The following is a 43,340-nucleotide window of genomic DNA, read 5'->3' as shown; positions in this document are numbered from 1 at the left end:
CTGGTTCTGTCCCATAGACTCCTCCTATGGGACAGTTTTACCGATCCCACTGCTGGTTTTGTCCCATAGAACCTTTCTATGAGACAGGTTTTGCTATTCCTTTGCTGGTTCTGTCCTATAGAACCTTTCTATGGGACAGTTTTTTCGATTTTTAACTGATCAAGTGCAGAATTGTGATGAGAAAAATATTTATTTTAAAGCGTTAAGTGCGACCTTGGCAGCTTCTGCGATAAGGGCATTGTCAAAGGTAGCATTCTGTGCATCACGGCTGGATAGAACTGCGATGACAATAGGAGCTCTATTCGGCGGCCAAACAACCGCAATGTCGTTCCGCGTTCCATAGCTTCCTGCCCCGCTCTTATCAACTACTTCCCAGCCTTTTGGTGCACCATCACGAATCAATGCATCTCCAGTGGCATTTCCCCTCATCCAATCTATCAAGAGCATACGTTTTTCAGCAGGGAGCAAGTCACTGACTGCAAATGCCTGGAGGCTGGCAGCAAGCGCTTTTGGTGTGCTTGTGTCACGTGTATCTCCAGGAACAGCTGAGTTCAACTCCGTCTCGTAGCGATCAACTTGGGTAACATTATCGCCCATCTGCCTCAGTGCTGTTTCAAATCCCTCAGGTCCTCCCAGTTTCTTTAATAAAAGATTCCCCGCGGTGTTATCGCTATATCGAACAGCTGCCTCAATAATTTCCCGGAGAGTCATCCCAGTATCTACGTGAAGCTCTGTGACAGGGGAATATGTAACTATGTCCTCTCTGCTGTATTTGACTAATTCGTCGAGTTGATCAATGGAGTAATGCTGCAGCAATGCACCTGCTGCTAGAGCTTTGAACGTAGATGCGTAAGCGAACCGCTCATTAGGCCGATAGGAAACGGTCTGATTTGTACCTGTATCGATCGCGTAGACTCCGAGCCTAGCGTCAAATTTATGCTCAAGTTCTGCAAACTTACGGTGTATATGGGGTGCCGGTGTCTTTTTGACTGCCTTTTCGGCCTTGTCAGAAAGGTTATTGGTGGTCATCGACCAGCCGGCGAGGGGTACAATTGCAACCACTAGCACAAAGAGGGCAATTATAAAATTATTCATACTGAAAAAATTATGTGTTTTCCTCATGATTTTTAACCTCTTTCTATTAATATTAGATGTCCTTAAAACGGGTTTAATCATTATGTTTTGATTAACACTGATCTGCTAATAACCAGCAGATTCAAAAATTGTGTATTACTATCGAACTCAATTTCATTATTTATGCAACGTAAAGCTTATTCCAATTTGCATTTTATTTAAACCTATTCAATCTCACTTTTTCATAACCTTAAGCTTCCTACAATGCTGAGGGAGAATTTCCTCCTTTCACCGATTTTGAATACATGTGTAATATTCGATTACACAACAATACTACACATGTAGTATTAAAACACAAAAATAATACTACACGTGTAGTAGATGGATGTCAACCTCATTTTGTAGCTGGTCGTCCTTTTTCATTAAGATCAAAATATGCCCGAAAAACCCGTTGGCTGATGATATTAGCAGCACTGTGCGGCTGAGCATAACCATCACGGTAGGCATTTGGCACAATAACGGCAATGGCAATCTCGGGATCATTGAATGGCGCATAACCAGCAAAAGAAAGATTCCAAGTCTTCACCCCATTTTTATAAGATTCCGAGGTCCCGGTTTTACCAGCGGCATTGTAAGGTTCATCTTTATAATATCCTTTCGCTGTTCCTTTGGAACCATGGGTAACCAGCCAAAAACCTTGTTGGACCCTCTTAAGCATCTCCTCGCTCATATCCACCCGATTCAACACCACTGGTTCAATTTCATCGATTACGTTGCCCGGTTCATTGCCATTCATATTGGGTTCACGAATCTCCTTCACTAATTGGGGCTTCATCCGGAATCCTCCATTGGCAATCGTTGTAATATACTGGGCAATTTGCATTGGTGTATAGGTATCTAATTGTCCAATGGCAATTTGAAAGTAGGTGCTTGGATTGATTCCTTTGATTCCCGCTGTTTCATTACCAAAGCCAATACCGGTCGGGATGCCCAAGCCAAATTGGTTGAAATAATAGCGGATGGTTTCAATTTTTTTCGGATTGATATTCAATATGCCATTGGGGACATACTTGCCGCCCATAATTTCAATGGCGGTTTTCCACATATAAACGTTTGATGAACGCTCTAATGCCTCTAATTCGTTAATTCGGTTCATGACTTGGTAAGAGGAAAAGGTTCCCGACCCCTTAAATCGCATGATTTCATCCAAATCGATTTCCCCAAAATCTCTTACACCCGTTTGGTATCCGGTTAATACGGTGGCTCCTTTTACAACGGATCCCTGTTCAAACGCATAGGTGAAGGTTCCCGGTGTAAAATCGGTAAACTCTCCGGACTTCCTGTTATACACCTTTCCTGACATCGCAAGAATTCGGCCTGTTTTCGGTTCCATTGCTACAACAAAGGCAGTGTCAAGCGTATCCGTATGCGGCTTTTGGATTGCACTGACTAACTCTTCCTGCATAATTTTTTCCACTTGGGCTTGAAACTCCATATCAATGGTCAGAACAATATCCTTGCCGTTCTTCCCTTCCGATACAGTCTCTGTACTCACCACATTTCCATTTGAATCTGTCACTGTTTTCACTATTTCCTTTTGCCCCTGCAGCACACCATCATAAAGCTCTTCAATATAGCTTTTCCCGACTCGGTCATTCAGTTCGTACCCTTTAGCCGTATAGTAATCTACCTTTTCTGCCGGGAGACCTTCATCTGCACTCGTTACTTCCCCGAGCATATTCCAAAACGTTTCCCCATAGGTGCGTCCCCTTTTCCAATCGGTCGTGACATCCACACCCGATAGGTTTTCCAGATTTTCATTGACCTTCGCATATTCTTCATCTGTTACATTTTCATTTTTGATAATCGTCGGAGTTAAGGCGATGGCGGAGGAAAGTTTCCGATAGATGGCCGCCAGGTTTTTGTCCATTGCCATGAGATCGCTGTCTTTAATGCGGTTCAATTTTAATTTATATATATCCTTGTCATTCAGCTTTTCCTGTTTGTATAATTTCTCCTCTTTTTTGTTGATTAAATCCGTGCCATTGTTATGTACTAATAGCCGGATATCTTTCAAATCCCGCTCAGTCACTTTATTGATCTCTTTAGCAGTCATGACCAGAAAGGTATTTAACTTTTTGGCCAGTTCAAGCAATTCACCCGGCTGCGGATTTTTCGGCGGGGTATAGATAATCGCCTTTTCTGAAATATTGTAGACTACTAACTTATTATTTGTATCAAATATTTTTCCACGTGGAACGGAATAGCTGACGGGTGTCACATCTGTATTCTTTGTTTGAGCTGCGTAGGCTTCCCCTTTAATAATTTGGATAACGCCAAGGCGGAGAATCAGGATAGAAAAAAGAACAAAGACCATGAAAAAGAGACCATTCAGTCTCCATCGGATTTGGTTTTTCACTATATTTTCTTTCTGCTTTTTCTTCTTCAAATCACATCGGACCTTTCATACTGTGTAATTTGTGTACAAGGCAGTTAAAAATACTACAATTGTAGTATTTAGACCGAGAAAGACCCAAAAAGGAAGAGTAATCCTTTCTGGAGTTAATTATTAATAGATCTTTTTATGATGCAGGATCTGCTTGGCAATCTCCGCTGCTTTACTTCCTTGGGCTTGACCATCCTTATTTTGAATATTAATGGCAAAATAAAAACGATCATCACCTTTAGCAACAAAGCCAATAAACCAGCCATTTACGTTCTTTCCATTAATCATACCGGTTCCCGTTTTACCATATAACCGTGCATTCTTTTGCTTATCTATTAAAATTGCCTTTTTTACCGCTTTGATATTTTCCGCTTTAAAACCCCATTGATTTTCTTCTAATTGGTATAATAATTGGACTTGTTCAATGGGTGATATTTTTAATGAAGATTCCATCCAGTAACTATTCAAATTTCCCGAAAGATCCTCATTCCCGTATTTTATCTTGTGAAAATAATCTTGCAGCGGCTTTCTCCCTACCTCTCGATCGGTATTCTGGAAATACCAATTCACGGAACGGCTTAAGGCAGTTGATAAATTTTGATTTTGATTCCATTCCTGAAAGGGATAAATTTCCCCATCCCACTCCTGTTTATTGGTATTCGGGGAAATCACATTGGATTCCAATGCAAATAATGCCGAATATATTTTATAGGTACTATCAGGAGAAATCCTCTGTTCACTCATCTCTTGATTATAAATTTGATATTGATTTTTAGAGGGATTATATAAAACAAAGCTTCCCCTGTAGCCCTTAAAATAGGAGCTTAGATCTTCATAGACCGCATTCTTCCCGCTAAACCTGTACACATCATCTATGCTGGCCATAACAGTGGTGATTGGCGCAAGGAATAGCACAATAATCCCTAAGACAGCACAGATGACCTTGCTTTTCCATTTCAATAATCGAGAATCTCTAGAGAAGTTTGCAATGTGCTGGATTCTTAGTTTGATTTGATTTTTTGTCCCACCTATACCTGGAGCAAATTGTTCAAGAGGACGATTATATTTTTTATCTGCAAAACGAATGATCGTATGCCCATATTCTATATATCCGCTCTCATCCAATAGATTTAAAACAGATGCATCACAGGCCAATTCCCGATCCATACGAATCCTTTTGAAAGCATACCAGACGAACGGGTTAAACCAATAAATAATATGAAATATCCACATGATGTAATTCACGAACAGATCTTTACTTTTATGATGGTGCAACTCGTGCAAAAACACGTATTTTAATTCATTTAACGAGAATTCTTCCCGCGTTTTGCTTGGTAAAAAAATAAAGGGCCGTAAAATTCCAAACGTGATTGGTGAGGAAATAAGAGAGGTCTCCCGCAGCATGATGTTTCTTTTCACTCCAACCATCTCTTTGCACGCTTCTAATAGTTTATTTAGCTTTTGGTCATCAATAGCCGCAGCCGACTTTTTGATTTGATAGATTTGATAGTTTGAATAAACAGCAGTCGCAACAAAAAGAACCACTCCAATAACCCAAACTGTAATCAATGTATGATAGACGAAATCAGGCGCTGCCTTGTTTACCGAAACCGCGAAATCATGTAATATATCGCTATTTGGCACCTGAGAGGCATTCACTCCGTTCATCCTTTCACTCTTCGATGGCGCTTCTCTATGAAAAGTAAGTAAGCTTTTTAAATAGTAAGTTCCTTCCCCAAGGCGAAAATGATTCCAAGGTAAAAGGGCAGCTAGGGTTGGAATGCAAAGTAAATACCAAATATGATAATGTGCCTTAACTGTCATATGATGGTTTAATAGCTTTTTGATTAACAGAATGATGAAAATAAGGAGAGATACCACAATTGTACTGACTAATATTCGCAGCAGCATGGTATCCATTATTTTTCCCCTTTCTGTTCTCTCATGGATAATATTTTCTGTAATTCCGAAATATCTTCCTTCGATAACTGATCATTTTCAATAAAATTTAATACCATTGAATTTATCGTGCCGCCGAAAAACTGCTTCAGAAAGGATTTACTTTTTTGCTCAACAAATTCGTGCTTTTCTACCAGTGAAGTATAAATATACACTCGGCCATCCTTTCTTGCGTGCAAGGCTTTTTTCTTAACTAGGCGCGCTAGCATAGTATGAATGGTGTTTGGCTTCCAATCAATCTTATTTGATAATTTCTCCACTACATCAGGTGTCGAAATCGGCTCATAGTCCCAGATTACCTTCATTACTTCATATTCTGCTTCTGATATTTGCGGCATCTCCTTCATGATACCCCTCCTAACTTTTACAACTGTAGTATTTATTATAGCAGTACGATCCAAATACATAAAGTTGTTTGTGACTCTAGCCTATGGTAAATAATCCCCCTGGTGTGCTGAGGATGGATTTGACTAAACTACATTAATAAGAAAGCGACTGTTCCACTGGAACAATCGCCACAATTTCAAAGAAGGGGCAGCTTTATTGCCCCCTCTTCTTATTTTTTCAAATGGTAAGGTACTGTTGCTACCACTACATTTCTTCTATAAAGTAAGAAGGTCCGAATGAGTAAACTTGATTGGTTGTGAAGGAAATTGTGCCAGCCTTTTTTCGGTATAAATTGCGGAATGACAACTGTTACCCGATAATTCCCTTCGCTGGCTTTATGCTCTACAGTATCGACAAATTTTCTCAGCGGGTTGACGATACTCCGGTAATAAGAGTATAGTGTCACCAGTCTTATGTCAGGCTGCCACTTCTTCCATTTCTCTTCGAACTGCTTCTCAGCTTCTCTATCAAATGCAACATATACGGCAATAATTTGATCAGGCGATAGAGATTTCACATAATTTAAGGTATTCTCGACGACATGAGTCATACCTGCAACAGGCACGATCATCACATTCCCCTCGATCGCGACAGGCCGTTCACACGTTTTAAGGCTAAGCTGGTCTCCAACAGCTTTATAATGCTTTCTAATTCGATGAAAGAGGTAGACAATGATCGGTAGAAAGATTAAGATTGGCCAAACCTGTGAAAACTTTGTTATCAAGAAAATCAATGTAACAGTAAAGCTAATTACGGCACCCGTTGTATTAGCAATAAATTTAGGCACCCACCCTTTAGGCTTCTCCCGCAGCCATTTTACCATCATGCCTGACTGAGACAACGTAAATGGCAGAAAGACGCCAATTGCGTACAGCGGGATCAGATGCTCTGTTGTTGCATGAAACGCAATGATTAGCAGGATAGAGGCAATTCCCAGGATGATGATGCCATTTGAATAGCCTAATCTGTCCCCTCTAATTAAAAACATTCTTGGAATAAACTTATCCTTCGCAAGATTAACTGCCAGCAGCGGGAAAGCGGAATATCCAGTGTTCGCAGCAAGGATTAAGATCAATGCTGTCGTTCCTTGAATAAAGAAATAAACAAAATTCCGCCCGAAGGTTTCTTCAGCAATTTGCGAAACCACCGTTACCTTTTCACTTGGAGAAATTCCATAGTAATAGGCTAAAAATACAATTCCTGAAAACAGGATGGCAAGCAGTCCGCCCATTGCCATTAATGTTTTCGCTGCATTTTTCGGAGCAGGGTCTTTAAAATTCGGGATGGCATTTGAGATGGCCTCAACCCCTGTTAAAGCGGAACTTCCTGAAGCAAATGCCCGTAAAAGGATAAACAAACTAATCCCTGTCACTGGTGTACCAATTGGGGTATGTAATTGCGGAGAAACCCCGCCCGTTGCAATCTTATATATCCCTACCGCAATTAAGATAAATAATGCCAAAACGAATAAGTAAACGGGGTAAGATAAAACGGAAGCAGACTCCGTCACTCCCCTTAAATTCAAAATGGTGATAAAAATGACAAATGTAATGGCAATTTCCACATTATAGCCATGTAAAGCGGGAAAAGCAGATGTAATCGCATCGGTCCCGGAAGACACACTCACGGCAACAGTTAGGATATAGTCTACTAATAGGGAGCCCCCAGCTACCAAACCTGCGTTTTCACCTAAATTACTTTTTGAAACGACATAAGCACCGCCCCCATGAGGGTAAGCATAGATGATTTGCCGATAAGACAATATAAGGGCTGTTAAAAGAATGAGTATACCAACCGCTATAGGTATGGAGTACCAAAATGCTGCTGAACTGACTGTAATTAATACAATCAAAATTTGTTCAGGACCATATGCCACAGATGATAGAGCATCAGACGAAAGGATGGCCAATGCTTTCGTTTTATTAAGTTTCTGTTCTCCCAATTCATGGGATTTTAAAGGCCGCCCAATTAAAAGCCTTTTTATAGATGAAAACATTTATTAGTCACCGCCAAGAAAGTGTATCAATATGTTAGTTGTTCCCTTATCCAAGATAAATTCTCATAAGGGAGAAAAATTTGTATAAATAAAAAAAGTGCCCACAAGTCATCTGAAATAGACCTGTAGACACATCACGTTACGAATGTCACAAGCTCCACCTTCCTTCTCAATATAACGCTTACGAGGTTAGCTGTCGGATTCGGGCCTTTGAGTAGCCCTACCATAAAAGGATTCACCCCTGGGTCAGTAACAACCCACAAAATGGTTCCCCCGTACCTATTGGTTTCAGCGATTTAGAAATTTGAAACTGTGATTATATTACTCCTATGCTTAGCAATTGTAAATAAATTTTTTAAATGATTAAAGTGTAGGAAAAAGGAAAAGTTAGTAATGTCTGTTACATAATCATTTAGTTTGAAGCCAAAGGAGGAAGAGACATGCACAAGGAAAGAAATCCCATCATATCTGATGAATTTTTAGATGAACTAGTTAAGGAAATCAACCAGCTATACGGGGAACCGACAGAAGAACAAATCACGGAGGATGAAAATGTTTAACTGAAGTTCCACTAACTGAAATAAAAACAAAATACCTTATAGGTGTAAGAACATTTCATGATGAGTGTGTAAATAATTTTTTGAAAAATCAATCTCTTTTTGTTGAAGGATAGATTATTTTCTGGGAAATCTTTTACGAGTATCGACAATATTTTCCCAAAAATATAAAAAGCTCATAGAGCGCGATCTCATGGAAAAAATCAAATCACGCGCACTATACAAAGACATCCTCACATTATTCCAGGTTAATTATCTCCTCAAAAATTCATTCAATCATCAAGATTAAAATCTTCCTCGAGGAGCCGTTTACTGGACCATTTTTGATTTAAATAAGACTCAAAATTGGTCCCAAACAACGTCTTCGGCCGCAAATATTGGGCAAACATCGGGTCCCTTAGCCACTCAGCGGTTTTTAAATCAATGACTCTCTTAAAATCTGCCAAACGAAAGCCTTCTTTCCACCTCGCTCGAATCAGGTTCTTCGTTTTTCTATTATCCGCTTTAAAGGCCGACTTCGCCCTCTCATTCAAATATTGAATAATCTCTAAATACGGGATGGATGGATTCTGATGCCCACTCTCAGGATATCTGTCTACAGCTTCTTCCAAATTTCCTTGTATCGCACAATCATCTTCGGCCATATTAGATTGGTCCGTTTGCTCCGAAGATGCTTCATCCATAGGCTGATCTTCTTCCACCATAGGCGCTTCAAGTTCTGGCAGCTTGTCGTAATTAATCGTATACCACTTTGTCTTATCCAGCTTAAGCCGATTCCAATTTCCCGATTGTAAATATCCAAGACTCTCCAAGGAGCGAATCGTCCGCTTTATCGTACTCTCTGACCAAAACGGGAGCTGCTTCTGCCAGTCATGGTATGTATTATATACCCATCTTTTCCCCTCAATCACATGCTTGCTCCGTACCAGCCAATAATGAATCTGCTGGAGCACAATCGCCTCATTTAATCCAAGCTTTACTGCCAACGACGGAATGACCATTACCGGACTCTCATTTACAACTAATGTACTCATTTACATCCTGCCTCCTATTTTTCACTAAAAAAAATAACCCGTTCTATCCTCCTGCCTAACCTAACCATCGGGTTAACCTGCTTTCAATGTTTATATAGGCAGTAATGGCATAAAAGGACAGGGTAGAAAAAAATTTTTTTAGGCTAATGGGAAGCAAGAAAAGGTTTTGAGTTTGTATGTAGTAAATCTCTGAAGAAATCTATGTGTAATCTCTGGTATTGCTCAGGGCAAACAAATCCGCTCCATGAGATCATTTTGATGAATTCGGCAGGATTATATGATTGGGTAGATTTGATTAGGATGCTTGCTCGAAGTGTATGTTCTGATATTATGGCGCCCTCTGAACCTGTTATCGTTACAATCTGATTGAAAAATAAATTAGAAAGACACCCACTTTTTTTGAGGGGCTATTTACACGTTTAACTAAATAAATGCAACAACAACACAAAAAACCCCCTAATCCAATTTCAATATATCCGCTGGATTTGTTTTCTGATTTTCTATGTATATCTATTCCTTTGACTATCCACCAAACACCTGCGCTTAAAAATAAAAGTGGGCTGACAGATAAGTCTCTTATGAAAGACTAGTAGAGCCAAGCTTCTACATATTGAACTCCCCATTTTTTAAAAGTTTTCTAGAGATATTAGCCAAGGAATCGAAAAAATGACCCTCTTATCCCATTAAAGGATTCTTTTAAGAATTTCCGAAATTTACATGACATTAAGCATAATTACCTAATTTCCTTTATAAAAATATGTTAATATCAAATCAATTAAACCGCTTACATATTTTTCTACATATTTTGATCGGTTCAAATACAAGGAGGATGTTAAATGGATAATTTCCAAGAACAGATTAAAACCTTATCAAACCGAGTAGAAAAGCTACAAAATTCAGTTGCAACAGAAGAGGCCACAAAAACAGCTATTATTATGCCATTCTTTCAAATTCTAGGTTATGACATTTTCAATCCTGAAGAATTTACACCTGAGTTTGTCGCAGATGTAGGTATTAAAAAAGGTGAAAAGGTTGATTACGCCATTATGAGTAATGGAATGCCTGTAATCCTTATTGAGGCAAAATCGATTAATGAGAAACTTCAAAACCACGACTCCCAACTTTTTAGGTATTTTGGGACAACACCAGCTAAATTTGCTATTTTAACCAATGGTATACTCTACAGATTTTACACTGATTTAGAAGAGCAAAATAAAATGGATACAGCCCCCTTTTTCGAATTTAATATTCTAGATTTAAAGGATACCGCTATCCAAGAGCTCGCAAAGTTCAAGAAAAATAGTTTCGATTTGGAAAAAATATTTAATACTGCTTCTGAACTTAAATATCTAAATAAATTAAAAAATTTTCTTAACGACCAATGGGAAACCCCTACAGAAGATTTTGTTCGCTACATGTTAAGCCAGATTTACGACGGTGTAAAAACAAAAAATACGATAGAAAAATTTGAACCAATTATTAAAAAAGCCTTCAAACAATTTATAAACGAATTGGTAAATGATAAGTTAAAAGCGGCATTGAAAACAACGAATGCCGAAGAAGAGGGGCGTTTAGAAGCTGCTGTAGCTACGGAAACAGCCATTATTGATAATAAGGGTGAACCCCAAATCGTAACAACTGAAGAAGAAATTGAAGGATACGCCATTGTAAAACTTCTTATCAAAGATACAATCCCAGAAGAACGGATATGTTACCGCGATAACTTAAGCTACTTCAATATTCTAATAGATAACAGTATTCGAAAATGGATCTGTCGTCTATGGTTTAATCAGGCCCAGAAATTTATTCAATTTAATGACGAGGGAAGAACTTCGGCTAATATCGATAAAGTTTCCGATATATCACTGCATCAGGAAAAACTAATCGAGGTAACCAAAAAGTTTATTTAAAAGCTGAATAGTTGTCCATCTAGAAAATGCATATTCACTTCTACTAGCTGCAGATTAAACTGCAGCTTTTTAAGTTTTAAAAATCACTTCTTATAAAGTATATTAAGAATCTTTTTTTAAAAAATGGTATCATTAAATATGAGAATCTTTGTGGGAGGCAAACATGAAAAAGCACGTAAAAGTAGTTGCAGCAATTATTGAAAATGGTCAACAAGAAATTCTTTGTGCACTTAGGTCGCCGGCGATGTCTATTCCGAATATGTGGGAGTTCCCAGGTGGAAAAGTAGAAGCCAACGAAGACATCTATTCTGCGCTTGAAAGAGAAATTTCAGAAGAGCTAGACTGTAAAATTGAAACCTTTAAAGAAGTATTTAATGATAATACACATGAATACGATACGTTTATTATTAATTTACTATCGATTAAATGTCGTGTCGTCGAGGGAACACCGACAGCAAATGAACATTCAAAACTAATCTGGCTAAAAAGAGAAAATTTAGAATCGCTTAAATGGGCTCCGGCAGATATTCCGGCAGTTGAGCAATTAATCCAAGAAAAATAGTCTTCTCGCAATGAGAAGACTATACTTTTTTTGTAAACTCGGTAAATAAAGTGGAAGGAATTTCGTTTTCTAGTTTTAATTGGACCGTGATTGGTTTCTCACCTTCAAAATGGACGGTATTTCCTTTTCCAATATAAATAAAAGGCTCATTCTTTCCGTCAATTTTGCTATACTTCCTAACAAATAAATGGAGATTAATCCCACGGTGTTCATTGTAAATAATGTTCTGCCCTCTATCAGTATTTTGCGAAGTACTATTTGGCGTTTGCCATTGAAAATAGCGTTCATCGATAAATTTATCTTTATAGTCGATGCTTTCTTTAATATCTTCTTCCTTATGAAGATCGATAAATAAGAAATAGTCATTGCCATTTGTCAGAAGGCCCGATCCCCTAAATGAGGTATGGATTTTACGATAATTCGATAATAACGCGGCCTCCACCATTTGATATTGCTCATATAATTTAAAATGCGGAACACCGAAGTATTCGGCTTTAAATTCCTTTTCATAGCGGAATATCCCGTAATTAATGATATCCTCAATAAATTGACGGGACTCTTCATTTACTAGCAACCCTTTAAACATGGCTGTCTTGTTCAATCTCCCATTACTATAATTAACCAATTTAGGCTTATTCTTAAGCTGAACACTGTCATAGTAATTTTGATTCAAGGTTTCAAAAGCATGAAGTATACTATCATCATCCACATCATGAATCATCTTTAAAATTTGCCGCTTGGCGATTTCTAAATTTATTTCCTCGTAGTCTAATAAATAACGGATGATCACAAATTCATAGATTCGCTTTAGTGGCAGCTTACTTGATAACTCCTTTAAGGTTCCCTCAAATGCATCATTTACTAAAAGGCTTTTTAGTTTATCATCCTTTTCAACTTTAGCTACAAATTGCAAATACGTTTTTTCCCGATCAATAAATTTAACAGGGTCCGGGGCACCATCATATTTCATGTAATCCATTAGTAATAAAGGTACTCTCCCCTGATTTAGCTTTTTAAACTCGAAATACTCTTCTTTTAAATACTTCATCGAGTTAAAGTTTTCACTATCAATCTGAGCCAAAATTCTCTCCTGTGAAATCTTATCCATTTGGATATGAGTGGCTCCGGGTATATTTGCAAAACCGGTAGCAATCGCAACCTTCAAGCTTTCCTTATCATAATAACGACTACCATTTAACGCTAATGCAATGAGGAACGTTTTATTATGATTGCCGATAAAATCAAGGACAGTTAAGAATTCTTTATTCTTATGCTTCCGCAAACCTCTTCCCAATTGCTGAATAAACACAATTGGAGAGTTGGTCGGTCTTAACATGAGAACGGTATTGACAGAAGGAATATCTACTCCTTCATTAAAAATATCAACGGTAAAAATAAATTCCAATTCGTCCTGATCATTTTCTAAGCAATGTATATATCGTTCCCGTGTTTCTGACGAGTCAGTTCCCGTTAAACACACACTTTTATAGCCTCTGTTATTAAACTCTCTAGCCATATATTGAGCATGCTCAATGCTTACACAGAAACCAAGACCTTTTCTTTTCTCCCCGTCATGACCATAAAAGTCCATTTTTTCTATAATGAAATCTACCCGCTCATTTACCTTTAATCTCTTGGTGATTTCGGTAATATCGTCAATATCCACATCGCTTAAGTCAATGCCATCAATATCGGTTATCCCAAAATAATGAAACGGAATTACTAGCTCATCCTCTAACGCCTCATGTAAACGAACTTCAAGTGCCACATTATTATCAAACAAGTCAAATACATTATAGCCATCGCTTCGTTCCGGCGTTGCCGTCATCCCCAGGGTGAACTTTGGTTCAAAATAATTAATAACTGTTTGATAAGTCGGGCTTGTCGCATGGTGCGCCTCGTCAATGATGAGATAATCAAACTCATCCTTTTCAAATTCATGAAAGCATTTAGATATGGTTTGAATCGTAGCAAACACGTAATCCACATGTTTCTGCTTATGATTACCCGTAAGAAGACCAAAGGTTAGCCGCTCATTCGGTAAGAGCAGTTCAAATGTCTCTTTAGCCTTCTTTAAAATCTCTTCCCGATGGACAATAAATAGTAGTTTCCTCGGCTTCACATTCTTAACATCAAATGCCGACATATACGTTTTACCAGTACCGGTTGCGGCAATAACAAGCGCCTTTTTCTCGCCAAAACCTCGCAGTCTATATAGGTTTTCCGTTGCCCTCTTCTGCATTCTATTTGGCACAATATACTGCTTATTTTCATAAATCATTTGATGGGTGATTTGCGAACTTTTAAAGCTTTTTAGGAAATCTTCATATCTCGTAATAAAATCCTCATCTGCAGCTTCACTCATATTCCACAGATAGTCATATTCCTTTAACACATCTTGAATAAACCGGCCATTCTCCTTCGCAATGATTTCAACATTCCATTCAATATTACTTTTTAACGCACTTTGAGTGATATTGGATGACCCAATAATGACCTTGTACTGGTCATTGTATTCGAATATGTATGCTTTTGTATGGAAGCCAATTTCTTTATCTGTTACAAAAACCTTTAAATCGACATTCTTAAATTCTGTAATTTTTTCTAATGCCTTTGCATCGGTAAAGTTGAGATATGTAGAAGTAATGATTTTTCCTTTAATACCTTTATTCTCCGCTTCCTTTAAGGGATCGAGGAGAAGTTGCAGGCCGCTAAAATTAATAAATGCGACACTGAAATAAAACCGCTGGCACTCTGCCATTGATTTTACTAACTCTCTTAATAAATTCCCCTTTTCGGAATTAACAATCAATTTCTTTTCAACCGATTCCATTGAATTGCTCCTACCCCTGAATTTACTATCTATATCAGTAATGTTATATATTGGATATGAGCAAATTGTACTATATTCTCGGGTAATAAAAAAGATCTTCTATTAACTCTAATAATAGAAGATCTGAAATATTAATTTAACAGATAAAATATTTAACTTATGGTACAGTTCACCATGACACATCTAAATGAGGTTAAAAGACAGGTAAATGGGCCCTATTGATGGACCCATTAAAGATTTATTTAGGATTTTTGGATTCTCTTTCCTATCAATTACAAGCTTAGAGGCATAAATAAAGTCAAAACCTAAGATACCGTCAATATCCATTTTATAATCCATATTTCCAATCCAAATTTGGAACTCCATTTGAAAGTTATCAAGAGCATTGTGAAACAAATTCGCTCTCAATATTCTTTTTTTTCATCATTAGGATAGTGGCTGCTAAGAAAACTGAACTACAGAATTACTTCAGATTTGTATAGGACTCCTCTATTTCTGCCTTATATTCTTGGATGATTTCAAGAGGTGAGGTAGGAATGGTTTCTATAATTCTTTTAATAGATGGCTTTTCCTTTATGACTCCTGTTATGACTTTCTGCCAAAGTATACGGACAGCTAATTCCTGAGTAGAAAGGTATTTTGAGGACTGAATATGTTGTAATAGAACTTCAAATAACTCAGGAAGATCTCGGTTAGTTTTCTCCCAGTATTCGAATCCAGTATAAATAGCATCCTCATCATTGCTATTTGTTAGTCTTTTTGCTTCTTCTAACGAAGGATTCTTAGAGAATCTATCTACTAATTCATTTTGATAATCAATATGATTGGCTGAACTGCCATAAAGGCTTTGTAACATCTCAGCAAATGAAGAAAACATGTGCTGTACGTCTCCTGTTTGCGAATCGATGTAGGATACAGTTGGCGTCTTCAAGTTTGAACTGTAATTTAAAACAATCCAATGGTGTCCATCCCCGCTAATGACAATATAACCTTTATTTACAACTCCCCATTCATCAAGCAGTGAATATGTCTCCAAAATCCCTTTGCCTTTCTTAATGCCAAAAAGAAATTCTATTTGAACAATTCCCTCTCCCCAGTGACTATTAAAACTTACCGGAGCTAAAGTTGGATTTAAATAACCACCATTTTGTATAGACAGTAGTTTAATATATTCTTTTGGAAGTTTTATATTAAAGAATTTTTCAGCAGATGTAATATCTTCATCTGTTAATGGATCCAAAACTATATCAGGGGAATAAACATCTTTCCATATTTTCATATTTTTTACACCATCTTCCATTAATTTGTGTTATTATATCAATTATACCAAATAGATGGGAGAAGTGATAAATGGTAAGCGGATTTTTGAGAACCTTGACAGCATTAGTTATCTTTACAATGGTAATTTCAGTCCATTCAAACCTAACATTTGCTGTTCCTGATAATTCGTATCAGGTGGAAGACAATACATATGAGAATTATGACCAAGATGAAATGGTGGATGAGGAATCTGAGCAAGACGAAGGCTACACTGAAGAAGATATACAAGAATTAGTTGACTCTGGTGTTGAGGTAGAGACATGGGCTGATTCATATAGTGAAGTAAAACCTGATATTATCCCAAGAGAGCAATTTGAATCCGATGAAGAGTATGACGAGTACCTTCAATTAATCGGAGAAGATGGTATTAGAACAAGAAGTTGGGTTAAAATAGCTCAACTTACAATTAAAAGGATTTCAGATAAATTACACGTAAAACAGTCCTTAAAAACGGATTATAAATTTATTCCAATTAGAAATCAGCATTTAGCTGGTAAAAAACACAGTGTGACAGGAATACCTTTTGATAATAATGGTTTTCCACTCTTTAAAAGCAAAGCCAATTTTACTATTCCAGATAGTCTACTTAAAAGTAGTAATACTGCACAATTTAATAATTTGAATGCTCAACTAAAACTTAAAACTCAACTAGATGTTAATTTTAAATATTCCTTTAATGCAACACAAAGAGCAGAAATAGCTAATGGTCTCACCCCTACTGGATACGTATGGCATCATCATCAAAAAACAGGATATTTTCAATTAGTCGATAAAACGATACATGAAAAAACGGGACATACTGGAGGTAAGTCTATTTGGGGCTCGTTATAAAAATATTGTAAGGAATTACGCTTGAAATGATTAATGCCTAAATATAAGGGACAGTCTCCTCACCGAGTTAGAAATAAAACTTCGTTGATGAGACTGGCTTTTTTTCATTAAACCTAAATATTAGATGTCTTTGCGAGTGGGTAAGAGATAAGCCGACAGTCCCTCGCTAGAATATGACAGCGGGGGACTGTCCCGAAATTTCCGTAAATGGGACGATTTGAGAAACCTCTTGTCTTTTTGGTTATTTTAGCCGAATTCTCTTTATGAACTTTTCGAAATCCAAACAAGCTTTCATGCAAAGAATTTTTTATTTAATAAGATAGTACCTTTCGCTTACATTGGAATGGTGCTGTTGCTAACTTTCAAAAAAACCTCATTTACTTATGGTACGGTTCACTGTAGCTATGTTAACTGCAAACTTTTTGAAATTATTTAATATCAACGCTATGATTTTTCACCTAAACCATTTTTCACATAGTTTGAGGAGGATTGGGTTATTTAATTCCCCAATTTAATTGAATATTAATACCCGCATTTTTCAGTAAATTATATAAAGGGCATCGTTTCAAGACAATTTCTTTTAATTCTTCCAGTCTTGCAGCTGATTCTGCTGTATGAAAGACAATGTTATTTTCTACGGATTGATAGTATGGAGAAACATCTGCAGTGCCGGCAAGGCCTCTGCGGTCAACGATCGCAACACTTGAAATATCAATGTCATCATAGTGAAAACCTAAATCTTTTGCGGCTAAATCAATAACAACCAATAAGCAACCATTAAAGGAACCTAGCACATATTCCAATGGAGTAGGGGCTTCATTATCGCCTCCGATCTTCTTTGGCTCATCAACTAAAAATTGAAACCCTCTGACGAAATGTTCAGTTTGGACATTCTTTTTCCATTCTGTATTGACTTCTATTTTTCTTAAGTGAACCGAATCTTTGACTGTCATGTTAAACAACTCCTTTTAAATCGCTTTTTATATGAGAAGGATTTGGATTCCTTCTTTTGATAAAAACCATGCAGCTAATAAATAAGCATGAAGTTATCAGCATTAAAAAGAGACCAATCAACCCATTTTTATACAGACTTTGAAATGAAGGGATCATGAAAATGATCAAAGCTGCGGCAAATAGAAAAGCATAGAAACCTGCACTTTTAAAGGAGCCTCTCCATTCCCAACTCCCTCTATTATCAATCAAACTTGCTGTAATAATGGTAATGATATTCACAACCATCCCAATCCAGACAGGATGAATATTTAAGTAAAAATCACTGATCGCCCATCCGCTAAGGGAATACCATAAAAGCCCCGAGAAAGAACCGGTAAAAAGAGAAATAAGGGCGGCTCGCTTTGTAACGACCGGCCAAAATAGGGCAGCTACTACTGGTGCAAATGTTGCAGAATTTCTAGTTACCCATGCAAGAACATTCCACCATGCTGATTGTTCTGAGCGCAATACCGCAAAGCCGACCATTACAATGGTCAGGATGACTAATGACCATTTTGTGTAACGGACAAGCTGAAGCTCTGTTGCTTTTGAATTGATTGCTTTTCCAACATCACGGCCAAGACTTGTGGCACCCGAGAATTGACACGGCGCGCCCCAGCTAAGAGCAGCGGCCCAAAAGCCTAGGAAAAACAGGCCAACTAGCGGTGCCGGGAGAGTTTCCATTAAATAAAGAGGAACAGCAATCAGCCCGCGTGTTTCATTTGGAACGACCTGTGCAGCCGCTAAGCCAAATATGACAGCTCCGATAATTAACGGGATGCCAAGCAAGGATGCATAAATTAACCCTTTACGTCCTTGAGCGGGTGTTTTGCAAGATAATGCCATTTGAAAAGCTGCCTGAGCAAGAATAACGTTAAATAAAAATGTGCCAAACCAAGCTAATATTGTTTGAATGCCTGCCCCATCAAGAGACGCCATCTGCGGCTTTTGGGCAAATAATGTTTTGATTCCTTCAATGCCAGGGTTAAGAAAGAAAGCATATGTTCCAATGGCAAGCATAATGAAAAACACGATGACATTGCTTAACTGCGTAAATCCAATCGACCACATGCCGCCAAACTGTAAATAGATAAGCAGCAAGAGGGCAGTTAATGCAACAGACCAAATTAACGATATGCCAGTAAAAACAGAAAGTGCCGATGCAAAGGCAAGAGCGGTTGCTACCGACCACATTGGGAAGGTAAACGCAGTAATCGCACCTGCCAGTCCCCGAACCTTCTCTCCATAATGATCGCCTAATAATCCTGAAATCGTGACAAGCGCTTTTTTTCTAAAAGGCGCGATTAATACTAACGCAATAATAAGTACATGAATGGTTTCTGCAACTCCATACCATATTGCTGATATACCTGTCAGGTAACTAAGTTCCAAAATGGCAATATAAGAGGAGCCAGAAAAAAGACCTGTAATACATACGGTTACTAAAAGAGTATTAAATCCACGGCCTCCTACGAAAAATCCATTCCCGTCAACTGCTTTCCTGCGCGCAAACTGGCTTACAAAGATTAGAAAAAAAGTATAAGCCACTGCAAAGCCAATAAACCAATAACCTACTGTTGTCATATGAAACCCCCTAATTTCTTCAAAATTTTTCCGATTTTTCATAACTAAATACATATGATTAGTCGGAATAAAGCGTGAGATGGAACAGTCCTCGCGAGAAAGGAGAGGTCTTAAACTTGAAAAAAACCTCTTCCAGGAGGAAGAGGCTTTATCTCTTCCTCATCTCTCAGACAAATTGTCTGTTGGAATTAGCACCTTTTTATTTTCTTTCCGAAAATAATAGGTTGCTGCAGGATCATAAGACCAATTTCCTCCCCTGACTCGCGATAAGGATTTTTCCGTATTAAATTAATTTATACTTTACAGTGGTTATTAAGAATAGTCAATAACTTTTGAAAAATAAAAATACTAAAGGAATTTTAACAAAACGGTCGTATATCCATCTTACTTTATCGACATAAGCAAAGAAGAAATACTTTTGAAATGACAGGATTCCCCCCATGAAGGGATACTCATACATCGTGCTTATTTATTTTTAATTGTCTAGATATCCGTTAACAGGAAATCTTTTTTGTCAAGGAAATACGCCATAAGTTTCTTACATTGAGGGATAGAAAATCCTAAAATTGGGCCTAATCCAAACGCTATTAACACTGTTCCAATTCCAACAGGCCCCCCTAACATCCAACCAAGGAGAAAAATGAGCACTTCAATTCCATTTCTAACCAATGGGATACTCCAGCCCGTTTTTTCAACAATTAATAACATAAAGCTGTCTCTAGGACCCGCTCCAAAATCAGCTGAAACATATAATCCGATACCGTATCCAATGAAAACAACCCCTATGATAAAGGCAATTGTTCCTCCTGCTAAACTAGCAATGCTAGGTAACATCCAATTAAAAAGATCAATAAATAATCCTAGAAACAACATATTCAAAAAGGCCCCTATTTTTGGCCATGACTTATTGAAGATTGAACTGATCAACAAGAGTACAAATCCACTTATTATCGACCAAGTTCCAATAGTAAAGCCAAATTTAGTAAATAGACCATAATGAAAAACATCCCATGGTCCAATCCCTAAATGCTTCCCTTCAATTGTTAAAGATATGCCAAATGCTAAAACCATTAATCCAAAAATAAAAAAAGACCAGCGTAAAATCCATTCCTTTATCATAACCGCTCCTCTATCTTATATCTTATTTTTTCTGTGGCGGAGCTTCGCTCACACGCCTTTATTAAGCTGTGTATCGACCATGCTCAAACTTTTCCATCAAAGGGTTGTGAATTGAGATTAAAATTTATTTTATTAATATAACATTAAATTTAAACAGAATTTGTAATCTATATTTTCAGAAATATAACCAAAGCGTATTTTTTAATTTTCTAATCTAATGAGGATTACGGAGTCTTATTCGTTTTAACAAAGAAAAAGCTGACGAAGGCAATATCATATAGCCACGTCAGCTTTTTCTTTTTGAAGATAAAAAACTTCTCGATTTGTTATGTTTATCTAAAAATCAGATGTTACCTAAAATTCAAAGGGATAGAACAGTAAATCAACCTATTAGTTTTAAAAAAAAACCTCACTTCTTATAATGTGGTTCACCGTGACGCATCTAAATGAGCCTTAACCTTTGTTTACCAAAATAAAATTACTAGATAATAATGATAAAAATTCTATTACCCTTTTAAAAAATCTCCTACCTTCAGGAACCATTATCTTATCTGGGGGCAAAAATAGGGAGTACCCCGCAACTGGCTAAGCTCAAAGTTATTTGGTTTAAACTGGCACTGCTTATGGGCAAAATAAGTTTAATCTCTCTTGTAAACCTTCTAAGACTTCTTGTGGCACGTCCCTTACCTTGATATCCCCACCTAGGAAAAGCAGCCAATTGGTTATCTCGGTCAATTCTTCGGGATTATTAACATTGATGAAAGACTTTAGTAAAGCTGTGGTTTGGTAAGGATTCGTATAGGAAATTGAGACTTTTAAAGGATGGTATTTTCTGAACTGGGCAATCGCTTTTGGACCAAGTTCAAGGACAAGGTTGATTCCTTCTTCCTGCTTACTTAGTTTTTCTAACATCTTTTTCTTACTTAATCTTTTTTTCGTCAAGTAGGGTTCGACATTGGTGAGATGGTCGACAGGAACAATCCTCCTCTTTTCTTCCTTTATGTCAAAGCCTTCAATCAGCCAATGGCTTTTTTCGCGATAAAGGTGGAAGAGATAAATGGGATAAGATTTTTCTGCCTTCTCCTCTTTAAAGGTAATCAATAAATAGCGATCCAAAAGGAGAATTTGGATAAGTTTTTCTAACATAGGATGTGGGAGGTCTGACAGTTCCAGCAGGTCAGGATTATTCGGGTTTGTCCCTTCAAATAGCAAGATTTGATTTAATAGAACAAGGTCATCTTGCTGATTTTCTGAAATGAGGCCCAGTAATTTTTCAGCTAAAGACTGACGGCTCTTTAGATAAGGGAGTTGTTGATTTCTAGTTGCCATAAAGGCAATAAAGAGAGCTTTAATCTCATTATCGGTAAAGCGGACTGTGGGCAGAACAGAATTGTTCATGACAAAATAACCCCCATCCCTTCCAACTTCAGCGACAAGCGGCATCCCCATGGCTTCAATTTCTCTAATGTCTCTAATAGCTGTCGAACGAGAAATATTAAATTCCCGCATGATTTCAGTAATGGTAAAGTGGGATCGGTTGTTGATATACCGCATGATGATATTAATCCGTTCAACTTTTTTCATCAAGGCCTCCTAAACAGTATCACTTTTTGACATGATTTAAGGCTATTATAAACTCATCAAGTGAAAAAACAAGTCATTTGATTCATTTGAAGGCTGTGTTAAACATAGTTGCTGATTTCCGCTCCAGGATGCTCGCTTTCCGCGGGGCGGGCGGTGAGCCTCCTCGACGCTGAAAGCGCCTGTGGGGTCTCACCAGTCCCGCTGCTCCCGCAGGAGTCTCGCACCTTCCGCTCCAATCAAAAAATCAACATTGTTCTTTAACAAGCCAATTTAAAAAAAGAGGATGGGATCTATATGGCAGATTATAAACTGGAAGAAAAAGATAGCTTTACCGTTCTAGGTATTGGCACTGAGCTTAAGAGTCATTACACAGACTATGCAGGTATAAATAAGGAAAAGTCAGACTTTTGGCAAGCCATCAAACAAGATGGAAGGCTTGATTCTTTAAAAGCCATAGCCACAAATGACTACATTTTTGTAGTGAACGAAGCGGTGAATAACAAGATGATGCATTATGCCGGCGTCATGACAGATGAATCGCTGCCAGAAGCAGACAGGGTGATCCAATTTCCTAAGGGGGAATACCTGGTTGTTAAAGGTGAAGCGAAGACGTCTGAAGAGTTGAGTAATATCCTTACTGGCATTGCCTTTGGTCAAGTCTTGCCAGAAGCAAAGGATTTTGCCTATGTTGGCGGACCAAATGCAGCGGTTGAGATGGGGCAGCAAAACGGCTTAGTTTTTGGTGAAATGTGGATTCCTGTTGTGAGGAAGTAATGAAGTAATAGGAGGATGGAAATGGCCAATATCGTTGATTTTAAACAAGTTTCTACGGTTGGTTTAGAGTCTTCGCCAGTAGCAGAAGCGCTTGCTGGTTTACGCGCTAATGAAGCCCGTTATTTTATGAACAAATACAAGCATGAATTTACCGTTGTACCAGCTAGCGAAAGCCAAGAGACCCTTGATTATGTGAACCGAATTTTGAAAGAAGAACGTGATCTTGAGTTTGCGGCTAAACCTTTAGAGACGTCGCGTTTCCAAGTGGAAAATATCGATTGGACTTATGTCTTTTATGAGGATGGTCTTTCAGTCAACGTCCTGTATTCGCTTGATGGCCCTAAGCCGAAGCGAGCCGTTGGTTTTAAACTATCTGAGGGGATGGAGGTACCTAGGGAGCTCGAAGGGAAATTTAAGTTTGCTAGGCAGAAGTCTAAACTAGCTGGAACAATTCGTGGCTCGTATTTTGTCATTAAAGGAGAATATTAATAACAAAACAACGCCCCTTCATCAAATGAGAAGGGGCTGTTAATTTTATGCAAACCTCATTTACTTTTGGACTGTTCACCGTGTTGTATCTATATGAGGTTTTAATTTAGATATAAACCTTTCTTCAATTGAGCTATAATCCCTAATAAAACTCTTGCGTATGATTCATCAATTTTCTCACCTGATAGGTCACGGACCTGATTCTCTAAACTATTCAATCCATTATAGGCTTTCTTTTTGTTATTTTGATTTTCTTGAATGTCCTCGACCTTTACGAGTAAACTATTTAGTACACCTTCATTTTTAATCCAACCCTGTTCATACGCCATTTGTAATTCTTCATCTAATTGATTTATTGTAACTACATCCCTCTTAACTGGTATTATTTCATAAATTTTTGGTTTTACATTCCCATCCCACTGTAGTTTAACCTCTAATACATGTTCAAAATTAGAAGTATTAATCGTGTTTAAGGATTGCGATAAATTCCCTAATTTATGCCACCCATTAAGATCTCTAACCGATACGTCTGCATTTGAAATTCCTGTTGGGCTTTGTAAGATAATAATTTCACTTAGTTTTGTTTGTTCTGAGATCTTGTAACTGAAATAACCCGGTTTAGGATCTCCTAACGGTGTAAAGAAGGTTGATAATTTCTGATCAATTGAATAGATCGCTTCATTCCCAATGTCTCCATACGGGTCTGATTTTAAGGCAGGGTTGTTGTTACCAACTCCTGGTCGTTCTACACCTTCATTGACTAGTATTTCATTAAGTGCTAACCAGCCGCTTTTCGTTTCAGTTGTATATAATCTTACATATCTTGCTTGTTTTCCACCTTCTATTTGAACACGTTTGTAACGGTATGGAGCTTCAAACTCAGGGAAATTCAATTCTCTGCTTTCTGGATTATTAAAGCTATGAACAGTTTCCCATGACTTACCGTCAATCGAAAGTTGAAGGTCACCTTTTTTAAAATAGTCCTTTTCACCGTCATTAATAACAACAGCCACATTTTGAATATCAACAATACCACCCATGTCTACCTGAACATATCTTCCCATATCTTGTCTACCGTCAAACCATACTCTCGTTTCTAAATTCCCATCAAATACATTATCTACTTTTCCTTGATAAACTTTGTTGTAGTTATGACTTATTTTAGGTTCAGTAAACTTATTAATAATTATTGCTAATTTCGTTAAATCAAACGTTACTTCTTCGTTCTTTTGATTCATCAATCGAAGATAGGCTGCGGGTTGATATGGTCCTCCAAGGTTAACCTCTTTCCATTCCACTCCATTTTCTGATGACTCTAATATTAGATCAGCATTCTTACTTTCGAGGACAATTTCTGCGACATTTTCAATTGTCGATAATTTAATCCCTACATACTCAGACGGTTTTAATGTAATATTTGTTAAGTTTGCGATTTCTACCGAATTTTCTATTGCATTTACATTTGTTTCCTTAAGCTTCGTTACATTTGTATATATTCCTGCTTTTCCTTTATTTCCATTTACAGTGAATTCTCTAACAGCCGTCCATAAGTCTGGTTTTCCTCCGGGAATTCCAGCATGGGTCAACCTATATCTTACATACCTTGCTTCAATGTCAAGATCCTTCGCCGTTACTTTAAATCCAGTTCTTTCTTCACCAATTGATGTCCAATTTTCACCATCTTGCGAATACTCCAACATACCTTTATGGAAAATGTCGTAATCGCTATCATTTCTTCCTTGAAGGATTTGAATATCATTTATTTTGACTGATTTACCTAAATCAACACCATACCAATCGTCATTTACTTGCTTATCCTTTATATAAACGTAAGTGTTGGGATCACCATCAACAAATTTATTAAGATCTGGATAAGCCTTATAAGAACTGATTGCGCTCGGAATTACTGCTTCAGGATTGATCGAAGTGTAGATAAGAGCATCAAGTTTATTCATTAATTGTTGAGCAAAAGGAACTAATCGCTTCGTACCGGCTTCAACTGTCAAATCTGTACCTTCTAACAATTTCCTGCTAAATTTTTTTGACTCAGACATAGCTGTCGTTGCTTTTGCAAGCTCTTCCCATGCTTCATTCTTACTGCCCTTTTGTAGTGCCATAGCAGAAGTTATCGCATGCTTACCGGATTCAACGACATACTTTAGACAATTTAACCAAGGTTCAATTTCCTCAACCATTGCTTTATTGTTACTCTTATTTCTAAATTCTTCTATTGCATGGAGCACATTGCTAAACTCAGCAATTAACTGATTTCCGACTTCCTCAGTCGATTCGTTATTAGAAAATTGTTTCATAAATAGTTCAAGCTCTGCTTTAATATTTTCAGATTCGCCGGCCACGACGTTACGTCCATTTGGAGAGGGATCACTCATATGGTAAGCGATTGTTTTTAGCTCATCAGCAACTTCTGGTGCAACATATTTGAATGATTCTTGCCAGCTTTTCTCAACATTAAATTCATCAATATTCCATGTATAATCTGCTACACCAAATAAGGCAACTTTTGATAACTCGGCAAATTCCAATGGATTAGATACAACTCCTGAAATATTATGGGTACCCGGCTTTAAGATGTCTAATTTTCCTAGCAGCAGCCTGTTCTTTTTGTAACCATTAACTGGCCAATTCAACCAAACGTAAGAATCCCTGCCAATTAAATCCTTAACCCATTGCATATCTGTTGTGTTCACACTTCCAATAACATCATTACCTGTCCACATGATTTCTACGTTTTCAGGAACATTTTGAAATGCCCGCAAATAAGGTTTACCTTTTTCTCCTGTCCAGGCCTGATTGTAATATGGCGGACAATATATTAATGATTTGATGTCCCCTTTTTCTTTTACCCAGGTAGCTACGTCTGTTACTAGTTTGACATGTTTATCTGTGTCCTTTAATGATTGATCAAGACTAATATCATCCATAAATAACCCAAATTGGCGGACTCCTACATTATATAATTGCTCTAGCTTTGCTAGTAATGTATCAAGTTCTTTGTCATATTCAGCCCACTTGATTGTATTCATTCCCGGATGTATGGACCATACAAATTGTGTTTTAGATTCATGTCCAACATCAACCAATTCCTTGATTTTCGCTAATTCATCAGCCGGATACGGCTTTCTCCATTCATAATTATGATACTTATCATCTTTCGGTCCAAATATATAGGAATTCATCTTAAGTTTCCCGCCAAACCGCATTAAGCTTATGCGATCCTCGTGCGACCATGGAATTCCATAAAAGCCTTCAATAAATCCTCTCCACTTTGCATCTGAATAATCTTCATATTTTACCGATTGAATCTTTTTTTCCGGAATTTGTTCAAAAATCATTTGAAGCGTAGCTAATGCATAATAAGCTGCATCCGTATCTTTTCCCAGTATCGCAATGGTTCCCTTTCCTTCGAGTTTTTCATCGATGGTAAGGACATATGCATCCTGCTTGTTGAAAATTGTCCCATCATATTCGACGTTTTCGTTAAAGTATGAGTCTACATATCCTTTTGAATTTTTGGTACCAATAATAATATTAGTCTTATTTGAGACAACTTCTTCAGAGTGACTAATTTCGAGAGATTTAGATTCTAGTATTTGATTAAGGAAATTCACAGTTGGTCCATCAATAGTTTTTTCAATGACCACATTCACTTCATTTGTTATTGAAAATTTATTTCCGTCGTATGTCTCACTCTGCGGCAAAGGGTAAACCTCATATTTACTTCCATTGGCCTCCGCTTGAGTATCAGTGGCAGCTGCAGCATTACTCGCCCAAACAGAAAAATTACTTAATGATAATAAAGATACTATTAAAGTAATAATTAATTTTTTTAACATATTATACCTTCCAATCCTAGGGTCATTTAATGGCTTATTCCAATTAAGAACCAGCGGGGCTTTAAACTACCATTCCTATACAGTAAACTTCTTAGAAGTCACTTAATATCGTCCAAAAAATATGGGGAAATTAACGATACAATCTGTCAACTCTTATTAAGACTTATCTGCTCACATTTGCCTTAGACATTTTTGGTTTTTGTCTTTTTTAAAGTTATTTTCATTTCTATTTTTCTATCACCCAATTCATTTTTTAAATTATAAATACCATATTATCACGCACCTATTTTACTGAATAGTATGAATTATCTTACAACCTTCTCGTAAAAGTCGCTGAGGACAATAAATTATTGGACTGTTCTCCTTCATGAAGAAAAGCCCCTGATAAATCACTGATAGAGATTGAAAATCTGTTGGAAGGATATGATGAGGAAAATAATTAAAAAGGGATTGAAAGAAAATTGTATAAAAATCGTGCAGGGGTCGTCATTTCTGACACCCCTGTTCAATAACATTAATGTTGGTAACTAGAAAAAACCTTTATATTTATTTGTATATATCTTTTACTTTTATCAAATTCTACTTCATATCTTATAAGTATCAAAAACCTCATTTACTTATGATAAGGTTCACCGTATCATATTTGTGAAATTTTAACTTTAAAGAATTTACTATGCTTGGTATCATTCAATCAACAAAATAATTTTTACCTTCGTTTTCATCTCCCTCTTCAATCCTCACTGGTAAAACACAAAAAACACTTTTACTGGATGCTCGATATAGGAATCTTTCTGATTAAAGATTATTCCGCTAGACTTCATATCAAGTAATAGTTCCGCCATGGAAACTATTAAACTCTCCCCTTCTTGATGCGTATAAAAATGAGCAAAAAAAAGAAGAAAAAATCCAAAAAAGTACAAAAAGAAGATTTCGAAAGTGTGGAGTTTTATTGTAAAAAATGTGATTACTCCTTTGAAATCGATTGAGAGACATTATGGGACATACAAGAGTGCACGCACGGGTATGTGGGTTTCCATTTAAATGATACGTTTATCAGCTGTGATAAATGTGGAGAAATTATCAATAATGAAGAGACAGTGGAAACTGAAGTAAAGTGGCAGAAGGAGCCAAATAACATTGATGATTATGATTTGCCTTTTTAGATTTCAGTGGAGGCCATGCGGTAAATGTCTTTTTCGGGATAGACCTTCCAATGCAGCAAGTTCATTTCCACCGCTGTCACAAATTACGAACAATGCATTTGGCTGCCATTGCCAGATAATTAGATTGAACAATCGCGAATAAATATCACTAGCGGAACCAGATTCGAGTGTGGAGGGGAAACTGTGGGATTAATCGCAGGTATAATACACTATACAAATCTTTATACTTTTACAATATTAATACATAAGCAATTACGAATTATTCCCGCTTCACTTTTCTATCCCTAGTTATTAATTTCTATCCTCATTTACTATTTTAATGGACGCCAAGCTTTTCCCTTCTAAGTTAACACCTTAATACATTAGGGAACAGGCCACTTATCATTAGAAAAACAAGGTTTTAAATCGCCTAATTGACCTGAGTGAACAAGGTTCCGAACTTCTTGATAAAGAGGATTTGCCCTTTGGTTACTGTTAGTTTAACCAAGATTATTCCTTATCATTTTTCTTTTTGATATAGATTTTCGGTGTATAAAATTTTAATATACGAATGAGTTGATCTCCCATATACGAAGTTGATTTTGTAAAATCATTTTCAATCCATTCAAGAATCAATCCAATAATACCATGTATACGATATGTGCTAAAAAGCTGGATATCAATATTGGGATCTATCTCAGTAGTCAAGAAATCGAATTCTTCCCGGAATAACTTGTCTAACCTTTTTATCAATTTCTCATGAAAATTGTAGGTAGTTTTTGGACTTAACATAAGCTTATAGAATCTTTTGTTTTCTAAAAAATGATCAAATAAGATAATTGAACTTGACGGTATTTCATTGAAATCTACAACTGATAAATTGAGATATGGTTCCCGGTATGCTTCTGTCATTTTTTTAAACATGTCTTCAATGATCTCTTCTAATAAATCTTCCTTTTGTTCGTAATGTGCATAAAAGGTACCTCGATTGAAATCCGCAGCCTTTACAATTTCCGTAATTGTAATGTCAGCGAAGCTTTTTTCTTCCATTAACGATAATAAAACTTCATGAAATTTCTCTTTTGTTCTTCTTACTCGTTTGTCGGGATGCTGTATAGACATTCGATAGGCTCCTTCTTGCACTTTTAACATACAAAATTTTAAAAAATGTTGGTTATCATACATTTTTATTATTATTGCATATTGAAGTCATTTCACACATGTTTTATGCTTTAAGTGTTCTAATTATCTCGAATTCGAGATAGTCTTCATTTCATATTCTAAAACAAAGGGGAATGTCAACATGACAAGATTAGCAGGTAAAGTAGCAATCGTTACAGGTGCAGGTTCTGGTATGGGTCGTGCAACTGCAAAGTTATATGCAAAAGAATGAGCTAAAGTTGTCTTAGCGGAGTTTAACGAAACTTCAATGAATGAGACTCTTGATGAAATTAAGGCTGCTGGGGGTATAGCAGTTGCAATTAAAACAGATGTATCAAAAGAAGCTGATGTAGAGGCAATGATTCAAAAGGCTTTAGATAAATATGGAAAATTAGATATTCTGGCTAACATTGCTGGAATTTTTGATAACATGGCATCCGTAGAAAATACTTCAAACGAATTATTTGAACGTGTAATGGGTGTTAACTTAAATGGGCAATTCTATGCAACCCGTGCGGCTATTAAAGTATTTAAGGAACAAGAAACGGGCGGAACAATTGTAAATGTTGCATCAATTGCTGGTTACCTTGGAGCTCGCGGTGGAGCAGCGTATACAATGTCAAAACATGCTGTAATTGGTTTAACCAAAAATATTGCGGCTTTTTATGGTCGTGAAAATGGAAAAATTCGTGCAAATGTCATTGCTCCTGGATCCATTGCGACAGGAATGACTGCTAATTTAGGAAACTTAGATCCTCTAGGTGCTGAAACATTCGGTGACCTTGGACCATTTAATGGGGGACAAGCAGAAGACATCGCAGCAACTGCTCTGTTTTTAGCTTCAGATGAATCTAAATTTATTAATGGCGATGTTATTACAGTTGATGGAGCTTGGACTGCACGTTAAAAATGGGAAGTGCAAATCTTTAATTAAACTTTTATAACTAAGGAGAGATTTCAAATGAATTTTAAAGATAAAGTAGTCATTGTTACAGGTGCAGCAGGTGGTATTGGGAAAGAAGTCGTACGAAAATTAGCTAACGCACAAGCGAAAGTTGTATTAGTTGATTTAAATGAAGATGCAATCAAAGCCGTTCAAGCTGAGCTTGGTTTAACAGAAGAAAATAGCTTAGTAGTAAAAGCGGATGTTTCAAATGAAGCAAATGTTAAGGAGTATGTAGATCAATCAATTTCTAAATTTGGTCGTATTGATGGTTTTGTCAATAACGCAGGCGTTGAAGGTCCAGCTAAACCACTTGAAGAAGTTACAGAAAAAGATTTCGATTTCGTATACGGGATTAACGTAAAAGGTGTACTTTTCGGTCTTAAGTATGTATTGCCAATAATGAAAGCACAAAAATCTGGTGCCATCGTCAATACTTCATCTGTAGCAGGTTTAATTGGTTCACCAAGCATGGTATTATACAACTCATCTAAACATGCTGTAATGGGTATTAATAAAGTTGCGGCTCTAGAAGCAGCAGCATATAACGTTCGTGTGAACACAGTAAACCCAGGAGTGATTAATACACAAATGATGCGTAAAATTGAAGAAAATGTTGCACCAGGTGCAGCAGAAGCAGCACAAGCAGCTTATAACGATGCAGTACCAATGAAACGCTACGGTGAACCTGAAGAAGTAGCTAACGTAATTGCGTTTTTACTGTCTGACGAAGCTTCTTATGTAAGTTCATCTTCATTTACGATTGATGGTGCCCTATACAATGTGTAAGTAAACGATCTTTTGCATTTGGTAGTAGGGAAGAGCATTAAAAATACTAATTAATTGATTGCCGTAAAAACTATTATTTGATGAAACAAAAAACGACTTTATGGTCGTTTTTTGTATTTTACCCCCCTTTGACTATTCACATGTTGTTCCAGGAAACGGATAATGTAAATATGTTTTCGCAGCCAAAACCCGCTTTTGACCACACGATACCACTATATTCTCAATAGTGTCTGTCCCCCGCTACTTTAATGCTTTATTTTATCGAAGTACTGGCACCACAAGTAACACCATACTTAAAGAACATTTCCAGCAAATATTTGCACAATGAGTGCCACCGTGACAATCCTTAATATCGGTTTAATATATTGTGGTTTTAATTTTTGGGCAAGTCTTACTCCAATTTGTGCCCCTGAAAGAGACCCCAGTAGCAGCGATAATGCAATCGGCCAGATGATTTTACCTGTAGCGACGTAGGTAACGGCAGCCCCTAAGCAGCTTGAAAAAGTAGCAAGCCGCACCAAAGCAACAGCCCGAATGTAAGCGAGATTTAAATAACCGAATAAATAAAGCATCAATGTCCCTTGACCAGGACCAAATAAACCATCATAAACCCCAATACTGTAAAGTCCCGTCGCACTAATTTTATTGAACTTCATAGGCTCTTTCCCGGAAAAATCACCTTTCCCAATAAAGGAAACGACAAATGCAAAAATGAGCAGGACGATGGCGATGATATACATACTATCCCCTGGAATCCGCGATGCAATAAAGCCCCCGCTAATGCCGCCACAAATACTGACAGGGATGATCCAACAAGATTCCTTTAAGGAGATTTCCTTCTTTTTAAGCAGATAGAAAAAGCTTGAGAATGAGCTGACTGTGTTCGATACTTTATTGGCTCCGATTGCCGAATGAACGGGTATCCCCAAAACCAGCATAATCGGAAGACTGATCAATCCCCCGCCGCCAGCCAGCGTCCCCAAAGTTGTGGCACAAATTCCTACGATAAAAAGAATTATACATTCCATTATTTTCCACCCCTTTCCATCTACTTCAAGTGTAGTCTTATTTCTGCAATAAATAAATTTGTTAATAATTATAGTTTTCAATAAGGATTTCTTATAGGGACAAAAGCAAAGATACTTTTTTCCTTATGAGACAAACTGTGTAATTATATACTTCAAGTGACAGCTTCCTTTTTACAATGAGAGGCCTAAATTTACCCCATGTAAATATTTCAAATTTGTATTATAGGACTATTCAAATTGAATTTTACTTTTTAGCCGAAATAATTTTTCAAAATATATTTAAACAAATAGGAGAATAAATGATATATTCAAATCGAGTATTCATTTTACATAAAATGGTTAAATCAGGGGATTTATAACGAATTTCTCTTAACAAAAGGAGATAGAGAATTGAAGAAAGACATATTGGAGTATATCAAGGTTGCGAGTTTACTTGTAATCGCGATAAGTCTATCCATTATTGCTTGGAAAACTGCGAGTCAAGCTAGCGAGTTACAGGGAATCCAAGAAAGGCTAATAATTATGACAGATAGAATCAATAACTATTGACACACGAAAGAACCCATAAAGGGTTCTTTTTAAGCTCTTCTGAACATTTTAACGTTGGGGAGCGAATGATCATGAATGTATTTATTGTTTATTTTTTTTAACAGATAAATTTTCACTCTTGATCCCAATCCCCCTTATGAGTCTAAACAAGGTTCGCTCAAGAATTCGCGAAAAAAACTTTATCTACATTGTACTTTGCCTTTAATTCATTAATAACATAGGTTTCATAAATCTCTCTATGCACTGGTTCTTCAACAATACAAACCTCGATCTTAGTAACTTCATCCCTGTGCTCTTTAATAGGAGACACATTATCCTCAAAATGTTTCTTAATTCTCTGTCTTAACTTCCTAGCTTTCCCTACGAACAGTAATTCCTTTTTATCATTGTAAAACATAAAAATGCCGCCTTTATCTCGTGGGATAAGGTGAAAATCAGTAAATCCATAAATATTACTTAGTTCAGGGTTATCCTTTTTCGTAATTGTCACATCAGCTTTTGGAATAGTTATGTTGATCACTAAGCTCACTTCCTCTTTAAATGATTGTTATGGTTCAAAATGAAGGCTTAACCTCACAAAGCTTTTGCCCGTTCTTATGGGCTGTAAAGCATATTGAAGACACTGTTTAGATTGGAAAAACTAAATGGCAAAAACACCGAAATCTTTATTTTATATGTTTAACCAAATCATAACATTATAGCACTAAAATTTAATTAAAAGACAGCATTAATAAAAATAACGACTTATTGTATTGAATTTTCGAGGGCTCCCTCTCCGGAAAAATCCCCTTTCCTAATAATAGAAAACAGATAGACTAAGATGAGCAGGATGATTGCGATTATATACATACTTTCTCCTGAAATCTTGATAAAGTCCTTTGGCAGCACCCGCAAAATGTCCTGCATCCCCTATATAAAGAACAAAATTCTTTCCGGCAACTTCAAATCTTAATGTAGCTAATTGTCCGTTCTAACTTTATGTCAATCTATAAATTAGGTATTTGCCAATCAATCTCCTGCATTCCATTTTCCCGTAAAATCGCATTCGTTCTAGAAAATGGCCTGCTGCCAAAGAAGCCCTGATTGGCGGAAAATGGGCTAGGGTGAGGAGATTTTATAATAAAATGGTGGGATGAGGTAATCAATTGTTGTTTTTGTTGAGCAAATTTCCCCCAAAGAATAAACACAACTGGTGTCTGCCTTTGATTTAATGTTTCAATGACCTTATCAGTGAATATCTCCCAGCCAAGGCCTTTATGCGAGTTTGGAGTTCCCGCCCGCACGGTTAAAACCGCATTAAGCATTAATACCCCCTGCTCAGCCCACTTTACAAGGTAGCCGTTATTGGGAATATAGCACCCTAAATCGAACTGCAGCTCCTTATAAATATTTTGCAATGATGGGGGAATTCTTACCTCAGGTTTTACAGAAAAACTAAGTCCATGGGCCTGCCCAGGACCATGATAAGGATCCTGGCCAATAATAACGACTTTCGTATCGTTAAACGGAGTAAGATGCAATGCATTATAAATATCATGCCGATCTGGATAAATCACTCTCGTTTTATATTCTTCCTGCAAAATTCCTCGCAAACGCTGATAATACGGTTTCTCGAACTCACCTTCAAGTAAGGGTGCCCAGTCATTTTTTAAAATAGCCATTTCCATTCCACTCCCGTTTCCAATATTACTAACCTTTGACTGGTCTTACAGTTCATAAACCCGCCCACCTTTGCTATCTTTCGAGGTGATATAGCCGTGCTTTTTAGAAAACTTAACACTTTGCGGATACGGACCGGGTGAACACCAGCACTTTCGGCAATATAATCACTAGAGGATATATGATCCGGCTGCAGGGCAAGAAGAGTTAAACTATGAATGGCCAGCGTAAAATTACTGTTCATTTTCTCGTCCTCCTAAACCAGTTACTTCATTTATCTTATAATAATCTACCAATGAATGCCTTACAGGTAAATCTATTATTTGATGCTTACCCTCTTTCACACCACTCCTTAATATCATACACTTCTATTGAAACCATTCTCTTGTTATAAGAATCTACCAAAAGAGTAATGTAAACGGTTACGTTTCATCTATAAGAAAAGCCTAAACAAACTTTAATGATGTTTAAGCTTTTAATAACAAATTATATTTTCCCTTTTTAAGAGTATTATAATACTCTAATTTACAGTTCTAAAAAGTTAACGTATTGATTTCTTCCAAAACAACCAATTTATTCAATTTTAAAAGTCAATTTTGATTTTTTGTGACTTGCCAATTTCCTTGTGGTTTTGATCAAGAACATTGCTCGTTTGGATTTCAATCCATTTTACATCTGGACTTGACTTTTCAATAATAAAACCAAGGGCTCCCTGCTTTGAACCATTTGGTTTAATTTCTCCACCCAAATATTCTATATAAAAGTCATCTTCGAAGTTTCTTGTCTCACCGTTATTTGTTTTAAGATGAGCAATAGGTCCAAAATAAACGGTTTGATCAGATTTATTAACTAGCTCCACTTCCACTTTAATAAAATTGAATTCTTCATAGTTTTCTGTATAACTATGAAAATAATCCATTAAGGAATAGGTTGGCTTATTATGAAGGAGCTTCACATTCTTAATTTTCATTTCAACAGGTCCAACTGAATAACTCTTGTTAAGAGAGGCAATCCCTTTTAAAGTTACTTTACCTTTGCTATCTTCTATTGTTTGACCTGCATGAAGAAGCTTCGTATCATCAGATACTTGAGGATTGGGCACATAAACATCAGATAAAGATTTGGCTCTGTTTTTTTCTACTTTTGACTCATCATTCTTTTTTGATGATAATTGTTCCTGTTTATTTGTTTCTTTTGCAGCCGCCGCATCCTCTTTAACAGCATTACAACCACATAATACAAGGGATAATACTAAGATGATAGGTGTTAAAAATTTCACAAAAATCCCCTTTCCTTTTGGATAGTAGGTAAAAAACATGTCTTAAAAAAAGCTCCCGTTGAGCATCAACGCCCAACGGGGAAATTATTCTTTTTTTATTTAGCGATTACTTACCATTTTTTAAAATGTCAAAGATATGTTTCGCTTGGTCAGTGTTCTCAATACTGCCAGCAAACAGACTGCTTCCAGGGCCATAAGCATAGACGTTAACATCTTCACCGGTATGACCGCCAGTTGTCCAGCCAGTTACGGAACGCATGTCAAAAATAGTTTCGATTGCATTATCAATGGTTGTTACATTCTTGGATGCAGCAGCCTTTTTAACAGAATCGATTTCTTGAGATGTTAATGGTAAATCAATATATTTTTTTAGAGTTGTTTCTACATCGGCACCTTTGGCGATTTGTTCAGCCATAAAGTCAGGTGTACGTTTTGCTGCTGTAATAGGAGCTCCGAACCAGTTATAATCTCCTCTTGCTCCGATTGAGTAACCACCGGTTGAATGGTCTGCTGTTGCAATTACTAGAGTATGCTTGTCCTTCTTAGCAAAATCAATCGCAGCTTTAAATGCCTTCTCAAAGTCTTCCATTTCGCTCATCGCTGCAACAATATCATTATCATGTCCAGCCCAGTCAATTTGGCTTCCTTCTACCATTAAGAAGAAACCTTTTTTATTCTTGCTTAATTTAGTCAATGCTGTTTCTGTCATATCTTCCAGAGAAGGCATTGAAGCTTCACGGTCTAACATTTTTGGCATTCCACCAGGAGCAAACAATCCTAACATTTTAGGGTTTTTGCTTTTTAACATTTCGTCTTTATTGGTTACATAAGTGTAACCATCTTGTTGAAATTCTTTAGTTAGGTCCCGATCTGGTCTGACAAAGTTTGTTACACCGCCGCCAAGCATCACATCAACTTTATGTCCGCCATTAATCATTTCATCATAATAATCATCCGCAATAGCGTTCATGTTTTTACGACTGGCATCATGCGCACCATAGGAAGCCGGTGTAGCATGTGTAATTTCTGAAGTCGCTACTAATCCTGTTGATTTCCCCTTTTCTTTCGCTGCTTCTAGAACCGTTTTTACTGATGAACCGTCATTATCAACACCAATCGCTGCGTTATAGGTTTTAATACCAGCTGACATTGCTGTTGCGGCTGCAGCAGAATCCGTAACATTTTGATGAGGATCTTCCGGATATGTCTTTTGTTGGCCTACTAAATATTTATCAAATTCCGTTTGCTCTACCTCTTTTGTTGAAGGGTTGTCCTTTAAATAACGATAGGCTGAAGTATAGGATACGCCCATTCCGTCGCCAATTAAGAAAATAACATTCTTAATTTCTGCATTGTTATGTACCGTTTCTTTAGCTTTAACATCGTTAGTTGCTGTACTGAACAAGGCTCCGAAAGCTACTGAAGATAGAACTGCCATTGGCAGGATTTTTCTCTTAAGTTTGGTTTTAAACAAAATAATTTCCTCCCCCGATTTATGCTGGATTTCTTTTAAAATATAAAACATTATTATTAATCTACTATTAATAAGATGTAAAGATTTTGTATTTCATATATTAATAGCCTTAAAACATATTGTTTAATCACAAAATTAACATAAAGAGTGTTTATCAAATCATATTGATGAATCGGTTATAATCGCCTATCCAGAATAAAATCTGTCCGATGAAAGCAGGAATAATCAGGATTCGCATTGATTTATGGTTTAAGATGTTATTAAAGGAGTGAGCGCTATGGAATGGGTTGAATCATTGCAAAAGGCTATTGATTATATGGAGGAACATTTAACAGATTCCTCATTATCCATTGAAAACATCGCAAAACAAGCAAATGTATCAGAATTTCATTTCCAGCGGATATTTTCCATCTTAACAGACATCTCAACAGGAGAATATATCCGCCGCAGACGATTGACACTCGCAGCCCAAGAACTATTGAATACAAATAGTAAAGTCATTGATATCGCCTTTAAATATGGCTACGAAACTCCAGAAGCTTTCACGAAGGCATTTCGCCGGCAGCATGGAATGACACCGAGCCAAGTCCGAACAAATAGCGGAATGCTGAAATCATATAACCGCCTGATGATCCAGGTGAGTCTAAAAGGAGCGGAACCGATGAATTACAAAATTATCGAAAAAGACAGTTTTCAAACGGTTGGTGTCAAAAAAGAGTTTTCCTGTGTCAATGGAGAGAATCTGCGAGGGATCCCTAAAATGTGGGAGGACATCAATGAAGATGGAACAGATAATCAATTAATTGAACTAAATAATGGAGAATTAAAGGCATTGCTCGGTATATGCGTGGATAAACGCTGTCAGCAGCCAGGTCTAATCGATTATTGGATTGCCGCTGATTCTACTAGCGACGTGCTAGATGGTTTATCCGTGCTTGAGATTCCGAAATCAAAATGGGTGGTATTTGAAGTACACGGGGCCATGCCCGACGCCATCCAAAAGGTGTGGAAGCAAATCTTCACAGAGTGGTTTCCATCCAATCCGTATGAACATGCCGGCACACCTGAAATGGAAGTGTATTTCAGTGGTGATGCTTGGAGCCCTGAGTACTACTCAGAAATTTGGATCCCGATTAAATAACGGTGGGGATGTTTCTTATTATTTTGGACTTTTTATTAAAGGTATTCTAAAAAGAAGCTGACTCAACAGGGGCGTTGGTCAGCTTTTTGTTATCGATTTGTTTTTAGTGGTTATTTTTACTGTTTTACTGCCAATGGACGCACTACTTTTTATAAAGTTATTTACCACCAGTAAGCAACTTCGTATGCATTTGTTTGACCCTGTGCACCCTGAAGCGGTGTTTGAACGACATGCTCAGATAATGCTGTGTCATGGCATTCGTCCATTCAGTAACTTCCTTGACATACTTTTTCGGTCTATTCCAGCAGGTCCCTCCGGTTTTAAGGTCCCTCTTCACTGCCTTTAGCTTGTTACTTGAAGAAGAAATGTATTAATATTGATAAAAAATTGGTTCATTTGGGGTTACATTTTTGATAATTGCAATATCTTTTTCCATTGTATTAGTCACAAAGAAATCCGTTCCTCAGTTACCTGAATGGAACACGAGCACCACACCTTTATGAAAATTAACTGTATATACCCAAATTTCGTGACTAAAATAGTCTTATTCTGTTATTTTTATATTTTTGATTATTTTCACGATCATCCTTGCAGCGACACTATGCCCGTAAAATTGATTGACCGTTCCTGTAAAGTATAGATCAGTCTTCGGATGGTAAAATGAAAAAGCACCTGTCTGCCCCCAATGCCCAATTAATCCATTTTTCAATTCTTTAATAGATATGGGCTGACTTGCAATCCCAACACCATAAAAGAATAATCCTGGGCCAATAAGAATTTTCCAATCTTTAAGCTCATTGAAATATTTTTTTGGAAAGAAATGTCCATTGATAAATGCCTTTAAAAATATCATAGATTCCTTCGCTGTCGATACAATGCCTCCTTCCGGCCCTATTGATGACATATATTTAGGTAGGGAGATTTCCTTATCTTTGTAATAAATAGGGGCTGGTCGTATATCCTTCACATCTTCATATAAGTACGTATCCTCTAATTTTAGTTTCTCAAAAATAAATTTCTTAAAAACCGTATGGATGTCTTTCTTTGTTATCGTTTCAATAATCTTACCTAAAAGCTGATAATTTGTATCGGAGTATTGAGCCTTTTTACCAGGAGCAAATTTAGGTTTCTTTTGTTTTACACTTGCTATTGTTCTTTCAAATCCCCAACTCTGATCTATTCCTGATGTTAATTCTCCCACCACATCAGAGGAAAAGTAATCAGGTATTCCTGATGTATTGGACATTAAATGTTTGATTGTTATATCTTTGGAATGGTCTATGCCTTTAAATAGGTGGAGTTCATGTAGAATTTCATCAGAAAAATATTCAGAGATTTTATTTTGGAGATTCAGACATTTCTCTGATCTTAGTTTTAGTATGACAGCCGTGACGTATAATTTTGTTACACTTGCAACAAAATATGGTTTATCTGTAGTTAGATTTCCAGCTCCGTATAATAGCGATAAAGAGTTATCTCCACTTTCGACACATAATACAGCACCATATATGTTTTTCTTTGATACTGCAGTTGACACTAATTCATCAACAAATGAGGGAGCAATTGTTGTTAACAATTATAATACCTCCTCTATTCACAACGGCACTTTATCTTTATATTTCATATTTTAAAAATAAATCCTTCAAGTATCAAAAAAGTTCATGATGGTTCTTCATCTAAAGATTTATATTCATATCCTCATTGCTTATAACCATAATAGATAGCATTACTCTCGTTTAACTAGTTTAAGTATTAAATTTCACAAATGGTCTTTAATCAGATTCCTTACTCTTTCAGTTTTCCCCACAATTTGGTCCAAAAATGAAAAAGAGTGCTTTATCTTTGTAGGAACTTTGAATATGCAACTTTGATCATAAACATATTTGAGCAATAATGACAAGAGATTGCTAAGTATATAGCTTTGAGCAGTCTGTAGAGTTAGAAGACAGTTCGGACAGCACTGTTTCTATACCTCTAACCACCGGACTGTTTTTTCTTCATGGTTGTGCCCAGTATGATCAAGGCAACATAGATGACGATGGCAACCGAATCTAAGAAAGTATCCGTAAGAGCAGAAACATCAAGTAATGCTGTTACGCCAAGAATGACCATCAGTCGGACGATTAGGATCGACGTAATCATCCATGCCGCAAACCGGATCTTAGATCGCTCACTTTGGAATGACATGAAAATGAACGCGATGCCGAAAACCAGATTTTCCGCTGTTATAATGTGCCAAACATACGTAAATACCGTTCGAGTATCCATGGAAATCGCACTAATGTCGAGCGTCGGCAGCACGGCGGATTGCCCGTTCCATACATGCGTGACGGCAAACAGTATCGCAAGAACGCCTGCAATCAGATAATAAAAATTCTTAACCTTCATATTGATCACACCCCTCCTTGGAAATTCCCGGTTCATTCTCTCGGAATCCATGTATAGCTCGCGGAAGAATTCCCAACCATTTGTTGCTTTCGTTATTAAAGCCTTAACGTTTCAGCTGCCATGTTAAGCATCCGATTGACCTTTTCTAGATGGTTAATCTTCTTGCGCCTTCGCAGTAGTGAGGGTTGATCGTCGTTTCTCATGCTTCTTTTTCTTTTAAACCTTGAGTTAAAAGAAAAGCATGGAAATTTTTCCTCCTAGTTCATTCTCTTTAGTTAATTTGCGAGTTAGTGAGAAATTAAGTTCCATTTTCATTAATTCTTCTCCAACTAACCCCCTCCTTTAAGTTACATTTATTCATAATCTCACACCATTATTAACATAATTATCTAGCCCCGTTTAAATGGCCGGATTGCTGAATAACATTTTTAAAATTAGAGGACCTTAGTAAAGAATATTTTTTTAGAAAAGAACTTATCTAACATTTAATAATTATGTCATGTTGGGAAAAAAAGTCCTTTACTCAGGAGAGGGCCAAACCTAATTTTATAAAGGAGACAATTTATTTAATAAAGAGATGATGAAAAAGCATGGCAGTGTGTTGTAAATAGGCTATGTTTGTATAAAACGTAATCCGATAAAGGGTAAACAAAACAGAAATGGTTATATCGGAAGTCCGATATAACCCTAGTTGTATTTATATCTTTTTTGTATAGTTAACCCTTCACACCTGACATAGTAATTCCTTCTATAAAGTATTTTTGAAGGAATCCAAAGAGAATCATTGGGATAAGGACAATTAAACAAGAGCCCGCCATCTGCAAGGCGTAGTTTTGACCAGCCTCTAATTGGAAATATTCTAACCCTACTGTTACTAATTGTTTTTCAATATCAGAAATAAAAATAAACGGATTCACAAAATCATTCCAAGTCCAAATAAAAGTGAATAGAGCCATAGTAATTAATACAGGTACAGAAAGAGGGAGCATGATCTTGAAAAAAATCCGAATATGCGATGCCCCATCAATGATTGCTGCTTCTGTTAAATCTTTGGGTATAGACATAAAAAACTGACGTAAAAGAAAAATAAAAAACACATCAAAAGTTGCGGGTAAAATAATTGCCCATTGCGTATTATTTAGACCCAGATAACCATATAATAAAAACCTTGAAACAATTGTTGTATCCGGAGGAATCATCATCGAGCAGAGTAACAATAGAAATAATATATTTTTGCCACGGAAGTTAAGCCTTGCAAATGCATACGCTGCCATCGTTACAAAAATACCCCGGAATAAAACCGTTAAGACAACTACTTGGATGGAATTCCAATACCATTGAAAATAAAATTCATGATTGAATATCGTTTTGTAATTTAGTGTGAATATTTTGTCGGGAATAATTTGCATTGGATTGACAAAAACATCAGCTGGTGCTTTGAAAGAAGCTGAAATCATAAAAATGAAAGGAACGACCATAAGGAGACCAATCATTATCATGAAAGCGTTAAAAGAAACCTTTTTTAATAATGTACCCATCGTTTTTGCTCCTTCCATTGAAAAATGGTAATTACTAGCACGATAATAAATAAGACAATCGCTTGTGCAGACGCATAACTATAGTGATTTAACGAAAATGCTTCTTCATAAATATTTAAAGAAATGACACGTGAGGCATTGCCAGGCCCACCATTTGTAAGCATCCTGACGGTAGCATAGTTTTGAAAAGACCCAATAATACTTGTAATTAATAGAAAAAAAGTTGTTGGCGAAATAGAAGGTAATGTAACATTTATCATTTTTCTCCACACGGAGGCTCCATCAACTTCAGCTGCTTCATAAAGGGATCGATCCACACCTTGTAATGCAGCTAAAAAGACGATTGTTTGAAAAGCTAAGTTCTGCCAAACATTGATAATTGCAATCGTTGGTAATGCTGTTTTAATCCCGTTTAACCATAAAGGAGGATTTTCAATACCAATTTTAATCAGTATTTGGTTGATTGGGCCATCATACGGATTCAATAAAATTGACCATACAATAGCTACTGCGACTACGTTGGCCACATATGGTATCAGAATCATTGTACGGGTTATTCCTCGAAGTGCAAATGCGCGATTAAGCAACATTGCTAATAAAAAGGAAAAGATTAGGACTCCAGGTACATAAATCAATGTATAATAAAAGCTGTTTAAAAAGGCACTCATAGCGATCTTGTCACGAAGTAAATGAATATAGTTCTCAAATCCGATAAAATTGGCTTCACTCAACGGTTTTAAGGTATTGTAATCCATAAAGCTAATGACAAACGAATAAATAATTGGAAAAATATTAAATGTTAAAAAACCAATTAAAAAAGGAAGAATAAATAATACTGCTGCTCCCTTTTCCTGGTAGGGCAATAATCTTATTCGACTCATTATTCCTTGTTTCAGTTCTTTATCCATTCTTTTCATTATAAATCTCCTCGTATATTAGTAGT

31 protein-coding genes, 2 pseudogenes and 2 riboswitches are annotated in these 43,340 nt (G+C 36.8%); of the genes and pseudogenes, 9 read left to right on the top strand and 24 right to left on the bottom strand.

The annotated features are described in order from the left end of the window. Positions 1–189: 189 nt before the first annotated feature. The 5 genes from bla to kimA all read right to left on the bottom strand — a co-directional run bounded on the left by bla (position 190) and on the right by kimA (position 7,862). The gene (gene bla / locus IE222_RS18035) at positions 190–1,095 is read right to left on the bottom strand and encodes a class A beta-lactamase (RefSeq protein WP_370465065.1); all 906 of its coding nucleotides are present in this window, start codon (positions 1,093–1,095) and stop codon (positions 190–192) included. A gap of 373 nt (positions 1,096–1,468) precedes the next feature. Continuing rightward, the gene (locus tag IE222_RS18030) at positions 1,469–3,493 is read right to left on the bottom strand and encodes a peptidoglycan D,D-transpeptidase FtsI family protein (RefSeq protein ID WP_223282789.1); all 2,025 of its coding nucleotides are present in this window, start codon (positions 3,491–3,493) and stop codon (positions 1,469–1,471) included. A gap of 150 nt (positions 3,494–3,643) precedes the next feature. After that, positions 3,644–5,440, bottom strand: a complete 1,797-nt coding sequence (locus IE222_RS18025; RefSeq protein WP_191275210.1) for a BlaR1 family beta-lactam sensor/signal transducer — start codon at positions 5,438–5,440, stop codon at positions 3,644–3,646. Next, positions 5,440–5,826 (bottom strand): BlaI/MecI/CopY family transcriptional regulator, encoded by a 387-nt coding sequence (locus IE222_RS18020; RefSeq protein WP_191275208.1) that lies wholly within the window; start codon positions 5,824–5,826, stop codon positions 5,440–5,442. The genes IE222_RS18025 and IE222_RS18020 overlap by 1 nt, the downstream gene beginning before the upstream one ends. A gap of 209 nt (positions 5,827–6,035) precedes the next feature. Further along, complete coding sequence (kimA, locus tag IE222_RS18015) at positions 6,036–7,862, bottom strand: potassium transporter KimA (RefSeq protein ID WP_191275206.1); 1,827 nt, start codon at positions 7,860–7,862, stop codon at positions 6,036–6,038. Between the two features lie 163 nt (positions 7,863–8,025). Next, positions 8,026–8,166: riboswitch (cyclic di-AMP (ydaO/yuaA leader) on the bottom strand. A 136-nt stretch (positions 8,167–8,302) separates the two neighbouring features. Here kimA and IE222_RS18010 point away from each other — a divergent pair. Continuing rightward, positions 8,303–8,422: a hypothetical protein gene (locus tag IE222_RS18010; protein WP_191275204.1), complete on the top strand. Its 120-nt coding sequence runs from the start codon at positions 8,303–8,305 to the stop codon at positions 8,420–8,422. Positions 8,423–8,691: 269 nt separating this feature from the next. On the opposite strand, the gene IE222_RS18005 is transcribed toward IE222_RS18010, so the two are convergent. Then, complete coding sequence (locus IE222_RS18005; RefSeq protein ID WP_191275202.1) at positions 8,692–9,453, bottom strand: conserved phage C-terminal domain-containing protein; 762 nt, start codon at positions 9,451–9,453, stop codon at positions 8,692–8,694. Between the two features lie 836 nt (positions 9,454–10,289). On the opposite strand from IE222_RS18005, the gene IE222_RS18000 reads away from it, so the two are divergent. Both IE222_RS18000 and IE222_RS17995 read left to right on the top strand, forming a co-directional pair. Further along, the gene (locus IE222_RS18000; RefSeq protein WP_191275200.1) at positions 10,290–11,363 is read left to right on the top strand and encodes a type I restriction endonuclease; all 1,074 of its coding nucleotides are present in this window, start codon (positions 10,290–10,292) and stop codon (positions 11,361–11,363) included. Positions 11,364–11,526: 163 nt separating this feature from the next. Continuing rightward, positions 11,527–11,925 (top strand): (deoxy)nucleoside triphosphate pyrophosphohydrolase, encoded by a 399-nt coding sequence (locus tag IE222_RS17995; protein ID WP_191275198.1) that lies wholly within the window; start codon positions 11,527–11,529, stop codon positions 11,923–11,925. 19 nt (positions 11,926–11,944) lie between these two features. Here the strand turns inward: IE222_RS17995 and IE222_RS17990 are convergent, their stop codons facing one another. Both IE222_RS17990 and IE222_RS17980 read right to left on the bottom strand, forming a co-directional pair. After that, the gene (locus tag IE222_RS17990) at positions 11,945–14,758 is read right to left on the bottom strand and encodes a DEAD/DEAH box helicase (protein ID WP_191275197.1); all 2,814 of its coding nucleotides are present in this window, start codon (positions 14,756–14,758) and stop codon (positions 11,945–11,947) included. A gap of 463 nt (positions 14,759–15,221) precedes the next feature. Further along, the gene (locus IE222_RS17980) at positions 15,222–16,037 is read right to left on the bottom strand and encodes an SMI1/KNR4 family protein (protein WP_223282788.1); all 816 of its coding nucleotides are present in this window, start codon (positions 16,035–16,037) and stop codon (positions 15,222–15,224) included. A gap of 71 nt (positions 16,038–16,108) precedes the next feature. Here IE222_RS17980 and IE222_RS17975 point away from each other — a divergent pair, with 71 nt between their 5' ends. After that, complete coding sequence (locus IE222_RS17975) at positions 16,109–16,909, top strand: HNH endonuclease (protein WP_191275191.1); 801 nt, start codon at positions 16,109–16,111, stop codon at positions 16,907–16,909. Positions 16,910–17,403: 494 nt separating this feature from the next. Here the strand turns inward: IE222_RS17975 and IE222_RS17970 are convergent, their stop codons facing one another. From IE222_RS17970 to IE222_RS17955, 4 genes are all read right to left on the bottom strand, one after another. Next, positions 17,404–17,862 carry an OsmC family protein gene (locus tag IE222_RS17970; protein WP_191275189.1) on the bottom strand — a complete coding sequence of 153 codons (459 nt, stop codon included), beginning with the start codon at positions 17,860–17,862 and terminating at the stop codon, positions 17,404–17,406. A gap of 1 nt (position 17,863) precedes the next feature. Next, positions 17,864–19,486, bottom strand: a complete 1,623-nt coding sequence (locus tag IE222_RS17965) for a sodium:solute symporter family protein (RefSeq protein ID WP_191275187.1) — start codon at positions 19,484–19,486, stop codon at positions 17,864–17,866. Positions 19,487–19,642: 156 nt separating this feature from the next. Further along, a riboswitch (SAM riboswitch) is annotated at positions 19,643–19,759 on the bottom strand. 210 nt (positions 19,760–19,969) lie between these two features. Beyond that, entirely contained in the window at positions 19,970–20,605 is a 636-nt protein-coding gene (locus IE222_RS17960) for a YczE/YyaS/YitT family protein (RefSeq protein WP_191275186.1), read from the bottom strand. Between the two features lie 621 nt (positions 20,606–21,226). Next, on the bottom strand, positions 21,227–22,189 hold the full coding sequence (locus IE222_RS17955; RefSeq protein ID WP_191275184.1) for a helix-turn-helix transcriptional regulator: 963 nt from the start codon (positions 22,187–22,189) through the stop codon (positions 21,227–21,229). Positions 22,190–22,483: 294 nt separating this feature from the next. Here IE222_RS17955 and IE222_RS17950 point away from each other — a divergent pair, with 294 nt between their 5' ends. Together IE222_RS17950 and IE222_RS17945 are read left to right on the top strand one after the other, a co-directional pair. Further along, positions 22,484–22,963, top strand: a complete 480-nt coding sequence (locus tag IE222_RS17950) for a GyrI-like domain-containing protein (RefSeq protein ID WP_191275182.1) — start codon at positions 22,484–22,486, stop codon at positions 22,961–22,963. 21 nt (positions 22,964–22,984) lie between these two features. Next, a complete protein-coding gene (locus IE222_RS17945; RefSeq protein WP_191275180.1) occupies positions 22,985–23,452 on the top strand; it encodes a DUF8821 family protein in 468 nt (155 codons plus the stop codon). 101 nt (positions 23,453–23,553) lie between these two features. Here IE222_RS17945 and IE222_RS17940 read toward each other — a convergent pair whose 3' ends face one another. Together IE222_RS17940 and IE222_RS17935 are read right to left on the bottom strand one after the other, a co-directional pair. Continuing rightward, a complete protein-coding gene (locus tag IE222_RS17940) occupies positions 23,554–27,306 on the bottom strand; it encodes a glycoside hydrolase family 84 protein (protein ID WP_191275178.1) in 3,753 nt (1,250 codons plus the stop codon). A gap of 1,652 nt (positions 27,307–28,958) precedes the next feature. Further along, positions 28,959–29,570, bottom strand: a complete 612-nt coding sequence (locus IE222_RS17935; protein WP_191275175.1) for a TetR/AcrR family transcriptional regulator — start codon at positions 29,568–29,570, stop codon at positions 28,959–28,961. A 283-nt stretch (positions 29,571–29,853) separates the two neighbouring features. Between IE222_RS17935 and IE222_RS17930 the strand changes: the two are divergent. Both IE222_RS17930 and IE222_RS17925 read left to right on the top strand, forming a co-directional pair. Beyond that, positions 29,854–30,516 (top strand): annotated as a pseudogene (locus IE222_RS17930) (SDR family oxidoreductase); the annotation flags it as partial. Positions 30,517–30,570: 54 nt separating this feature from the next. Then, positions 30,571–31,341, top strand: coding sequence for an SDR family NAD(P)-dependent oxidoreductase (locus IE222_RS17925; protein WP_191275173.1), 771 nt, complete (start codon positions 30,571–30,573; stop codon positions 31,339–31,341). 293 nt (positions 31,342–31,634) lie between these two features. On the opposite strand, the gene IE222_RS17920 is transcribed toward IE222_RS17925, so the two are convergent. The 6 genes and pseudogenes from IE222_RS17920 to IE222_RS17895 all read right to left on the bottom strand — a co-directional run bounded on the left by IE222_RS17920 (position 31,635) and on the right by IE222_RS17895 (position 37,294). Next, positions 31,635–32,369 carry a sulfite exporter TauE/SafE family protein gene (locus IE222_RS17920; RefSeq protein WP_191275171.1) on the bottom strand — a complete coding sequence of 245 codons (735 nt, stop codon included), beginning with the start codon at positions 32,367–32,369 and terminating at the stop codon, positions 31,635–31,637. Positions 32,370–33,075: 706 nt separating this feature from the next. Beyond that, positions 33,076–33,438: a nucleotide excision repair endonuclease gene (locus IE222_RS17915; protein WP_191275169.1), complete on the bottom strand. Its 363-nt coding sequence runs from the start codon at positions 33,436–33,438 to the stop codon at positions 33,076–33,078. A 466-nt stretch (positions 33,439–33,904) separates the two neighbouring features. Then, positions 33,905–34,579, bottom strand: coding sequence for a uracil-DNA glycosylase (locus IE222_RS17910; protein WP_191275167.1), 675 nt, complete (start codon positions 34,577–34,579; stop codon positions 33,905–33,907). Positions 34,580–34,642: 63 nt separating this feature from the next. Beyond that, positions 34,643–34,821 (bottom strand): annotated as a pseudogene (locus IE222_RS26465) (Rrf2 family transcriptional regulator); the annotation flags it as partial. A gap of 339 nt (positions 34,822–35,160) precedes the next feature. Further along, entirely contained in the window at positions 35,161–35,856 is a 696-nt protein-coding gene (locus tag IE222_RS17900) for a DUF4352 domain-containing protein (protein WP_223282787.1), read from the bottom strand. Between the two features lie 106 nt (positions 35,857–35,962). Continuing rightward, positions 35,963–37,294: an alkaline phosphatase gene (locus IE222_RS17895; RefSeq protein WP_223282796.1), complete on the bottom strand. Its 1,332-nt coding sequence runs from the start codon at positions 37,292–37,294 to the stop codon at positions 35,963–35,965. Between the two features lie 313 nt (positions 37,295–37,607). Between IE222_RS17895 and IE222_RS17890 the strand changes: the two genes are divergently transcribed. Further along, a complete protein-coding gene (locus IE222_RS17890) occupies positions 37,608–38,471 on the top strand; it encodes an AraC family transcriptional regulator (protein ID WP_191275160.1) in 864 nt (287 codons plus the stop codon). Positions 38,472–39,015: 544 nt separating this feature from the next. Here IE222_RS17890 and IE222_RS17885 read toward each other — a convergent pair. The 4 genes from IE222_RS17885 to IE222_RS17870 form a co-directional block, all read right to left on the bottom strand. Further along, positions 39,016–40,047 carry a serine hydrolase domain-containing protein gene (locus tag IE222_RS17885; RefSeq protein ID WP_191275159.1) on the bottom strand — a complete coding sequence of 344 codons (1,032 nt, stop codon included), beginning with the start codon at positions 40,045–40,047 and terminating at the stop codon, positions 39,016–39,018. A gap of 398 nt (positions 40,048–40,445) precedes the next feature. Then, positions 40,446–40,859 (bottom strand): hypothetical protein, encoded by a 414-nt coding sequence (locus tag IE222_RS17880; protein WP_191275157.1) that lies wholly within the window; start codon positions 40,857–40,859, stop codon positions 40,446–40,448. A 716-nt stretch (positions 40,860–41,575) separates the two neighbouring features. Then, complete coding sequence (locus IE222_RS17875) at positions 41,576–42,397, bottom strand: carbohydrate ABC transporter permease (protein WP_191275155.1); 822 nt, start codon at positions 42,395–42,397, stop codon at positions 41,576–41,578. Further along, positions 42,382–43,314: a carbohydrate ABC transporter permease gene (locus tag IE222_RS17870; protein ID WP_191275153.1), complete on the bottom strand. Its 933-nt coding sequence runs from the start codon at positions 43,312–43,314 to the stop codon at positions 42,382–42,384. The genes IE222_RS17875 and IE222_RS17870 overlap by 16 nt, the downstream gene beginning before the upstream one ends. Positions 43,315–43,340 lie beyond the last annotated feature (26 nt).

This window comes from Neobacillus kokaensis, assembly GCF_014656545.1.
Lineage (GTDB): Bacteria > Bacillota > Bacilli > Bacillales > Cytobacillaceae > Neobacillus > Neobacillus kokaensis.
This window is presented reverse-complemented; position numbering and strand designations above follow the sequence as displayed.

Excerpts from the sequence above, each read along its gene's own strand:
- IE222_RS17870 (WP_191275153.1), bottom strand. The coding sequence starts at position 43,314 with ATGAAAAGAATGGATAAAGAACTGAAACAAGGAATAATGAGTCGAATA.
- IE222_RS17980 (WP_223282788.1), bottom strand. The coding sequence starts at position 16,037 with ATGAAAATATGGAAAGATGTTTATTCCCCTGATATAGTTTTGGATCCA.
- IE222_RS17940 (WP_191275178.1), bottom strand. The coding sequence starts at position 27,306 with ATGTTAAAAAAATTAATTATTACTTTAATAGTATCTTTATTATCATTA.
- IE222_RS17945 (WP_191275180.1), top strand. The coding sequence starts at position 22,985 with ATGGCCAATATCGTTGATTTTAAACAAGTTTCTACGGTTGGTTTAGAG.
- IE222_RS17995 (WP_191275198.1), top strand. The coding sequence starts at position 11,527 with ATGAAAAAGCACGTAAAAGTAGTTGCAGCAATTATTGAAAATGGTCAA.
- IE222_RS17920 (WP_191275171.1), bottom strand. The coding sequence starts at position 32,369 with ATGGAATGTATAATTCTTTTTATCGTAGGAATTTGTGCCACAACTTTG.
- IE222_RS17975 (WP_191275191.1), top strand. The coding sequence starts at position 16,109 with ATGGTAAGCGGATTTTTGAGAACCTTGACAGCATTAGTTATCTTTACA.
- IE222_RS17890 (WP_191275160.1), top strand. The coding sequence starts at position 37,608 with ATGGAATGGGTTGAATCATTGCAAAAGGCTATTGATTATATGGAGGAA.
- bla (WP_370465065.1), bottom strand. The coding sequence starts at position 1,095 with ATGAATAATTTTATAATTGCCCTCTTTGTGCTAGTGGTTGCAATTGTA.
- IE222_RS17935 (WP_191275175.1), bottom strand. The coding sequence starts at position 29,570 with ATGTCTATACAGCATCCCGACAAACGAGTAAGAAGAACAAAAGAGAAA.
- IE222_RS17955 (WP_191275184.1), bottom strand. The coding sequence starts at position 22,189 with ATGAAAAAAGTTGAACGGATTAATATCATCATGCGGTATATCAACAAC.
- IE222_RS18025 (WP_191275210.1), bottom strand. The coding sequence starts at position 5,440 with ATGGATACCATGCTGCTGCGAATATTAGTCAGTACAATTGTGGTATCT.
- IE222_RS18005 (WP_191275202.1), bottom strand. The coding sequence starts at position 9,453 with ATGAGTACATTAGTTGTAAATGAGAGTCCGGTAATGGTCATTCCGTCG.
- IE222_RS17910 (WP_191275167.1), bottom strand. The coding sequence starts at position 34,579 with ATGGCTATTTTAAAAAATGACTGGGCACCCTTACTTGAAGGTGAGTTC.
- IE222_RS17875 (WP_191275155.1), bottom strand. The coding sequence starts at position 42,397 with ATGGGTACATTATTAAAAAAGGTTTCTTTTAACGCTTTCATGATAATG.
- IE222_RS18000 (WP_191275200.1), top strand. The coding sequence starts at position 10,290 with ATGGATAATTTCCAAGAACAGATTAAAACCTTATCAAACCGAGTAGAA.
- IE222_RS17990 (WP_191275197.1), bottom strand. The coding sequence starts at position 14,758 with ATGGAATCGGTTGAAAAGAAATTGATTGTTAATTCCGAAAAGGGGAAT.
- IE222_RS18020 (WP_191275208.1), bottom strand. The coding sequence starts at position 5,826 with ATGAAGGAGATGCCGCAAATATCAGAAGCAGAATATGAAGTAATGAAG.
- IE222_RS17960 (WP_191275186.1), bottom strand. The coding sequence starts at position 20,605 with ATGATAAAGGAATGGATTTTACGCTGGTCTTTTTTTATTTTTGGATTA.
- IE222_RS17925 (WP_191275173.1), top strand. The coding sequence starts at position 30,571 with ATGAATTTTAAAGATAAAGTAGTCATTGTTACAGGTGCAGCAGGTGGT.
- IE222_RS18010 (WP_191275204.1), top strand. The coding sequence starts at position 8,303 with ATGCACAAGGAAAGAAATCCCATCATATCTGATGAATTTTTAGATGAA.
- IE222_RS17895 (WP_223282796.1), bottom strand. The coding sequence starts at position 37,294 with ATGGCAGTTCTATCTTCAGTAGCTTTCGGAGCCTTGTTCAGTACAGCA.
- IE222_RS17880 (WP_191275157.1), bottom strand. The coding sequence starts at position 40,859 with ATGAAGGTTAAGAATTTTTATTATCTGATTGCAGGCGTTCTTGCGATA.
- IE222_RS17965 (WP_191275187.1), bottom strand. The coding sequence starts at position 19,486 with ATGACAACAGTAGGTTATTGGTTTATTGGCTTTGCAGTGGCTTATACT.
- IE222_RS17970 (WP_191275189.1), bottom strand. The coding sequence starts at position 17,862 with ATGACAGTCAAAGATTCGGTTCACTTAAGAAAAATAGAAGTCAATACA.
- kimA (WP_191275206.1), bottom strand. The coding sequence starts at position 7,862 with ATGTTTTCATCTATAAAAAGGCTTTTAATTGGGCGGCCTTTAAAATCC.
- IE222_RS17950 (WP_191275182.1), top strand. The coding sequence starts at position 22,484 with ATGGCAGATTATAAACTGGAAGAAAAAGATAGCTTTACCGTTCTAGGT.